The sequence below is a fragment of the Lysinibacillus sp. KCTC 33748 genome (assembly GCF_002237755.1).
In the GTDB taxonomy this organism is placed as follows: domain Bacteria; phylum Bacillota; class Bacilli; order Bacillales_A; family Planococcaceae; genus Lysinibacillus.
Genome location: NZ_MWSJ01000032.1, coordinates 1 through 51,390, shown reverse-complemented (window position 1 = coordinate 51,390; position 51,390 = coordinate 1). Strand labels below are relative to the sequence as shown.

At 38.3% G+C, this 51,390-nt stretch carries 49 protein-coding genes, 1 tRNA gene and 1 rRNA gene; 41 read left to right on the top strand and 10 right to left on the bottom strand.

Going from position 1 to position 51,390, the window contains the following annotated elements; genetic code table 11:
- Together B1B04_RS23690 and B1B04_RS23685 are read right to left on the bottom strand one after the other, a co-directional pair.
- Positions 1-2,420: beta strand repeat-containing protein (locus B1B04_RS23690; protein WP_079563805.1), on the bottom strand; the 2,420-nt coding region annotated here is incomplete at its 3' end.
- 145 nt (positions 2,421-2,565) lie between these two features.
- Positions 2,566-3,651, bottom strand: coding sequence for a glycosyltransferase family 2 protein (locus tag B1B04_RS23685; RefSeq protein WP_079563802.1), 1,086 nt, complete (start codon positions 3,649-3,651; stop codon positions 2,566-2,568).
- 185 nt (positions 3,652-3,836) lie between these two features.
- On the opposite strand from B1B04_RS23685, the gene B1B04_RS23680 reads away from it, so the two are divergent.
- The 6 genes from B1B04_RS23680 to B1B04_RS23655 all read left to right on the top strand — a co-directional run bounded on the left by B1B04_RS23680 (position 3,837) and on the right by B1B04_RS23655 (position 10,416).
- Entirely contained in the window at positions 3,837-4,802 is a 966-nt protein-coding gene (locus tag B1B04_RS23680) for a YncE family protein (RefSeq protein WP_481817198.1), read from the top strand.
- Complete coding sequence (locus B1B04_RS23675) at positions 4,799-5,482, top strand: response regulator transcription factor (protein ID WP_079563801.1); 684 nt, start codon at positions 4,799-4,801, stop codon at positions 5,480-5,482. Before B1B04_RS23680 ends, B1B04_RS23675 begins: the two co-directional genes overlap by 4 nt.
- Positions 5,479-6,867 carry a sensor histidine kinase gene (locus B1B04_RS23670; RefSeq protein ID WP_079563800.1) on the top strand — a complete coding sequence of 463 codons (1,389 nt, stop codon included), beginning with the start codon at positions 5,479-5,481 and terminating at the stop codon, positions 6,865-6,867. Before B1B04_RS23675 ends, B1B04_RS23670 begins: the two co-directional genes overlap by 4 nt.
- Positions 6,868-6,870: 3 nt before the next feature.
- Complete coding sequence (locus tag B1B04_RS23665; protein WP_079563799.1) at positions 6,871-7,407, top strand: FixH family protein; 537 nt, start codon at positions 6,871-6,873, stop codon at positions 7,405-7,407.
- Between the two features lie 122 nt (positions 7,408-7,529).
- Complete coding sequence (locus tag B1B04_RS23660; protein WP_079563798.1) at positions 7,530-8,102, top strand: TetR/AcrR family transcriptional regulator; 573 nt, start codon at positions 7,530-7,532, stop codon at positions 8,100-8,102.
- Between the two features lie 124 nt (positions 8,103-8,226).
- Positions 8,227-10,416: a YhgE/Pip domain-containing protein gene (locus B1B04_RS23655; protein ID WP_079563797.1), complete on the top strand. Its 2,190-nt coding sequence runs from the start codon at positions 8,227-8,229 to the stop codon at positions 10,414-10,416.
- Positions 10,417-10,742: 326 nt separating this feature from the next.
- Here the strand turns inward: B1B04_RS23655 and yhfH are convergent, their stop codons facing one another.
- Positions 10,743-10,868: a protein YhfH gene (gene yhfH, locus B1B04_RS23650; RefSeq protein ID WP_012292204.1), complete on the bottom strand. Its 126-nt coding sequence runs from the start codon at positions 10,866-10,868 to the stop codon at positions 10,743-10,745.
- A 144-nt stretch (positions 10,869-11,012) separates the two neighbouring features.
- Here yhfH and lplA point away from each other — a divergent pair, with 144 nt between their 5' ends.
- From lplA to B1B04_RS23610, 8 genes are all read left to right on the top strand, one after another.
- Positions 11,013-12,005 (top strand): lipoate--protein ligase, encoded by a 993-nt coding sequence (gene lplA, locus B1B04_RS23645; RefSeq protein ID WP_079563796.1) that lies wholly within the window; start codon positions 11,013-11,015, stop codon positions 12,003-12,005.
- A 320-nt stretch (positions 12,006-12,325) separates the two neighbouring features.
- Positions 12,326-13,030, top strand: coding sequence for a response regulator transcription factor (locus tag B1B04_RS23640; protein WP_079563795.1), 705 nt, complete (start codon positions 12,326-12,328; stop codon positions 13,028-13,030).
- Complete coding sequence (locus B1B04_RS23635) at positions 13,030-14,013, top strand: sensor histidine kinase (protein ID WP_079563794.1); 984 nt, start codon at positions 13,030-13,032, stop codon at positions 14,011-14,013. Before B1B04_RS23640 ends, B1B04_RS23635 begins: the two co-directional genes overlap by 1 nt.
- A gap of 11 nt (positions 14,014-14,024) precedes the next feature.
- Positions 14,025-14,459, top strand: a complete 435-nt coding sequence (locus tag B1B04_RS23630; RefSeq protein ID WP_079563793.1) for a hypothetical protein — start codon at positions 14,025-14,027, stop codon at positions 14,457-14,459.
- 12 nt (positions 14,460-14,471) lie between these two features.
- Positions 14,472-15,248: an ABC transporter ATP-binding protein gene (locus B1B04_RS23625; protein WP_079563792.1), complete on the top strand. Its 777-nt coding sequence runs from the start codon at positions 14,472-14,474 to the stop codon at positions 15,246-15,248.
- Positions 15,220-17,154, top strand: coding sequence for an FtsX-like permease family protein (locus B1B04_RS23620; protein WP_079563791.1), 1,935 nt, complete (start codon positions 15,220-15,222; stop codon positions 17,152-17,154). Before B1B04_RS23625 ends, B1B04_RS23620 begins: the two co-directional genes overlap by 29 nt.
- 304 nt (positions 17,155-17,458) lie before the next feature.
- Positions 17,459-19,006 carry a fatty acid--CoA ligase family protein gene (locus tag B1B04_RS23615; RefSeq protein WP_079563790.1) on the top strand — a complete coding sequence of 516 codons (1,548 nt, stop codon included), beginning with the start codon at positions 17,459-17,461 and terminating at the stop codon, positions 19,004-19,006.
- A 389-nt stretch (positions 19,007-19,395) separates the two neighbouring features.
- Positions 19,396-20,043: a VTT domain-containing protein gene (locus tag B1B04_RS23610; RefSeq protein ID WP_240518380.1), complete on the top strand. Its 648-nt coding sequence runs from the start codon at positions 19,396-19,398 to the stop codon at positions 20,041-20,043.
- A gap of 241 nt (positions 20,044-20,284) precedes the next feature.
- Here the strand turns inward: B1B04_RS23610 and B1B04_RS23605 are convergent, their stop codons facing one another.
- From B1B04_RS23605 to B1B04_RS23590, 4 genes are read right to left on the bottom strand one after another with little or no spacing between them, the layout of a single operon-like run.
- The gene (locus B1B04_RS23605) at positions 20,285-20,989 is read right to left on the bottom strand and encodes a hypothetical protein (RefSeq protein ID WP_079563788.1); all 705 of its coding nucleotides are present in this window, start codon (positions 20,987-20,989) and stop codon (positions 20,285-20,287) included.
- A complete protein-coding gene (locus B1B04_RS23600; RefSeq protein WP_079563787.1) occupies positions 20,986-21,705 on the bottom strand; it encodes a hypothetical protein in 720 nt (239 codons plus the stop codon). Before B1B04_RS23600 ends, B1B04_RS23605 begins: the two co-directional genes overlap by 4 nt.
- Complete coding sequence (locus B1B04_RS23595) at positions 21,689-22,582, bottom strand: ATP-binding cassette domain-containing protein (protein WP_079563786.1); 894 nt, start codon at positions 22,580-22,582, stop codon at positions 21,689-21,691. Before B1B04_RS23595 ends, B1B04_RS23600 begins: the two co-directional genes overlap by 17 nt.
- Positions 22,579-22,953, bottom strand: coding sequence for a GntR family transcriptional regulator (locus B1B04_RS23590; protein ID WP_079563785.1), 375 nt, complete (start codon positions 22,951-22,953; stop codon positions 22,579-22,581). The genes B1B04_RS23595 and B1B04_RS23590 overlap by 4 nt, the downstream gene beginning before the upstream one ends.
- Positions 22,954-23,411: 458 nt before the next feature.
- Between B1B04_RS23590 and B1B04_RS23585 the strand changes: the two genes are divergently transcribed.
- From B1B04_RS23585 to B1B04_RS23485, 21 genes are all read left to right on the top strand, one after another.
- Entirely contained in the window at positions 23,412-24,641 is a 1,230-nt protein-coding gene (locus B1B04_RS23585) for an EAL and HDOD domain-containing protein (RefSeq protein WP_079563784.1), read from the top strand.
- Positions 24,642-25,213: 572 nt separating this feature from the next.
- Positions 25,214-26,062 carry a YitT family protein gene (locus B1B04_RS23580; RefSeq protein ID WP_079563783.1) on the top strand — a complete coding sequence of 283 codons (849 nt, stop codon included), beginning with the start codon at positions 25,214-25,216 and terminating at the stop codon, positions 26,060-26,062.
- A 52-nt stretch (positions 26,063-26,114) separates the two neighbouring features.
- A complete protein-coding gene (cccB, locus tag B1B04_RS23575; protein WP_079563782.1) occupies positions 26,115-26,432 on the top strand; it encodes a cytochrome c551 in 318 nt (105 codons plus the stop codon).
- A 260-nt stretch (positions 26,433-26,692) separates the two neighbouring features.
- A complete protein-coding gene (gene hprK, locus B1B04_RS23570) occupies positions 26,693-27,628 on the top strand; it encodes an HPr(Ser) kinase/phosphatase (protein ID WP_079563781.1) in 936 nt (311 codons plus the stop codon).
- A 52-nt stretch (positions 27,629-27,680) separates the two neighbouring features.
- Positions 27,681-28,502: a prolipoprotein diacylglyceryl transferase gene (gene lgt, locus B1B04_RS23565; protein ID WP_079563780.1), complete on the top strand. Its 822-nt coding sequence runs from the start codon at positions 27,681-27,683 to the stop codon at positions 28,500-28,502.
- A 12-nt stretch (positions 28,503-28,514) separates the two neighbouring features.
- Positions 28,515-29,156, top strand: coding sequence for a pyrophosphatase PpaX (ppaX, locus tag B1B04_RS23560; protein ID WP_079563779.1), 642 nt, complete (start codon positions 28,515-28,517; stop codon positions 29,154-29,156).
- Between the two features lie 4 nt (positions 29,157-29,160).
- Positions 29,161-29,703 carry an acyltransferase gene (locus B1B04_RS23555; protein WP_079563778.1) on the top strand — a complete coding sequence of 181 codons (543 nt, stop codon included), beginning with the start codon at positions 29,161-29,163 and terminating at the stop codon, positions 29,701-29,703.
- Positions 29,704-30,274: 571 nt separating this feature from the next.
- Positions 30,275-31,447 (top strand): ATP phosphoribosyltransferase regulatory subunit, encoded by a 1,173-nt coding sequence (locus tag B1B04_RS23550; protein ID WP_079563777.1) that lies wholly within the window; start codon positions 30,275-30,277, stop codon positions 31,445-31,447.
- Positions 31,440-32,063: an ATP phosphoribosyltransferase gene (gene hisG, locus B1B04_RS23545; protein WP_079563776.1), complete on the top strand. Its 624-nt coding sequence runs from the start codon at positions 31,440-31,442 to the stop codon at positions 32,061-32,063. The genes B1B04_RS23550 and hisG overlap by 8 nt, the downstream gene beginning before the upstream one ends.
- Before the next feature lie 62 nt (positions 32,064-32,125).
- Positions 32,126-33,400: a histidinol dehydrogenase gene (gene hisD / locus B1B04_RS23540; RefSeq protein ID WP_079563775.1), complete on the top strand. Its 1,275-nt coding sequence runs from the start codon at positions 32,126-32,128 to the stop codon at positions 33,398-33,400.
- A 4-nt stretch (positions 33,401-33,404) separates the two neighbouring features.
- On the top strand, positions 33,405-34,004 hold the full coding sequence (hisB, locus tag B1B04_RS23535; protein WP_079563774.1) for an imidazoleglycerol-phosphate dehydratase HisB: 600 nt from the start codon (positions 33,405-33,407) through the stop codon (positions 34,002-34,004).
- A complete protein-coding gene (gene hisH, locus B1B04_RS23530) occupies positions 34,001-34,633 on the top strand; it encodes an imidazole glycerol phosphate synthase subunit HisH (protein ID WP_079563773.1) in 633 nt (210 codons plus the stop codon). The genes hisB and hisH overlap by 4 nt, the downstream gene beginning before the upstream one ends.
- Positions 34,627-35,388, top strand: a complete 762-nt coding sequence (hisF, locus tag B1B04_RS23525; protein ID WP_079563772.1) for an imidazole glycerol phosphate synthase subunit HisF — start codon at positions 34,627-34,629, stop codon at positions 35,386-35,388. Before hisH ends, hisF begins: the two co-directional genes overlap by 7 nt.
- On the top strand, positions 35,385-36,002 hold the full coding sequence (gene hisIE / locus B1B04_RS23520) for a bifunctional phosphoribosyl-AMP cyclohydrolase/phosphoribosyl-ATP diphosphatase HisIE (protein ID WP_079563771.1): 618 nt from the start codon (positions 35,385-35,387) through the stop codon (positions 36,000-36,002). The genes hisF and hisIE overlap by 4 nt, the downstream gene beginning before the upstream one ends.
- A gap of 90 nt (positions 36,003-36,092) precedes the next feature.
- Complete coding sequence (locus B1B04_RS23515) at positions 36,093-37,616, top strand: tetratricopeptide repeat protein (protein WP_079563770.1); 1,524 nt, start codon at positions 36,093-36,095, stop codon at positions 37,614-37,616.
- Positions 37,617-37,783: 167 nt separating this feature from the next.
- Positions 37,784-38,728, top strand: a complete 945-nt coding sequence (trxB, locus tag B1B04_RS23510; protein WP_079563769.1) for a thioredoxin-disulfide reductase — start codon at positions 37,784-37,786, stop codon at positions 38,726-38,728.
- Positions 38,729-39,248: 520 nt separating this feature from the next.
- Positions 39,249-39,716 carry an 8-oxo-dGTP diphosphatase gene (locus B1B04_RS23505; RefSeq protein WP_079563803.1) on the top strand — a complete coding sequence of 156 codons (468 nt, stop codon included), beginning with the start codon at positions 39,249-39,251 and terminating at the stop codon, positions 39,714-39,716.
- Positions 39,717-39,725: 9 nt separating this feature from the next.
- Positions 39,726-40,619 (top strand): RNase adapter RapZ, encoded by an 894-nt coding sequence (rapZ, locus tag B1B04_RS23500; protein WP_079563768.1) that lies wholly within the window; start codon positions 39,726-39,728, stop codon positions 40,617-40,619.
- Positions 40,620-40,623: 4 nt separating this feature from the next.
- Complete coding sequence (locus B1B04_RS23495; protein WP_079563767.1) at positions 40,624-41,598, top strand: gluconeogenesis factor YvcK family protein; 975 nt, start codon at positions 40,624-40,626, stop codon at positions 41,596-41,598.
- A 74-nt stretch (positions 41,599-41,672) separates the two neighbouring features.
- Positions 41,673-42,620 (top strand): DNA-binding protein WhiA, encoded by a 948-nt coding sequence (gene whiA, locus B1B04_RS23490; protein ID WP_079563766.1) that lies wholly within the window; start codon positions 41,673-41,675, stop codon positions 42,618-42,620.
- A 95-nt stretch (positions 42,621-42,715) separates the two neighbouring features.
- A complete protein-coding gene (locus B1B04_RS23485) occupies positions 42,716-42,973 on the top strand; it encodes an HPr family phosphocarrier protein (RefSeq protein ID WP_053485816.1) in 258 nt (85 codons plus the stop codon).
- Between the two features lie 130 nt (positions 42,974-43,103).
- On the opposite strand, the gene B1B04_RS25475 is transcribed toward B1B04_RS23485, so the two are convergent.
- A complete protein-coding gene (locus B1B04_RS25475) occupies positions 43,104-43,571 on the bottom strand; it encodes a hypothetical protein (RefSeq protein ID WP_205756648.1) in 468 nt (155 codons plus the stop codon).
- A gap of 150 nt (positions 43,572-43,721) precedes the next feature.
- Positions 43,722-44,312, bottom strand: coding sequence for an ATP-dependent Clp endopeptidase proteolytic subunit ClpP (gene clpP, locus B1B04_RS23480; RefSeq protein ID WP_079563765.1), 591 nt, complete (start codon positions 44,310-44,312; stop codon positions 43,722-43,724).
- A gap of 463 nt (positions 44,313-44,775) precedes the next feature.
- Here clpP and B1B04_RS23475 point away from each other — a divergent pair.
- Positions 44,776-44,850: transfer RNA gene (locus B1B04_RS23475), tRNA-Arg, on the top strand.
- Positions 44,851-45,277: 427 nt separating this feature from the next.
- On the opposite strand, the gene B1B04_RS23465 is transcribed toward B1B04_RS23475, so the two are convergent.
- The gene (locus B1B04_RS23465; protein WP_079563763.1) at positions 45,278-45,892 is read right to left on the bottom strand and encodes a spore coat protein; all 615 of its coding nucleotides are present in this window, start codon (positions 45,890-45,892) and stop codon (positions 45,278-45,280) included.
- Between the two features lie 212 nt (positions 45,893-46,104).
- Here B1B04_RS23465 and B1B04_RS23460 point away from each other — a divergent pair, with 212 nt between their 5' ends.
- The 5 genes from B1B04_RS23460 to B1B04_RS23440 form a co-directional block, all read left to right on the top strand.
- Positions 46,105-46,686 (top strand): LemA family protein, encoded by a 582-nt coding sequence (locus B1B04_RS23460; protein ID WP_079563762.1) that lies wholly within the window; start codon positions 46,105-46,107, stop codon positions 46,684-46,686.
- A complete protein-coding gene (locus B1B04_RS23455; RefSeq protein ID WP_079563761.1) occupies positions 46,686-47,438 on the top strand; it encodes a TPM domain-containing protein in 753 nt (250 codons plus the stop codon). The genes B1B04_RS23460 and B1B04_RS23455 overlap by 1 nt, the downstream gene beginning before the upstream one ends.
- 495 nt (positions 47,439-47,933) lie before the next feature.
- Complete coding sequence (locus tag B1B04_RS23450) at positions 47,934-50,207, top strand: alpha/beta hydrolase family protein (protein WP_079563760.1); 2,274 nt, start codon at positions 47,934-47,936, stop codon at positions 50,205-50,207.
- 208 nt (positions 50,208-50,415) lie between these two features.
- Entirely contained in the window at positions 50,416-50,652 is a 237-nt protein-coding gene (locus tag B1B04_RS23445; protein ID WP_079563759.1) for a glutaredoxin family protein, read from the top strand.
- Between the two features lie 551 nt (positions 50,653-51,203).
- A 16S ribosomal RNA gene (locus B1B04_RS23440) occupies positions 51,204-51,390 on the top strand; the annotation flags it as partial.

The window sequence follows — 51,390 nt, the reverse complement described above, 5'->3', positions numbered from 1 at the left end:
CCAGTAGCCCCAGTAGCCCCAGTAGCCCCAGTAGCCCCAGTAGCCCCAGTAGCCCCAGTAGCCCCAGTAGCCCCAGTAGCCCCAGTAGCCCCAGTCACACCGGTAGCCCCAGTGACCCCAGTAGAACCGGTCACGCCAGTAGCGCCAGTAACACCAGTAGCCCCAGTAGATCCAGTGTCACCAGTAGAGCCAGTCACTCCTGTAGAACCAGTAGGTCCAGTAGAGCCGGTCACGCCAGTAACACCAGTAACACCAGTAGCCCCAGTAGATCCAGTGTCACCAGTAGAGCCAGTCACTCCCGTAGAACCAGTAGCTCCAGTAGAACCGGTCACGCCAGTAGAGCCAGTCACACCGGTAGCCCCAGTGACCCCAGTAGAACCGGTCACGCCAGTAACGCCAGTGGAACCAGTCGTACCAGTAGCGCCAGTAACACCAGTAGCCCCAGTAGCCCCAGTCACACCGGTAGCCCCAGTGACCCCAGTAGAGCCGGTCACGCCAGTAGCTCCAGTGACCCCAGTAGCGCCAGTAACACCAGTAGCTCCGGTAGTGCCAGTGACCCCAGTAGAACCGGTCACGCCAGTAACGCCAGTGGAACCAGTCGTACCAGTAGCGCCAGTAACACCAGTAACACCAGTAACACCAGTAACACCAGTAGCCCCAGTAGCCCCAGTAGCCCCAGTAGCCCCAGTCACACCGGTAGCCCCAGTGACCCCAGTAGAACCGGTCACGCCAGTAGCACCAGTAACACCAGTAGCCCCAGTAGATCCAGTGTCACCAGTAGAGCCAGTCACTCCTGTAGAACCAGTAGGTCCAGTAGAGCCGGTCACGCCAGTAACACCAGTAACACCAGTAACACCAGTAACACCAGTAACACCAGTAGCCCCAGTAGATCCAGTGTCACCAGTAGAGCCAGTCACTCCCGTAGAACCAGTAGCTCCAGTAGAACCGGTCACGCCAGTAGAGCCAGTCACACCGGTAGCCCCAGTGACCCCAGTAGAACCGGTCACGCCAGTAACGCCAGTGGAACCAGTCGTACCAGTAACGCCAGTAGCGCCAGTAACACCAGTAGCCCCAGTAGCCCCAGTAGAGCCAGTCACTCCCGTAGAACCAGTAGCTCCAGTAGAGCCGGTCATGCCAGTAGAGCCAGTAACACCGGTAGCCCCAGTGATCCCAGTAGAACCGGTAACGCCAGTAGCCCCAGTAGGTCCAGTAGAGCCGGTAACGCCAGTAGCCCCAGTAACGCCGGTAGAGCCAGTAACACCAGTAGCCCCAGTGACCCCAGTAGAACCGGTCACGCCAGTAGAGCCAGTAACACCGGTAGCCCCAGTGACCCCAGTAGAACCGGTAACGCCAGTAGCTCCAGTAACACCAGTAACACCAGTAACACCAGTAGCTCCGGTAGTGCCAGTGACCCCAGTAGCGCCAGTAACACCAGTAACACCAGTAACACCAGTAACACCAGTAGCCCCAGTAGCCCCAGTAGAGCCAGTAGATCCAGTGTCACCAGTAGAGCCAGTCACTCCCGTAGAACCAGTAGCTCCAGTAGAACCGGTCACGCCAGTGGAACCAGTCGTACCAGTAGCGCCAGTAACACCAGTAACACCAGTAGCCCCAGTAGAGCCAGTAGAGCCAGTCACTCCCGTAGAACCAGTAGCTCCCGTAGAACCGGTCACGCCAGTAACGCCAGTGGAACCAGTCGTACCAGTAGCGCCAGTAACACCAGTAACACCAGTAACACCAGTAGCCCCAGTAGATCCAGTAGCCCCAGTAGATCCAGTGTCACCAGTAGAGCCAGTCACACCGGTAGCCCCAGTGACCCCAGTAGAACCGGTCACGCCAGTAACACCAGTAACACCAGTAGAGCCAGTCACTCCCGTAGAACCAGTAGCTCCAGTAGAGCCAGTGACCCCAGTAAAACCGGTCACGCCAGTAACGCCAGTGGAACCAGTCGTACCAGTAACACCAGTAACACCAGTAGCCCCAGTAGAGCCAGTCACTCCCGTAGAACCAGTAGCTCCAGTAGAGCCGGTCACGCCAGTAGAACCAGTAGAGCCAGTAGAGCCAGTAGAGCCAGTAGAGCCAGTAGAGCCAGTAGAGCCATTAACCCCGGTAGAACCAGTCGTACCAGTAGCTCCAGTAACACCAGTAGAGCCAGTCACTCCCGTAGAGCCAGTAGGGCCGGTAGCCCCGGTAGAACCAGTCGTACCAGTAACGCCAGTAGAGCCAGTAATCCCGGTAGCGCCAGTAGAACCAGTCACACCAGTAGGTCCAGTGACCCCAGTAGCCCCAGTAGCCCCAGTAGGACCAGTTATTCCACGTTTAATAGGAATAACAGGACAGCTTGGAGCACAAGGATTACAACAACACGGGAATGTATTACATTTGCTGCAGATTCTATTTTTAAATTGTCCAAAATGCATTGTTTCACCTCCTCTCTCAAATATCGTATTCATAGAGAGAAAAGATGAAATAGACAGTTAACTACTTGGTTTATCAAAAATATCAATAGCGATAAAAGTATTTTCTAAACACTGTTCACTAACAACTTATTTATATAGAAAATATTTAAGATGTTTCATTTTCCTTATTTAAAATGCGATCAAAATATTTTTTATTGTGCAGTATTTTTTCATCATTTGGTAAATAGGCTCTTGCTAATTCATTATGTGCGTTGGCTAGTTCATATTGTTGTAATCGATCGAAGAGGACACAAAGTTGTAAGTGGGGTAACCAGGTCGTAAAGGTTTTATTTTGAAAAGGAGTGTTAGGTTTTTGCTTGATGACAAGCGCTTGTTCATACCAAAATATTGCTTCATAATTTTTGGCTTGTTCCAAAAAATGAAAGCCGAGTCTACAACACGCTTCCGGGCGTGGAATATCATATTCAAAGCTTCTTAAAATGGAACTCAAATTATTTTCTTTATCATTTAAATGGGAGTAACAATCTGCTAATTTAAAACAGGCTCGGATATTATCTTCTACCCAGCCCAATTTAGAAACTAAAAACGTTTCATAGTAAAATAGTGCGTCCTCAAATTGTTCATGATCTAGTAATTCATTTGCATAATAAAATGTATCTCGTGGAGAGAGAGGTTCTCCTGATTCAACTAATTGCTTATAGATGTTAATATTCCGATTATGATCATGACTAAGTGGTAAATGGCTGACAGCGATATCGCTATCCAAAAGCTTCCCGCCGACTTCTAAATATTCATGGACAGCTCCTATCCATTGGAATTGTTTATCTCTTCTTACTAAACGATATCTTCTTAATAGTGAACTTACATTTCCCTCATGATCAAAGCTTAAATTATAATTCATCGAAACGGCATCTATATCAAGACTTAAGGATTCTTTTAGTGCTTTGAATTTTACCTGATCCTCTTCTAATAATACGTCGTCTGCATCAAGCCATAAAATGTACTCCTTTGTTGCTTGCTGAAAGGAAAAATTTCTTGCTGCTGCAAAATGCTGAATCCATTCGAAATCATAAATACGATCTGTGAATTGTTTAACGATTTGCTTTGTATTGTCGGTCGAGCCTGTATCGATGATATTAATCTCGTCAACTAACCCTTTTACAGATGCTAGACATCTACCGATGACATCTTCTTCATTTTTCACTATCATACATAAGCTAATGGACACCATAAAGTGGATTCCTCCTTACCGTAATCTATGTAGTATATGAGCTACTATATTTTTGGGTTTGGATAAATGCTCGTAGATGTAATATTAATAGTGAAAATTCACTTGTTTTCTTTGTCATAAATTTACCATTCAAGTTTCACGCGAATTTCACAATTGTGAAGTATAGTTAAGAAACAGAGGTGATGATGTTGAAAAAATGGGTATTCTTCATTTTTTCTTTAGTACAGCTTATATGGCTAGCAGGGTGTACGGGGAAATCGTTTGATCCTATAGAACGCGACCAGGATTTTATTGCATCCTTAAATATACAGGAGCCTTCGCTAGATTTTATAGATGGGCAAGGGAATGTGATGGCAACGTGGTTATTTGACAAAGCTTACTCGGGGGCAATTCTGCTTGAAAATGATCGTGTATTATTGTACGGTCATCAATTAAATGAAATAGACGTCTATACATTATCAACTGGAAAGAAGCTCTATTCCAAAAAAGTAAAGCTTGGTACAACCAATGTGTATTATGCTGAAAATAAAAAACAGTTTTTTATTGCGAATAGCAAAACAAATACAGTGACAAGCTTTGATGAGAAGGGCAATGAACTGGCAACACAGAAGCTAGGTAACTACCCTATGTCAATGGCAGCCTATAAAGATAAGCTATATGTGATTAATTATAAAGATACGAAATTATCGGTGTTAAATATTGAAAATCTAAAGGTTGAGCAAGAGTGGCCGATTCAAAAATCATCACATGGAATAGCTATTCTCGAAGAGACAAATGAACTATGGATAGGTGGTCATGGAGAAGGAAGCAAACCGAATAGTTCTGTTAAAAAATATGATCTTACGACAGGAGTCAAAAAAGGGGAGATAAAAATGCCTTTAATGCCTGTTGGATTAACCAAAACAAAGGATGCTATCCTCGTTGTTAGTCATGGTCATAATGAATTATATGTTGCTGACTTTGATGGAAATGTGAAATGGGAGCAAGTGGTAGGCGCTAATCCATTTGCCGTAAATCAGTTTAAAGATAATATTGTTGTCGCTGGCTATGATGACCATACTTTATATTTCATAAAAGAAGGTCAGGTGAAAAAAACAGTTGATGTGGGGAAAGGTGCTTTTCAACTGTTAGTGAGGGAGGAAAAAATGTGACAACTGTATTAATTGTTGATGATGAGAAAGATATGCGTAATTTAATAGAAATGATGCTCAATAATTCTAAAATTGAGACTTTAACAGCAGCAAGTGGTACAGAAGCCTATGATATTATTGTACGAGAAAAAATTGATTTAGTTCTACTAGATGTGATGATGCCACATGAAGACGGCTTTGCAGTTTGTCAAAGTATACGTGCGATGTCGAATATACCAATTATTTTCCTGACAGCACGCGATGCAAATGAGGATAAAGTTAAAGGCTTAACAATTGGCGGAGATGATTATATTGTAAAACCGTTTACAAACGATGAGCTGGTTGCACGAATTCATGCTGTGTTAAGAAGAAGTGGTGCTAATATTGAAGAATTACAGCAAAAATATGTGATGCTTGGACCTATTAAAATAGATGAGACTGCACGCAAAGTATCTGTGGATGGAAAGAGTGTTCCGCTTACTTTAAAGGAGTTTGAACTATTACATTTGTTTATGAACAATCCTGGGAATGCTTATACAAGGGAGCAATTACTAGAACGCATTTGGGATATTGATTATGTAGGGGGTACAAGAACTGTTGACACGCATATAAAAACCTTACGTATAAAGCTTGGAAAGGAAGCAGCGGGGCATATTCAGACCGTTTGGGGAGTGGGCTACCGCTTTGATCCTGGCGAATGAAAAAGATTTCAACACGTATTTGGCTATTAATCTTTGCATTTTTAATTATTACGGTTGTCTTCATGTATGTCCTGACTGATTATTTATATGAACGGCTTTATGTAGAAGACACGGAAGAGATGATGGTAGAGGTAGGGTCAAAGCTACAAACGATGTATACTGGTAGTAAAGTAACGGATGAATTTATTGCAAATATTGAACAGTATACTAATTATTCTAATTTAAATATTTTTGCAGTAAGAAATCCGCGTGAACTAAGCGCTTGTGTGCCGTTTGATATTGACTTCGAAACATTGATTGGTCCAGAAGAGCGACAGCAATTACTGGCTGGTGAATATGTACAGAAAATTGGGTATGAGCCTCGGTTTGATAGACAGTTAATTTCTGTAGTACTTCCGCTAGTAGATCAAAATAGGCTTGAAGGAATTATATATATTTATTTCCCTTTAGCAAAAATTAGTGAGTTAGCGAATAATGAAGTCATTTCCTTATTTGTCAGTGCCTTTATATTTTTAATTGTCATCAGCTATTTAATTTATAAAGGAATCCGTCATATTATGCGACCACTAAGTAATTTGCAAAGAGCTGTTGAGCAAATGTCAGACGGAAACTATGGAACACGTGTGACTGTTCATTCCAAAGATGAAATAGGAAGATTATCTAGCACCTTTAATAAAATGGCAGAGTCGATTCAACAAGAGGATGAGGCTCAAAAAACATTTTTAGCTACAGTTTCACATGAGCTAAGGACACCTATTAGCTATGTAAAAGGATATAGTGAAGCGATGCAAAAGGGTATCATTCCGGAAAGTCAAAAAGAGGAAACGATCCAGCTAATTGTACGTGAGGCAAATCGGATGGAACGTTTAACGAATGAATTACTTCTACTTGCTCGTATGGAAAATGAACAGGCGGAAATTACTTTATATCCAATTCCGCTTGCTGAAACATTACGCGAGGTTCAAAAAATATTAACTCATCAAGCCGAGAAGAAGACGATTGCACTCCATTTGGATGCTGATGATGCATTGATTATCAAAGCTGATGAAGTAAAGCTGAAACAAGTTTTTATTAATATAATTGAAAATGCTATTAATTACTCTTATGAGCAGTCAAAGGTTGAAATTACTGCTTTTGAGGATAATGGAAGTGCACAAATTACGATAAAGGATTATGGAATTGGTATTCCACAAGAGGATTTATCGCATGTAACGGAGCGCTTTTATCGTGTTAACAAAGCACGGAGCCGGGCAGATGGTGGCAGTGGACTAGGCTTGTCGATTGTTGAACAATTGCTGAAGCAGTTACAGGGCAAGATAGAGATTGAAAGTGAAGTTGAAAAGGGCACAATTGTAAAAATTACATTGCCGTTAATGGAGGAATAAAACGTGAGAAAATGGTTATTGGCATTAATAGTAGCAGTACCTGTATTATTGGTTGGATGTGGAGAAAAGAAAGAGCAAACAACTTTGAAAGAGCCAGAAGTGCCTCAAATTCCAGAGGTTGAAATTTTAACACCAAAAGAAGTAGCAATCAATGAAACGATTGAACTTGCTGCGCAAGTTGAACAAGGTGGCAAAAAAGTTGATGATGCAGTTGTAAAATTTGAGGTATGGGAATCTGGTAAACGTGATGAAGGGCAAATGATTGACGGTAAATTAGAGAAAGATGGCGTTTACAAAGCGGAGACTAAGTTTGACCACGATGGAGTATATTATATGTATGCTCATACGACGGCAAATGGTGTTCATAATATGCCGAAGCAACAAATTACTGCTGGAAGCCCAGATATGACGAAAGTTTTACCTGAAGATGAAAAAGCAAATAACAACAGCATGGATCATAACATGATGGATCACGGTAATGATAAATCAGAGGGTGCTGAGCATAGTGATCACGAAAAAAGTGAAAAAAATCACAATTAAATGCTTGCATTATTTTTAAAATAGGAATATGATAATGACCAGATGACCGAAACGGTTTTCTGGTCATTAACATTTTCGTGTACAAAGGCATGTACATAATAGAACAGGAAAGGATGTTACTAATGGATCGTAGGCAGGAAATTCTTGAAGCAGCTACAAAATCCTTTACATTGTTTGGGTACAAGGCGACAACAATGGAGCAAGTAGCTAAAATTGCGAATGTCGGTAAAGGGACGATTTACACATTCTTTGCAAATAAAGAAATTTTATTTCAAGAGATAGCTATGTCACTTGTACGAGAGATGCAAGCAGAAGCGGATGCAGTGCTGGATGCATCAGCTAGCTTTATGGACAATGCGCACAATGCTTTAATGAGAATGCTACATTTCCGTGAAAAACATCTTTTATTTGCGAAGCTATTAGAGGAGGAAAAGGAACTACGAACGCCAGCAGTTAAACAAGCTCTAGTTCGCATTGAGAATGAAATTTTATCCTACGTTACTGAATTAATTCAAAGACGTATCGTAAAAGGAGAAATTAGAGACTGTGATGCAGAATTAGTAAGCTTTCTGTTGCTAAAGGCGTATCTAGCATTTGTCGTTGATTGGCATGAGCTACATGGTGAAATTATTCCAGAAGAAAAGATACTAAATCTTTTCAAGGAAACAATCTTCCGTGGACTAATTTTAACTTGATTTGGCCGAGATAAAAAGAGAAGCAATGACAATCTAGAGTTTTTACCCACCTGAAAATTTTTTTTTTTGAATAAAAATGACCGACTGACGTTTTCGGTCAATATTATAGGAGTGAAGAAAACGTATGATTAAAGCTGAGTGGCTGAAAATCTTAAAAACAAGAAAAATGCTTGTTTCAATAATCGCTGTATTATTTATTCCAGTGATGTACGCAGGTATGTTTTTATGGGCATTCTGGGATCCATATAAAGGCCTTCCGAATTTGCCAGTAGCTGTTGTCAATGAAGATAAGGGCGCTGAAATGGAAGGAGTTAAATTAGATTTAGGGAACGAATTAGTTGATAAGCTTGTCGAGAGTAACGAGTTTAAGTTTGTTGAAGTATCCAAAGAAGATGCTGAAAAAGGTCTAAATGGTCGAGATTATTATATGACTCTAGAAATTCCAACAAATTTCTCTGAGCATGCGACTACGTTATTAGATGACAAACCTTCTAAATTAGTCATGAATTATATTCCAAATGAAGGATTAAACTTCCTTAGTGCACAAATTGGTGAATCAGCAATGGAACTAATACGTGCGGAAGTGAATGAACAAGTTTCAGCAACTTATGCTGAAAAATTATTTGATTCTATTACAACTCTTGGAGATGGCTTTACAGAGGCTGCTGATGGCTCGAATAAGCTAGGTGAGGGTGCAAAAACTTTAGCGAATGGTACAAAAGATTTAAAAGGTTATTTAGAGAAAATAGCATCAAGTTCGGTTGAATTATCGAATGGTGCAGACAAAATTGCTAAAGGTATTGGAGACGCTTCAAAAGGTGCAAATGAATTAAATACTGCTATAGGAAGCATACAAAACGCTACTGGACAGTTATACCCAGGTGCACAGAAAGCAGCATCGGGGGCAACAGAACTTTCGGGCGGTGTGTCACAATATACACAGGGCGTAGCACAACTTCAAGCAGGTATAGCTAAGGTTAGTAATAATCAACCACAAATCACTGCAGGCGCAGCAAAAATTGCAGATAGTGCAGGTCAATTAAATGGTGCAGCAGGCCAATTAAAAGATGGTTCTGCTCAAGTATCAGCTGGTATCAATGAGTTATCTAAACAATTAGAAGGCATGATGGGCTCATTGCCTGAAGAGCAAGCAGCCGTATTAAAACAAACATTAACTAAGCTACAAGCAGGAAGTGCAAGCGTGCATGATGGTTTAGGTGCTTTAACTGCTGGTACAGGACAATTACAAGCTGGTGCTAACGAATTAAGTTCAGGTGCATCGCAAATTGCGGCAGGTCAATCACAAGTGTTAGCAGGTGCAAATGAGTTAGTATCAAAAAGCGGTAAATTAAATCAAGGTGCACAAACTCTTCAAGCTGGTAATGCAACACTTGCTCAAAAATTAGGTGAATTAAATGCAGGTGCACAGAAAGTCGGAGCAGGTTCTAACGCGTTGGCTTCAGGCTTAAATGAGCTAGTAAGTGGTTCAAATAAACTTGCAAATGGTCAATCAACACTTGCATCTAAATCAGGTGAAGTAGCAGAGGGTTCTACAAAGATTGTTGATGGTTCAAGTGAACTTGCAGATGGTCAATCAACTTTATCTGGCAAATTAGGTGAAGCAAGTGAAAAAGCAAAAGAAGTTCATGCAAGCAAAGACACATATGATATGGTAGGTAGCCCAGTTGAGGTTGATAAAGAATCTGTTAACCATGTACCTAACTATGGAACAGGTTTCTCACCATACTTTATTTCTCTTGGTTTATTCGTTGGTGCGTTATTAATCTCTATCGTTTTCCCACTTGTGGAACCAGCGATTCGTCCAAAAAATGGAGCAGCTTGGTTTACAAGTAAAGCTTCAGTTTTAGCAATAGTCGGCTTAATTCAAACTATATTAACAGTGGTTATTGTAAAATGGGGCTTAGGCCTTGAAGTAAACAATTTCGGATACTTCTGCCTAACAGCATTATTAACAAGTTATGTTTTCTTAGCTTTAATTCAAATGTTAGTATCTATTTTCGGTGATCCAGGACGCTTCATGGCGATTGTTGTATTAATTTTACAACTTACAACAAGTGCGGGTACATTCCCACTTGAGTTAATCCCATCACCATTACAAGTATTTAATAAATTATTACCAATGACATATACTGTTTCAGCATTTAAAGCAAGTATCTCAACTGGTGATACATCATTCTTAATGCAAAACTATGGAATTCTAGCAGGTTTCCTAGTAGCATTCTTAGCTATTACTTTCGGTTATTTCATGTTACTACACACAAAACGTTACTCAAAAGTAGCCGAAGAAAACTAAAAAGGAATTTTTTACACCCACCGATATTGGTGGGTGTTTTTTTATGGTTGAATAATTGACTGACAAAGGAAGAGTTACTCGTTAGCAGGAGAACCTCCCGGGTTGCTTCGAGAACTGATCAGGTACAGGGAAGAACTGTTCGTCTTCAGCAGAAAACAGCTCATATGCAAAAGAGTCATACAAAAAACAGCAGCTGATATGAGCGTATCGGCTGCTGTTTTTAAGTGTAAGAGATTTAATTAAGGGTTCATCAATTAATATGATGAGAGGTGTCATTTTTAGTACGTGTGGGGCACGTATATGACTATTACAGAATAGGCAAATGCTTATAGGTGGTTACATTTTTCACAAGTGTTGCTGTAGCATTCACTTTGTTCTTCAATCTTTTCACCGCATTCTGTACATTGCTTTGCAGGTAGGTTCTTGAAAAATTCAACTACATTTTCTAACATTGTGGACTCCTCCTTTAAGTTCATCTGTACTATTACTGTTTTGATATTTTCTAGTGTATTATAACAGAAGCTTTTCGTCAACACAAAATGCCTAATTTACGTTAAAATAAATATGGATATATTGTGAAGGAGGAAACGTAAATTATGATATTCGTTGATAATAAAGGGATTCATGATCCACGCATTAACCTTGCCATTGAAGAGTATTTATTGAAAACGATGGATGTTGAAAAGGAGCCAGTGCTACTTTTTTACATAAATCAGCCTTCAATCATCATCGGTAAAAATCAAAATACTATCGAAGAGATTAATACAGATTACGTAGAGGATAATGGCATAATCGTTGTACGACGCCTTTCTGGTGGAGGCGCAGTGTATCATGATTTAGGGAACCTCAACTATAGTTTTATTACTAAAGACGATGGCGACAGCTTTATGAATTATAAAAAATTCACGCAGCCTGTTGTAGATGCACTTGCAAAAATGGGCGTTCATGCGGAGCTTTCAGGCCGCAACGACATTTTAGCGGAAGGACGTAAAGTTTCCGGGAACGCGCAGTTTTCTACAAAGGGCCGTATGTTTAGCCACGGCACATTACTGTTTGATACAGAAATTGATGCTGTAGTATCTGCATTAAAAGTGAAGAAAGATAAAATAGAATCAAAGGGTATTAAATCGATTCGTTCAAGAGTAGCTAATATTTCTGAGTTCTTAAAGGATACGATGACAGTCGAAGAATTCAGGCTGGAAATTTTAAAATCCATTTTCGGTGGTGAAGAAAATATTCGCTATTATGAGCTAACAGAGGAAGACTGGGCAAATATCCATAAACTATCTGAAGAGCGTTATCAAACATGGGAATGGAACTATGGGAAATCGCCACGCTTTAATATTCAAAAAACACATCGCTTCCCAACAGGAGGCATTGATATTCGCTTAGAGGTGAATAAAGGAATTATTGAAGAAGCACATATTTTTGGAGATTTCTTTGGTGTAGGCGACATGACAGATGTTGAACAGCGTTTAGCTGGGACAAACTATGATCGAACTGCAGTTGCTACTGCGTTAGCAGATATTGATATTCCAACATACTTTGGTGGAATTACGACAGAAGAGTTTTTACAATTAATTTATTAAGAGAAGCTTATGAAGAAAATGGCAAGCGTCCTTATTAAAGGTTCAATATCAAAAGAAGAGGATGACATTTGTTAAACATATGCGAAGTTTAGATGCTGATTGGAGCGAAGGCTGGACGCCCCTTGGAAGCTTTGCTAAAGCGCCTAGTCGGAACGGAAATCACCCTCACGTTATGAGATGCCCCTTATCTAAAGCAGGGGCATTTGGACATAAAAATCTGTAGCTAACGATACATGTTAACTTTTGCTACAAAAGGTTCGCTGACAGTTATGTCAGTGGGCCTTTTTTTGATACAATATAAGATAGAAAGGAGTGTTGGTATGGAGAAGCATCGAATATTTATTGTCGAAGATGATGTAAAGATTGCATCATTGCTCGCAGAAACGCTTAGAAAATATCAATACGAAGTTGAAACGATCAAAGAATTTGATCATCTCGTTGAAGAATTCACAGCATTTAATCCACACATGGTGTTGCTTGATATAAATTTACCTTCGTACGATGGCTACTATTGGTGTCGCCAACTACGTCAACATACAACTTGTCCAATTATTTTTATTTCCGCTCGTTCTGGGGAAATGGATCAAATTTTTGCGCTAGAAAATGGGGGCGACGATTTCATTACGAAGCCATTTAATTATGAGATTGTGCTAGCTAAAATCCGTAGTCACTTGCGTCGTACATATGGCGAATATGCAACAAGACAAGAAGAACGGACAATTAAACAAGGACAGCTCGTTCTTCATTTAGAAAGAATGGAGCTTCATAAAAATGATTTAGAGATCCCACTTCAGAAAAAAGAATGCATCATTTTAGAACTGTTAATGGGAAATGCTCCAAAAGTAGTGGCGCGTGAGCAACTGTTAGAAGAGCTTTGGGATGATCAGGCATTTGTCGATGAAAATACATTGAACGTCAATATGACACGAGTGCGCAAAAAGCTAGCTGATTATCAAATTATGTCTTCTATAGAAACGGTGCGCGGAGCAGGTTATCGCTTTAATTTAAGTGCAGGTGAGTTATAGTGGGCTGGAAATTATTTTTGCGTGATTACGCATCGTTCATTGTATTCCAGTTCTTACTAGTCGGTTTTATTATGGTTTTATATTGGTTGGACGGCTTTCGAAATGTTGATACTGCTATATACTCCTTCTGTATTAGTTTAGTGTTATTAGCATCGTTTTTAATTATCCGTTATTTAATGCGTCAACGTTATTTGATCAAAATATCGCAGCTACCTAAAACGATGGAGGACGTATTGCAAAAAAATGCTAAAACACCTGAGGCGATACAAGCTGAAAAATATATGCATGAACTATATCGACTATATAAGCACGAGCTTCAATCGTTATATGCTGGACAAAAACGACATGATCAGTTTATGAATCAATGGGTGCATCAGATGAAAACACCAATTTCTGTTATTGAGCTCTTATTACAGGATGAGCGTCCTCTTGATAAAAAGAATGTACAGGAGGAAATTGACCGCCTGCGTAGAGGCTTGGATATGGTGTTAGTGAACGCTCGATTAGAAAATTTTGAAGAAGATATGCAAGTAGAACAGATTGCCTTAAAAACGATTGTTACGGCAACTGTAAATGAAAATAAACGTTTATTTATTACGAAGCGTGTCTTCCCAGAAATTCATATTGAGGACGATATTATCGTAGCAAGTGATTCAAAATGGCTTCACTTTATTATCGGGCAATTCGTCACAAATGCGGTTAAATATACGTTTGAGGCGAATAAAAAAATAGTGATTACTGCCGTTAAAAAGGATGGCCACGTACAATTAGCCATTTGTGATGAAGGTATTGGTATTCCTGCTTCCGATCTTTCTCGTGTCACTAAAGCTTTCTTTACTGGTGAGAACGGGCGTAAAACTGGGGAATCCACAGGGATGGGCTTATATTTAGCGAAAGAAATCTGTGAAAAACTCGGTCACGAATTAAACATTACATCAGAGGTAGCGAAAGGAACAGTTGTTACAGTGACATTTACGAATTAGGGGGATCGGAAATGACAGAGGTATGTTTGGCTGAATGGGTTTTACATGTAGAGACAGAGAAAACAGAAGCATTATACGAATCACTTAACGAAGTTTGTGAGTGTTTATCCTGCAAAAATTTTCGTAAGGCTAGTCTTTTGCTTAATGAAGAAGTCATGCATTTTTCGAATAAGCTTGGGCTAGACTTATATAAACCAACTTTACTTAACGCTTTTCCTGTAGAAGGTGAACAAGTGATGTACAGTGGACATTATATGATTTGTGGAGAAGTAATTGAAGGTGAAATAGATGCCTGGGATGTAATTGTTGGTTCGCATTGCTTTAGTCTAGTGGAGGAGGATGGTAATACGCCAGCTGAATGTTTAACGGAGCCGTATTTTCAAATTGGCTTTGAAGTAGTATTGCAGTGGCTTTTACCAGAATCTATGGAATTAATGAAGAAATAAGGTGAACAAGATATGCCTATTTTACAAATAAAAGACGTGACAAAGGTGTATGAAGGTAAAGTAACCCATCGTGCGCTAAGTCAACTAAGCTTTGAGGTGGAGGAAGGCGAGTTTTTAGCAGTCATGGGTCCATCAGGAAGTGGAAAAACAACATTATTAAATCTCATTTCTACGATTGATGAACCAACGAGCGGAGAAATCATTTTAGATGACATGAATCCTCATATGCTGAAAGCAACTGAGCTAGCCTACTTTAGAAGAAGGCAGCTTGGTTTTGTTTTTCAGGATTTTAATCTTTTGCATATGCTCACAGTGGAAGAGAATATTGTGCTGCCACTGACTTTAGACCAACAACCATTAGAAGTAATGGAGGAGCGTCTTGCAAGTATTGTGGAAAAGCTCGATTTAACTTCATTCTTGCATAAACGCCCAAATGAAATATCAGGTGGACAAGCGCAAAGAACAGCTATTGGTCGGGCACTTATTCATAACCCGAGTCTCATTTTAGCAGATGAGCCGACCGGGAATTTGGATTCGAATTCTTCGCGTGATGTACTTGAGCTTTTAACAAAAATCAATCAGGAAAGACGAACAACGATTGTCATGGTAACACATGATCCAATTGCAGCTAGCTACTGTGACCGCGTGTTATTTATTAAAGATGGAGAATTCTTTAATGAAATTTACAAAGATGATCGTCGTCAAATGTTTTTCCAGCGAATATTAAATGTGTTGAGCTTACTAGGAGGAGGACAAGTAGGTGACCTTTCGACAATTCGCTTACCGTAATGTCGTACGGAACAGCCGTATATACGGTGCCTTTTTCATGGCAAGCTTTTTTTCTGTGGCTGTGTTTTTTATCTATTCAATGCTCATGTTTCATCCGGATATTGAAAGTGGGATTTTAGGAGAGGCATCGTTAATTGGGATGGTTGGTGCGGAAGTCGTACTCGTCCTTTTTACATTATTCTTTTTATATTATTCGATGAGTGCTTTTTTAGAGGCGAGATCACATGAGTTTGCAATTTTACTACATTTAGGAATGGAAAAACGCCAGATGAATAAGCTTGTCTTTTTGGAGACAATGATTATTGGATCGGGTTCTATTTTTGTTGGGATTGTATTTGGTTTTTCGTTTTCGAAATTCTTTTTCATGATTGTGCGGGAAATTTTACATTTAGATAGTTTACCCTTATATGTTTCATGGCAGCCTTTTTTACTAACGATAGGTGTTTTCACAAGTGCTTTTGTGGTCATTTCTTTTATTAGTGTATATTTTACACGTGAAAGAAAATTGCGCGATCTCCTTAAGGGAAATGACTATTTAAATAGTGTTTCAACCTATTCAAAAATTCGTGCTTTAATTGGTATTACCCTTATTTTATCGTCATACGTATTATCAATTATCGTAGCAAAAACAACTTTGATTGGTTTAACAATAGTAATCCCGTTTTTAGCAACCTTTGGAACATATTATTTTTTCAGAGATTCTTTACCTTGCTTTTTAGATAAAGCACGGGGAAAAAGGAAATTTCATTGGCAACGCTATCGTCTTCTTTCGTTAGCTGAGCAAACACATATTATGATGGACAATGTGAAAATGTTTTTTGTAGTAACGATGGTGTCAACTATGGCCTTTTTATCGATTGGTGTTTTAGCAACAATGTCATCATATACAATACAATATGATCGTATAAATCCACTAGGGCTTGTCTATAAGGGAGATGGCGACAATCCATATGAGCGAAATCATATCGCCTCTTTACGTATGGAATTAGAGGAAAAGGGCTTGTCCTATCATTTATCTCGCTTTGTTGTTATCAAGCAAACCTCTTCCTATACTCACAATGAGGTTGAGGTGTTTAGGGAATCAGATATGAATGTATTGCTTTCTTCCTATAGTTATCCATTACTTGATATGGCTAAAGGAGAGGCAGTGTTTATTCCATATTCGGAAGAGTCTCTAAAGAAACTAAAAAATAAAGTTGTGCATACAGTTTTAGAGGAAAATTCTATCCCGATCACCATCGATAGTGTATATCCTAAAATAGTATTCCCAGGGTCTATTGTTAGTGTTAATTCTATCGTGATCAGCGATGAGGATTTTGTAAAGCTCATAAAGCCGATTGCCAATAAAAACGTTGCGCAGCCAACCTATCATTTATTTACCTTCTATATTCCTCAGTGGATGCAAACAAAAAATATTGGTAAGGAAATAAATGAGTTACAAGCGTCTCTATATTTTTCTAAGAAAAATAAATTTAGCCCATTTTACTTTGAAAATGCAGGATTAAATTATTCTTATATATTAGCTACTTATTCTTTATTCACATTAGTAGGGGTTTTAGTAGCAACGGTATTTTTATTAGCAGCAGGTAGCTTCGTTTACTTTAAACTGCATACTTCTCTTGAAAGAGAAAAGCGTAAATTCGATGTCTTAAAGCGAATGGGCTTAACAGATACGGAGCTCAAAAAGCTTGTGAATCGTCATTTATTCCCGCAATTTTTCTTACCATGGGGTGTTGCAATGATGCACAGCCTCTTTGCTTTTCTTATGGTTCAAGGTGTTTTGAAGGATATTGCTAATATTTCCATTGCAAAAGAAGTTGTCTTATCTTTTAGCTTTTTTGTGTTAATACAAGTAGTCTATTTTTACTTGATTCGTTGGCGTTACATCTCGCATATACGTTCGTAGAAAAAACGTACAAAAGAGAAAAAAATGAGTTATTTGACGTAAATTATGACATGAGATAAAAAGTTTCGTTGTTTTTTTAATATATTTCTTATATAATGTTACTGAATGATGATTCATTTTGTCTTTATTTAGTAGATTTAGGTGATGAGATGGATGGGGTGTGTTTCCTTTTCAAAGGAAGTCCAAACATCTACTTAATGAAGATAAGCCTCCGGCGGATGTCACGGATTGTTTATCTGCGCGAAAGCGAAGCGTCAGCGTCAATGCGCCAAGGCGAAATTGATACGATAAGGGGATGGTGTAATTGAATTTAGTTTCAAGTGTTCGTCAGCAAGCATTAGAGCAACCGGATAAAATTGCGTATCATTTTATGGGGAAAGATACGACTTACGGTGAGTTTGAACACACAGTTGGTCGTTTTGCAAAGGGATTACAACAATTAGGGGTAGAAAAAGGGGACCATGTGGCGTTTTTACTCGGCAATACACCACATTATTTAATTTCGTTATATGCAACAATGAGTATTGGGGCAACAGCAATTCCGATTAATCCAATCTATACACCGGATGAAATTTCGTATATTTTGCATAATGGAGATGTAAAAGCTGTTATTGCACTTGATGCGCTTCTTCCATTAGTAGAAATGGGTGTACATGCTTTTCCAAATGTAAAAACATTTGTTGTTTGTGAAACAACAGCAGATGTTACTGAAAAAGTAACTACTTTATCCGATGAGGCAAAAGCAAAAATTCATTTATTTTCACAAGTGATTGCTAGTGTATCAGAATCTTGCCAACCAGTAGAAGTAGCTGACGAAGATAATGCAATTATTTTATATACTTCAGGAACGACAGGTACTCCGAAGGGGGCAATGCTGACGCATGGCAATGTCTATTCGAATGCACGAGATGTTGCGCATTATCTAGGCTATAGAGCGAATGACCGTATTATTGCAACTTTACCAGTGTTCCATGTATTTGCGTTAACGGTCGTCGTCAATGCACCTTTATTGAGTGGAGCAACAGTTTTACTTGTACCACGCTTCAGTCCAACAGAAATCTTTAAACTTACGAAGGAACAAAAGGCAACAGTCTTCGCTGGTGTGCCAACTATGTATAATTTCTTGTATCAATTACCTGAAGGCAATCCTGAAGATTTCTCAACAGTTCGCTTAGCAATTTCAGGAGGTTCATCTTTACCTGTAGCACTCTTACATAATTTCGAGAAGAAATTTAATGTGCGTGTTTCAGAGGGGTATGGCTTATCAGAAGCTTCACCAGTAACATGCTTTAACCCATTGAATCGTGAACGTAAGGCAGGTTCTATTGGGGCATCCATATCCAATGTTGAAAATAAAGTGGTCGATGTTAATGGACAAGAAGTGCCCGTTGGCGAAGTAGGAGAGCTAATTGTACGAGGGCCTAACGTTATGAAGGGCTATTATAAATTGCCTGAAGAAACGGCTATGGCTATACGAGATGGCTGGTTATACACAGGGGATTTAGCTAAAGTTGACGAAGAAGGGTACTTTTACATCGTTGACCGTAAAAAAGATATGATTATTGTAGGCGGATTTAACGTATATCCAAGAGAGGTTGAAGAAGTACTCTTTGCACATAATAATATCGTTGAAGCGGCAGTTGTAGGTTTCCCAGATCCTAACTTAGGTGAGGCAGTTCATGCATATGTTGTCTTAAAAGATGAAACTGCAACTTCAACAGAAGACCTTCTCGCATACTGTGCAAAACATATGGTGAAATACAAGGTTCCTAAAGTAATTGAGATTATAGATGAATTACCGAAAAATACGACAGGCAAAATTTTACGCCGTTCATTAAAAGAAAAAGTATAAGAAACTGTAGCTACTATTGAAAAATAGTAGCTTTTTTTATCTCGCATAAATGAACAGTTAGATTCACATTTCAAGATTCAAGAGAAGCCTGTGCGAAAGCGAAGCGTCAGCAACAAAGCGCCCAGTCGGAACGGAAATCAACCACACATTTTTGTGATGATCCAATATTACAGCAATGTAAAAAAGTATGACCATTTATTTAAATAGTTGAGTGTATATGACTGTAAGTGATAAAATCAAACTTATGAAATCTACATACTTTTTAAAGGCTTGTCATATAGTGTTGAAGAAGTAACACCACAGCCTGTCAAGAAGAATGGAACCCTTTGGTGTCTAGCTACGTCAAAGCCTTTAGAAAATTAAATTGAAAGAGAGCATATGGAAAAATGATAGAACTCATCAAAGAGTTAATTAGTTTTATTATGCATATTGATGTGCATTTAGAAGAAATCATTCGTGAGTTTGGTAATTTGAGTTATTTCGTCTTATTTGCAATTGTTTTTGTTGAAACTGGTGTCGTAATTTTCCCATTCCTGCCAGGTGATTCATTGCTTTTTGCTAGTGGTACATTGGCAGCAGCAATGGGCGCGTTTAACATGTGGATATTAATTCCTGTGTTTTTAGCAGCTGCAATTTTAGGGGATACGATGAATTATCATATTGGTCATAAAGTTGGGACATCCATTCCACCAAAGAGCTTCCTTGGTAGAGTCGTTAAAAAAGAACGTATGGAGGCAGCAGAAAAGTTCTTTAATAAGCATGGTGGAAAAACGATTGTCATCGCACGTTTTATGCCTTTCATCCGTACATTCATCCCATTTGTTGCAGGGGCTAGTAAAATGAAGTATGGCTACTTCATATTGTATAATGTTGTAGGTGCAGTGTTATGGGTGTTCAGCTGTACATTACTAGGTTATTTCTTTGGTAATATACCTATTATTAAAGACAACTTCTCAACAGTTTTAATATTAATTATCTTAATTTCAGTAATACCAGCCGTAATTGGTGTTATTAAATCAAAAGTAAGTGGAAAATAAAAGGACGGTCCAAAAGTGATAGAAGATCACTTAGGACTGTCCTTTTTTATTCATCATTATTATGAAAGTTCTTTTCTGTACGAAAGCTAGTGTTAACATAGCGACAGATGTTATCACGGGACTTGATACTCAGCCTTCTTGCCCTATTCGTTTGCGTTTTAGGCTATCGTCTGGAACGCTGATTCTCAAGCGAGTGTCATTTGCGCTTTAACGCTATTTATTGGGGATGATCTATTTTTTACTATTCTAAATAATAGATAAGACCTTGAGAATCTTCTATTTCTGTACCGCGTGGTATGTCGATAACTATAAAATTTGAATAGGAATTATCCATTTCGTATCGTTCTGCTCCTCGATTAAAATCTAAGAAACCTATTGTTGCTTTTAAACGATTATAATTTACTTGTTGTTTAGAAAAAGATTCAATAAATAACTGGTTTTGTGCCACATATACATCAGGCAGTGGTACTTCGTCAGAAAGATCGACACCATTTACTATGAAAGGAAATTGATAATAGGTAATAAGAGCTTTCCCCGATTCAATATTGTCATTATAACGTTGTCGAATATTCAAGCTTAAATTATTGTCATCATTATTTATTACAACAGGTAATGTATCTCCATCAAAGTTAATTTCCCATGTTTTCTTTTTGTAGTCTGAAGTTAAATACGAAGAATTGAATTCTTGATCATACTTTGGGATTTGATCAAATTTTTTCTCAACTTGTTTAATATCAGAAGAAGAAAGTACTGGTATTTTTGAATCTGAAAAAAAGCTAATATAAATGAAAGCAGTAAGTCCAAGAATGATATAACTAGTAATGCCAATCATAATACGCTTTGGTGTCCAAATTCTTTTAGTTTTTTTACCTAATTTACTTAGTATTTGAAAAATAGCAATTACGAGTAGTATTGAAGTAAAAAAGAATATTGTAGTTACTATCATTTACGAGACACCTCCGATTTATTTGCAATCCAAATAGTGAGGCAAAAGCATAGTGTAGCCACAAGTAAACAAAGAACACTAATCATAAGATTTGGTAGCATCATTAGAGGAATAATGTTTGGTGTCATAAAAATGTAAATAAAGCTAAACACCATAAAAGTAGATAGAAATATTTTTATCACTACGGGCCCTTTGAAGCTGGTGCCAAATAGTAAGCCGAGTGCACCAAATAAACAAATGCTACTGAAGCATAATATGAATGTTGATGGTGAAATAAATAGACCTTCTGTTACAAAAGATTTCTTTTCCACTAACAAAATCCCTAATACTTGTAAATAGTAAGTCGAAATCATAATGATGACTGCAATAAAACTGTACATGATCATGACAAATATATTTGCAATGGTGCTTGATGTCCGACTAGAAATAACGGATAAATCATCAACTCGATACGCTTTTGTGGTAAAAAGAAGCGCTACGATAAATGCCCAAATGGCTGAAACAATAAGAAACGTATCGAGTGAATAAATAGAAAATCGAACATCTAAATTTCCATGCCCATGACCAGAAGAGGCACTTCCAGAGCTAGATGTTAAAACGCCAAAAATGATTTGTACAATAACTAAGGAGCTAAGGGCAGAAATATTTAATTTTGCTTCCCATTTCACTTGTTTTTTGACAATTGTTTTAAGTGAAATATTAGTCAAAGATTGCATCAATATCACGTCCTTTTTTATTTGTTAAATACATGCAAACTTCACTTGCAGTAAGGGTTGATACTTTGATGCCTTTTGTTCGAAGTATTTCTTCTGAGACGAATAATTTACTAGCACCTACTACAGCTGAGGTCATCCCTGCCACAATCTTTTGAGCGTAAACTTCCGTCTCAGAGAGCAGATCCGCAAGTTCATCACTTGGTCCGCTAAGTGATATGAGCTGTTCCTTAAATTCATCCAATGGCGCGTGGGCTATGACGGAGCCTTCATCTATTAATAAAATTTCTTCTAAGATAGATTCCATCTCTTGTAAATGGTGACTAGTAATTAAAAATGTCCGTGGAAATGCTAGGTATTCCTTTAAAATTGCTCTGTAAAAATCTGTACGAATCACTTCGTCCATACCATTCATCGGCTCATCTAAAATGGTTAGTGCACAGCGACTTACTAATCCGTAAACAAGATTAAAGGTTGCCAATTGACCTTTAGATAGTTGCTGGTGTTTTGCTGTAAGATCGATACCCGCATAATCGAGCATGCGATAAGCTAATTCATTTTGCCAATTAGGATAAAAATCAGCGCCCATCTTAAGAATATCTTCGAGCGACAAGTATTCTGAGAAGCTTAATTGATCATCGATAAAAATCATATTGGCAGCTGTTTGAATATTATTAAAGGGATTTTCATTAAACACTTTACATGAACCAGTCGTAGGCTTTAGATAGCCTGCAAAAATATTTAGCAATGTCGACTTACCTGCACCGTTGAGACCAATAATGCCGATAATTTTTTCTGCATCAATAGCGCAGGTTACACGTTGCAGTGCTTGACGACGTCCAAAGCTTTTAGATAACTCCACACATTGAATAATATTCATTCCAATCCCTCCTGTGTTTTTCGAATAAGTACTAGCAATTCTTCATCAGATACAAGTAATCGTTTTGCCTCTAATACGATCTCTTGTGCCATTTTGGTCAATATTTCGTTTCGACGTTTCAACAAAATGCGTTCCTTTGCATCCATAGTGACAAACATTCCTAACCCCCGTTTTTTATATAAAAGTTGCTCTTCTAGTAAAATTGTCAATCCTTTACCAGCTGTGGCAGGATTTATATTGAATAACTCAGCTAGTTGGTATTGTGAATAGACTTTCTGGTCTGCCTGTAATCGATCGGCAATGATTTCGTGCTGTAGCCATTCAGCAATTTGGATATAAATCGGTGTTGTACCATCTAGATGAACGTGCATCGAAAAACCCCCTTTCGTTGCTACAATATATAGTGCATTAGTGTTGTAATGTACTGTACACCGAAATTTGGTAAATGTCTATATGAAAAGATAATATTTTACAAATCTATAAGAGTGAATTTAAAAAAGGTAGATCGGAAAAATGAATAATATTTTATTGTGAGTAAATTGGAGTTTTGGGTAACGATTTTTTGAAACTCATCGACGAGAGTTGAGGATGACACATAATGAGATGTGGATTAGAGACTAGGAGACTCCTTAGGGATAGCATCATAGTGGCTCATCGTACGCCACCAACTGGAACGAAAATCACTATGCTATTTGGGTGATTTATTTTATTGTATATAATGTTAATTATTGTTAGTCAATTTTTAGACAGTTACTTGAACGATAAGCAGAGAGTACTGAAAAATGCTATAATAATGTTACTAATAACTAGAGAAATGGGGGGCGACGAAATGGAAGTATTTATCGGCAGACAGCCAATTTTTAACCTTCAGGAGCAAATCGTTGCATATGAATTATTATATCGCAGCAAAAACGTGAATGCTTTTCCAATGGTCGATTCAGATGCTGCCACAATTGATGTATTAGTAAACTCATTTCTTTTAATTGGCATTGAAGAGGTAACAAAAGGAAAACCTAGTTTTGTTAATTTTACAGAAAACTTGCTTATGAGTCCTTTAAATGAATACATAAATCCATCGCAAGTTGTTATTGAGATTTTAGAGGATGTCCCTATTACAGCTCAGTTAGTCGAGAGAGTTATTGAGCTCAAATCATATGGGTTTAAAATAGCATTAGATGATTTTATTTTGGATGATCAAGTACAAGTTTATGATGAGTTATTTACTTATATCGATTATATAAAAGTTGACTTTTTATCGTCACCACTACTTGAGCGAATGGAAATAGAAAATAAAGTGAAAGAAAATTTTCCTCACATAAAATTGCTCGCTGAAAAAGTAGAGACACGTAAGCAATTTGAAGTGGCGAAGCATTCTGGCTATGAATTGTTTCAAGGCTATTTTTTTGAACAACCTCAAATAATTACAGCAACCGATATACCTGCGAATACGATTCAATATTTATATATTATTACGCTATTAAAAGAAGAGGAGCCTAATATACAGTTATTGGCGGAAAGTATTGAGCGTGACATTTCATTAACATATAAATTATTGCATATGGTTAATAATTCAGAGTTGCGTTCTAAATCCAAGGTTCGTTCGATAAAACAAGCGATTATATTACTCGGGGTTCCAAATTTACGAAAGTGGATTTATTTATTGGCGATGCGAGAAATTGACAGGAATACTGATAATGATCTGTTTAAAGAAGTTATGCGTACATCTTTATTTAGAGCAAAAGTATGTGAGAAATTAGCCAAGCTTTCCTATAAGAAAAATTTCTCTGAATATTTTTTAGTGGGGATGTTTTCATTAATAGACACTATGTTGCAAAGACCGCTGAATGTTATTTTACAGCAGCTCCCTTTTTCAGAAGACATTACAGCAACGCTTTTAGGTAATCAAACTGAAATGACACCTTATTTGGAATTCAGTTCTGCGTTAGGCAAGTTAGATTGGTCTACATTAGAAAGATTAGCTCCTCAGCTTACTATTGATTTTTCAACTATTGATCTTTTATACAATGAAGCCATGGAGTGGGCAGAAAAGTCTTTATAAAAATAAGAATCAATCATAGTTTTTGTTTAGTGGAATAAGCCGTTAAGTATATATTTTTGTGAAAAGTCAAAAACAAGCTATCTTAAAATATTTTTAAGGTAGCTTGTTTTTATGTTTATAAAGCTTGCCATTAGTTGTTGGAGTGGAGACTGGGCGACTCTTTGGGGATTAGCGATTTAGAGGAACGAAGGCTAAGAGCATCACGTCCTTGTGATAACGCCTTCGTGACCAACATCCTGCTGCTGCCGCTACGTTGCACTCACGCTTTCGCGCAAAAGACATCTGTTGGCCCTAGACTCTGCAGTGAGCCTCGCGATTGAAGAGGCTCATCGGACGCCCCAGGAAGCCCTGCTGTGCGCGAAAGCAAAGCGACAGCAACAACAAAGCGCCCAGTCGGAACGGAAATCAACCACACGTTATGATGATGAATCTAATTGTCATAAGTGTCATACATAATGCAAATTATAAAAATACATGTTCCTTCATCAAGACGAAGTTCTCAATGCGAAAACTATTTGCTATAATCATCTCGTCTTTGAAAAATTCTGAAAGCTGAAGTGGACGTGGGGGAAATGAATCAAATTCATGATGTAAGGGAAAGCATTGTGGAGTATGTGTACGTCATAGTAGGAGCTGCAATTATTGCTATCGGCTTTAATGTATTTTTACTGCCAAATCAAGTAGCTTCTGGCGGAGTAAGCGGAATTAGTACAATTTTAAACGGTTTATTTGGTTGGAATCCTGGCTTAGTACAATATGCATTTAATATTCCATTATTTATAGCAGGTATATTATTACTTGGAAAGAAGTTTGGGATAAAATCGTTTATTGGAACAGTGACATTACCGTTCATTGTATTACTAACGAACAGTTGGAGTCCTTGGACAGATAATCCTTTACTCGGTGCACTATTTGGGGGGATTGTAGTCGGTATAGGAATAGGACTTGTTTTTAAGGGGAATGCTTCTACTGGTGGCACTGATTTACTAGCGCAAATTATTACAAAGTATACTGGAATTACGCTTGGTACAAGTGTACTTTTAATTGATGGGATTATCGCAATTAGTGCAGCAATTGTTTTTGACTTAGAGAAAGGTTTGTATGCCCTGATTGGACTTTATGTCACGACAAAAACGATTGATATTATTCAGCTCGGCTTTAGTCAGTCTAAAATGATTTACATTATTACGATGAAACAAGATGAGGTACGTGATGCCATATATGCCGAGATCAATCGAGGCGTGACAAAGTTGCCTGCAATAGGTGGTTATACTGGGGAAGCTCGACCAGTTTTGATGGTTGTGGTTTACCAAACAGAATTCACAAAGCTGAAACAACTCATTAAAAACGTTGACCCATCAGCGTTTGTGATCGTTTCTAATGCTTATGAGGTGTTGGGAGAAGGTTTCAAACGTGCATAACTTTGGTATAATGTCGGGGAAAGATACTTATTTACTTTGAGGAGGGTCCCTAATGAAAAAGGCAATGTTAACATTAGCTATTGGTTCAGCAATCTTCTTAGCTGCTTGTGGTGGAGGTAAAACGGTAAATGAAGGTTCAAAAACTACTGCACCAGATGGCGAAACAATTGCAATGAAATCTTGTATTACTTGCCATGGTGGTGAACTACAAGGCCAAGGAAATGCACCAAAAATTAATGATGCTGGCTCTCGTTTTTCGGAAGCTGAACTTTTAGATATTATAGAAAATGGTAAAGGTTCAATGCCTCCTGGTATTGTTAAAGGCGAAGATGCAAAAGCAGTTGCTAAATGGTTGGCAACTCAAAAATAAAATGATCATGAAACTAGCGGGGCTGGAGAACCGCTAGTTTTTTTATGTGTAGAAGTGTTTAGTCATGTAGACAGAGTGTAAATATAGTTCTTTTAAACTTAGACATGCTAAAATAAAGTGAAGCTGCAATCAGTAAGCTGATTGCTAGTTGAACCAATCAGGTGTATACAGCTAGTTAATTTCCACGAATAGGAAATTTTACTGACTGTTAACACAGACAAAACATATATTCAATTCCTTTGAATGGAGGCTACAAAACATTGGTCGTAGTATTAACAAGAGACGTTATGGAGAAATTTAAGTTAGAATTGTTAGCTGGTGAGGAAGGAATAGGAAGAACGATTGTTACGAGTGATATTTCAAGACCAGGGCTTGAAATGGCGGGATATTTTACGCATTATCCTGCAAATCGAGTGCAATTGCTTGGAAAAACTGAACTGTCATTTTTTGAAATGTTACCTGCAAATGTGAAACTGGAACGCATGCGTCTACTATGTTCGCAGGATACGCCAGCTATTATTACTTCTCGGGATTTAGAGGTACCGAAGGAACTTATACAGGCGTCCAATGAAAAACATGTACCTGTATTTAAAACACATATGACAACAACGAAATTTTCGAGTAGACTAACAAACTATTTAGAAGGTCGCTTAGCACCAATGACTGCTGCTCATGGAGTTTTGGTGGATATATACGGCATCGGTGTACTCATTATCGGAAAAAGCGGTGTGGGGAAAAGTGAAACAGCACTTGAGCTTGTCAAGAAGGGGCACCGTTTAGTGGCTGATGATTGTGTAGAGATCCGTCAGGAGTCAGAGAACTTTTTAATTGGTAGTCCACCGCCTCTTTTAGAACATTTACTCGAAATTCGAGGCATCGGTATTATCGATATTATGACCCTTTTTGGAGCAAGTGCGGTACGCCCGTACAAGCGTATTACATTAGTGATCGAATTAGAAATATGGGATCCAGAAAAAGTATATGATCGTCTAGGTTTAGAGGAAGAGAAAATGAAAATCATTGATACGGAATTAACGAAGTTAACGATTCCTGTAAGACCTGGACGAAATGTGTCTGTTATTATTGAAGTAGCAGCAATGAATTATCGTTTGAAAAAAATGGGTGTTAATGCAGCCGAAGAGTTTTCTAGACGATTAGATGAGGTGATTTCATCAGCGGATGAATTAGATGATTAATTGTTCGTTAATAGGATACAATAGCCTATATGATAGATGAGAGGAGTTTAAGATGGATTTATTATTATTAGATATTAATCCGATTGCTTTCCATTTAGGACCTATCCCTGTTCGTTGGTATGGGTTACTAATTGTATCGGGTATTATTTTAGCTTATTTTGTTGGACAAAGAGAGGCTGTTAAGAGGGGCCTACCGGAGGAGTTTCTTGCGGATTTATTACTATGGGCTGTTCCTATATCCATAATATGCGCACGTATTTATTATGTAACGATGCGTTGGGATTATTATAGTGAAAACCCGGGGAAGATTATTGAAATTTGGAATGGTGGTATCGCTATTCACGGTGCACTTATTGGGGCATTTTTGACAGGTTACATATTCACTCGTAGAAGAAATATAAGCTTTTTACGAGTAGCAGATATTGCGGCACCGAGTATTTTAATTGGACAGATAATAGGACGCTGGGGAAATTTTATGAACCAGGAAGCTTATGGTGGTCCAGTATCACGTGAATTTTTAGAACAATTAATGTTGCCAGACTGGATTATTAATCAAATGTATATTGAAGAATTAGGAACTTACGTACATCCTACTTTTTTATATGAATCCGTTTGGAACTTCATTGGGCTAATTATTTTACTAGTATTACGCAAAGTAAATTTAAATCGTGGGGAAATATTCTTCAGCTATTTAATTTGGTATTCAATCGGTCGATTCTATATAGAAGGTATGCGTACAGATAGCCTGTATTTAGTAGGGGATTTACGTTCAGCTCAGGTTGTTTCGATCATAGGCATTGTAGTGGGTCTTGGTGCGATTATTTACCGTCGTATAAAAGTAAAACCCGCAGTGAAATATTTAGATAATAAATAGGGGGTTTGAAAAGTGACTGTAAAAGCATTACTATTTGATTTTGATGGCACATTACTCAATACAAATGATTTAATCATTCAAACATTTATGCATGTTTTAAACGAGCGATTTCCCGGGCAATATTCGCCAAAAGATTGCCTGAAATTCCTTGGCCCGTCCCTAAAACAGACATTTAGTGACATTGCCCCTGGTGAAGAGGAAGCAATGATTACAAAATATCGTGAATATAATGAAGCGCATCACGATGAGCTTGTCACTCAATATCCTGATGTGGTCTCAACTTTAGAGCAATTAAAGGATATGGGCATCAAATTAGCGATTGTGTCTACAAAGCGTAATGGGATGATTGACCGCGGATTATCTGTACTAGGAGCAAATCATTTATTTGATATCCGTATTGGCACGGATGATGTGAAAAATGTAAAGCCTAATCCAGAGCCTGTATTGCTTGCGCTTGAACGCCTTGGAGTAAACAAGGAAGAGGCCATTATGATTGGTGACAATTCCCACGATATTGAGGCAGGACATAACGCTGGAGTTAGAGCAGCTGGTGTCGCATGGGCATTTAAAGGTGAGGAATACTTACAGCAATTCAAGCCGGAATATATGTTACATCATATGACGGATTTATTTGAAATTGTGGAAGCGGGGTAAGTGAATGGCACGTAAAACAGAACGCTATCGTGTCGAAGGGGCAAACTCGCTTTGGAATATTTATGACACGGTGTCCTTTTGGAAGGTGATGAAGTGTTTCATTGTCATTCAAATTGGACGCTTCACACCATTTTTACGTGTGAAAAACTGGTTGTATAGAACTTTTTTAAAAATGGACATTGGTGAACAAACTTCCATAGCTTTAATGGTTATGCCAGATACAATGTTTCCAGAACGTATTCACATTGGTGACAATACCGTTATAGGCTTCAATACGACTATTTTGGCGCATGAATATTTAATAGAGGAATATCGTCTAGGAGATGTTCATATTGGCAATGAAGTAATGGTTGGTGCTAATTCAACGATACTACCAGGTGTAACGATAGGTGACGGTGCGATCGTGTCAGCTGCAACCCTTGTACATAAGGATGTGCCTGCAGGCTGTCTAGCAGGCGGCAATCCTATGCAAATTATTTATTCAGCTGAACAAATGGCGGAACGCAAACGCAATGAAGTAGTGGAATGGTCCACGCCAAAAAAATAATAACATCGAAACTGTGCAAGCTTTGCTGTGCACAGTTTTTTTTCGTATGGTCACGTATGAAGTTTAATCGCTTCCCAGGAGTGGCACGTGCTATTTTGCTTTTGCATATAAACTTTTAGTTGGCGTTTTCTTTCGCTGCAGAACTATCTGTTGCTATGGGTTTGCTTTTGTACAGACATGCTGAAGTCCGTTTTATCGTTATAAATTATACATGCTATGTGAAGTGGTTGATTGTAGTGGAGACTGGACACCCCCAGGAAAGCGCCCTGTCGGAACGGAAATCAACCACTCGTTTTACCGAATAGTCATGCTTTATTCAGTTTACCTACACCTTGCTCTGCACAATTTTTGTGTAAAGATTTACTTGTTTAAGGAGAAAAAAGCTTACTCTGTTAATTAAAGTTTAAATTTTTTTATTTTTAAGTATAATTAACAGAATAATCAGTATTGAAATTATTTGATAATTTCGTGGTGTTGCATTGACGGAAAAGAAGAAATAAGTTAGAATTCTTTCATAATCTAATTCTCTAACACTCTAGTGAGTTAAAGTGAATCATAAGGAAGTGTCAAAATGTCGTCGATTAAAATGTTTGAAAAACCACTTGGAATGCGCGATACATTTCCACAAATATTCGAAAAGGTAGAGACTGTTAGAAATACTGGACGAGACTTTTTATGCCGAAGAGGCTATGAATTTATTAAAACACCTGCAGTAGAGTATTTCGATACAGTCGGTAAAGCATCTGCAATAGCCGATGCGCATTTATTTAAATTAGTAGATAGCCAAGGCAACACGTTAGTATTACGACCTGATATGACAACACCGATTGCACGCGTGGCAACCTCGAAACTATTAAAAGAGATGATCCCAGTACGTCTCGCTTATTTTGCTAGCGTCTTTCGAGCACAGGAAGCGGAAGGTGGACGTCCGGCAGAATTTGATCAAATGGGGATCGAGTTAATTGGGGACAATTCTGTATTTGCTGATGCTGAAGTTATTGTGACAGCTATGGAGTTATTAAAGCATTTTGAATTAGTAAATTTTAAAATGACGATCGGTCATGCAGGTATATTAAATTGTATTTTACAAGATTATACAGAAAGCGTTGAACAACAAAATATACTGCGGGCACTCCTTGTGCAACGTAATTATGTAGGATTTGAAGAAGCGGTGGAATCATTTGATTTACCTAAGGCAAAATCCGATGCATTACTGCAATTTATTGAAGAAGCTATGAATGTTAAAGAAATTCAAGATATTGAAAAATACGTGCGGAAAAATGACGCATTAGAATATATGCAGCAGCTCGCTAAACTACTTGAAATTACAAACTTAGCGGATTATATAGCCTTTGATTTTACACTTTCTAGTCATATGAGCTATTACACAGGCATGTTATTCGAAGTGTTTGCTACCGGCAGTGGCTTTCCATTAGGCAATGGGGGACGCTATGACGGATTGCTGGAGGTATTTGGCTCAAAAGTAGGCGCTACAGGATTTAGTATTCGCGTTGATCGCTTATTAGAAACATTGGATGGGCAGTCTGTCGAACGACAAGAAGCTACAGTCGTGTTATTTGAGGAAGAACAATTTGAAGAGGCGATTGCAAAAGTAAAAACGCTACGAGCAGCTGGTAAACAGGCAACCTTGCAGTTAAGGAGTAGCCTTGTTGAAGAAGAAGCATTTTTAGCACACTTCACAGAAGTAGTGGTTGTGGGACAGGAGGACGTTGACGGTGAATGAATTAACGATTGCTATGCCGAAGGGACGCATCTTTGACGAGGCATACGAGATGCTTATAGAAGCCGGCTTTAATTTACCAGAAGAAGTCGAAATGTCCCGTAAATTAATGCTTGAAATTCCAGAAGAGAAAATTCGTTTCATATTAGCAAAGCCAATGGATGTGCCTGTGTACGTTGAACATGGTGTAGCGGATATTGGTATTGCTGGGAAGGATGTTTTGTTAGAACAGCAACGTGAAGTGCATGAGTTATTGGATTTGAAAATAAGTACTTGTTATATCGCTTCAGCAGGCTTACCTAATACGACAATGAATGAAATTGCACCAAGAATAGCGACAAAATATCCTAATATTGCAATGAAATATTATAAGGGTATTGGCGAGCAGGTTGAAATTATTGAGCTAAATGGTTCGATAGAATTGGCACCCATGATTGGCTTAGCAGATCGAATTGTTGATATTGTTTCAACAGGCCGTACGCTGAAAGAAAATGGCTTAGTGGAATATGAATTTATTACAGACGTATCATCACGATTAATTGCCAACCCTGTAAGCTACCGCATGAAGAGTGACCGTATTATCGATCTCGTGAAACGTTTAAAGAAATGTGTTATATAAATCAAGCCTCCTGTTGGAAGGGGCACCTACATGAATTCCTAGATTTAAAGGAGATTAATCCTATGAAAATATTAAAGCTAGAAAAAGGTATTTCCTTAAAGCGACCACTGGAAGGTGGAAATGAGGAACAGTTAAAGGTTGTACACCAAGTATTGAAAGATGTTCGTGCACAAGGTGACGCAGCCATACGTTCTTATACAGAAAAATGGGATGGCTTTGCCCCTGACTATTTACGCGTAACGAAGGAAGAGTTAGAAGAGGGCGCTAATACAATTGATCAACGGCTTTATGCTGATTTAACAGAAGCTACTCAAAATATTCGCCTTTATCACGAGCAGCAAAAGCGTTCAGGTTATCGCATGGAGCTTGCAGATGGTTCATGGCTTGGGCAACGAATTACTGCTCTCGATGCAGTAGGTCTTTATGTTCCTGGTGGTACAGCAGCATATCCATCATCAGTATTGATGAACGTTATTCCTGCACAAGTTGCTGGTGTCAAACGCATTGTGATGACATCTCCAGCAGGTCGCGATGGAAAATTACCTCCAGGTGTACTTGCGGCAGCGCATATTTTAGGGGTAGAAGAAATATACAAAATCGGTGGAGCTCAGGCGATTGCGGCTCTTGCATATGGCACAGAGACAATTTCTCCCGTTGATAAAATTACAGGTCCAGGAAATATTTTTGTAGCATTAGCAAAACGTGAAGTATTTGGTGAGGTAGCAATTGATATGATTGCAGGCCCAAGTGAAATTGCGGTGTTAGCAGATGACACAGCATTTGCTGATGAAATCGCGGCCGATCTTTTATCACAGGCGGAGCATGATAAATTGGCTTGTGCCATTTTAGTAACGACTTCTGAGCAATTGGCTAAAAAAGTAGCTGATGAGGTGGAGAAGCAATTATCGACTTTACCGCGTGAAGAGGTAGCGCGAGCATCGATAGAAAATTTTGGTGCCATTTATGTGGCTGAAACGATGGCAGATGCCATAGATGCGATTAATTCGCTAGCACCTGAGCATTTAGAAATTGTCACAAAAAATGCTGAGGCTGTAGCGGAGCAAGTACGACATGCAGGTGGTATTTTCATCGGTCGTTATAGCTCAGAACCAGTGGGTGATTACTTTGCAGGGACAAATCATGTTCTACCAACGAATAGCACGGCACGCTTTGCAAGTGGTTTAAACGTTGATGATTTTGTGAAAAAATCGAGCGTCGTCTTTTATAGTGAAAAAACTTGGGCAGAAAATGCACCGAAAATTGCACGTCTGGCACGTATGGAAGGTTTAGAGGGTCATGCGCGTGCAGTCGAATCGCGAGGATGGGAAAAGGAGTAGTACTATGACTGAAAAGAAACGATATGCAAAAGTTGAACGTACAACCAATGAAACACAAATTTCGGTTGCCATCAATTTAGATGGTGAAGGAAAGGCGGATATTGAAACGGGTGTTGGCTTTATGGATCACATGCTTGATCTATTTATCAAACATGGGCTTTTTGATGGGACAATACAAGCGAACGGTGATACCTATATAGACGATCACCATACAACAGAAGACCTCGGAATTGTATTAGGCCAAGCTATTCGTGAAGCGCTAGGTGATAAAAAAGGAATAAAACGTTACGGGACAGCATTTGTGCCAATGGATGATGCGCTAGCACAGGTCGTTGTGGATTGCTCGAATCGTCCGCACTTAGAATATCGTGTGCCACCATTGAAGGAAAAGGTCGGTAGTTTTGATACTGAATTAGTACATGAATTTTTGTGGAAGTTTGCACTTGAGGCACGGATGAATGTTCACGTTATCGTACCTTATGGACAAAATACACATCATATTATCGAAGCTATTTTTAAAGCGTTAGCACGTGCCATCGACGCAGCGGTGGAAATAGATCCACGTGTGAAAGGTGTACCATCGACTAAGGGGCTGTTAACGTGAAAATAGGTGTTATTGATTATGGAATGGGGAATTTATTTAGTGTTGAACAAGCCTTAAAACGACTTGGCTGTGAGGTTGTAGTCACGTCTAACGAGACTGAGCTAGATGCAACAGATGCATTGTTGCTTCCTGGTGTTGGGGCTTTTCCAGATGCTATCAAACGTTTAGCTGAAACGAATTTAGATCGATATTTACAGAAGGTGAAAGCTGAAAATCGACCACTTCTCGGAATTTGCTTAGGCATGCAACTATTATTTGAGCAAAGTGAAGAAGTGACCACTACGAAGGGGTTGGGCTTTTTTAAAGGAAGCATTAAACGATTTAGTGGTGAAAACGCAGGGCAGAAGTACCGAGTACCGCATATGGGATGGAATGAGCTCGTAGTAACAGAGCGACCTTTATGGTTAAAGAGTGAAGGAACAGCAAAGCATGTTTATTTTGTGCACTCATTTTATGCGACCGATATTGATGAAACGGAGCTTGTCGCTTATGCGGATTACCGTGGTATTAAAGTTCCTGGCATTGTTGCAAATGGCTCTATTACGGGCATGCAGTTCCATCCCGAAAAGTCAGGTGAACTGGGTGTGTGTTTATTAAAGCAGTGGTTGGAGGGGTTGGCATCATGTTAACAAAGCGCATTATTCCATGTCTTGATGTGAAAGAGGGACGTGTTGTAAAAGGTGTACAGTTTGTGTCATTACGTGATGCGGGTGACCCAGTAGAGCTTGCTAAGTTTTATGATGAGCAGGGGGCAGATGAGCTTGTGTTTCTAGATATCTCGGCATCACATGAAGGCCGTGAAACGATGGTTGATGTCGTCCGACAAACTGCAGCTACATTAGCCATTCCATTCACAGTAGGTGGTGGAATCCGTACATTAGATGATATGAAACGCATTTTACGTGCAGGTGCTGATAAAGTATCCGTGAATACTTCTGCTTTAGAGCGACCGGAGCTGATTAAAGAAGGTTCTGATTTTTTTGGCGCACAATGTATTGTTGTCGCTATTGATGCTCGCTTTAGTGAGGAAGATGCTACATGGATGGTTTATACGCATGGAGGACGAAATAAAACAACATGGCAGGCAACTGAGTGGGCAAAGGAAGCGGTTCGCTTAGGTGCTGGTGAAATTTTATTAACGAGTATGAACCAGGACGGCGAGAAATCAGGTTTTGATTTAGCCTTAACAAAAGCTGTGAGAGAAGCTGTGACAGTTCCTGTTATTGCAAGTGGCGGTGCAGGGAATGCCGACCATTTTTACGAGGTATTAGCTGAAGATGTCGATGCAGATGCAGCACTTGCCGCATCCATCTTCCATTACAAAGAAACGAGCGTAGCACAAGTAAAAGAGTACTTACGTGAAAAAGGAGTGGCAGTAAGATGATGGACAGCATTAAATTTGATGAAAAAGGTCTTGTCACTGCGGTAGTACAAGATGCGAATACGAAAGAAGTACTAACTGTAGCCTATATGAATAAAGAATCTCTAGAAAAAACAATTGAATCGGGAGAAACATGGTTCTTCTCACGTTCACGTCAAGAGCTCTGGCACAAAGGGGCAACTAGTGGCTATACACAAAAAGTTGTATCAATTAAAGCGGACTGTGACGGTGATGCATTAGTCGTGGAAGTAATTCCTGCTGGCCCAGCTTGCCATAATGGAACAACTTCTTGCTTTACAGAAATTATTCAGCAAAATGCCAAAGTCGGATCTGTTGAGATTCTTTCTAAACTTACCAATGTTATTGCGAAGCGTGAGCAAGAAATGCCAGAAGGGGCGTATACTACATATTTATTCGATAAAGGAATCGATAAAATCTGTAAAAAAGTTGGAGAAGAAGCGACTGAGGTTGTTATAGGTGCTAAAAATCGTGATACAGAAGAAGTAAAATGGGAAGCTGCCGATTTAATTTACCATCTACTCGTTTTACTACAAGAGCAAAAAGTAAGTGTTTATGACGTTTTACATGTGTTAGAAAAACGTCATGAGGAGAAATAACGGCATATTGCTTATTGTATGTTATAATAGAAGTTACTGTGTAAAGGAACGTATCATACGTTCCTTATTTCTTGTTTCGGAGGAAATGTATTGGAAAAGAAACGTCAGAAAGAGAATCAAACGAATATAGTGTCGTTCATTCCAACAGGCGACTATTATTATAAAAAATCAATTCAAGCAATGAATAGCGGACAAATGAATAAAGCCTATAAATATTTACAGCGAGCAGTTGATTTAAGTCCTGATGATCCAATGATTTTATTGCAATTAGCGATAGTAGAGTTAGAGGGTCAACGTTTCGAGGAAGCGTATGATCTTCTTCATCGTGCCTATCAGATAGATAAAGAAAATCCAGAAATTATTTTTTACATGGCAGAGGTTTCAGGATGCATTGGTATTATACATGATGCTAAACGCTTTGCAGAGCAATATTTAGAAATAGAGCCAGAGGGTGCTTATGCTGATGAAGCTGCTGAAATATTAGACTTTGTTGATATTGAGCAGGATGACTTTGAAGAGCTTGAAGGTTCTGCTGAAGATTTATATCGGCAGGAGCAAGCAAGACGTTGTATGGAAAAGGGAGATTTCCCTGAAGCTATTAATATGCTAGAAGAGTTAATTGAGGATAGACCAGATTTTTGGTCTGCCTATAATAACTTAGCTCTTGCCTATTTTTATGTTGGTGAAGCAGAGCAGGCGAAGGCTCTTCTAAATAATGTATTACGTGAAAATAAGGGAAATTTACATGCACTATGTAATTTAACGGTGATCGCGTACTATGAAAAAAATGAAGAGGATTTAAAAGATCTTTTAGAAGTACTTGTGAAAATTCAGCCATACTTATGGGAACATCGCTATAAGTTAGGTGCAACATTAGCGCTCGTTGGACAATATGAATTAGCATTTAAATGGTTGCGTAGCATGCAAAAAAGAGGCTATGTAGGCGATGCTGGCTTTTACTTTTGGTTATCTCATGCAGCTTATTTCTCAGGACATGAAGAAATATCAAAGAGTGCATGGGAGCAGCTACTTGAGCTAGATCCTGAAAAAGAAGGCTTTGAACCTTGGCGCCAAGAAGAAAACACGTTTTCACTGGATGCATTAGAGCATGACCGTGATTATATTGTGGAGAAGCTGGAGAGCGATTATACAAGTGAACGCATATTTGGTTTATTTTTACTAAGTTGTACAGCACATAAACAGGAAATTATCGCTCATCCCAAATGGATAGATGTTGACCAATGTAATGCGTATGAAAAGCTGTTCCTAGCTTATGCACTAGGACATCAATTTGATATGAAAAACAAAGTAGAGGCTAGCTTTATACGAGCAGTAAGTGTGTCAGAAATTTTACTAGAACAGTATGGTAAGCTGACGACATTAATTGCACCAATGTTCCAAATGTGGTTTGTACTTTGTGAGCAAGCATTGATAAACAATTATCGTTTTACAAATCCAGCGGCTATTGCAGGAGCAAATGACTATTTATTCCGCTCTTCTCGTAATCTCAAGGTGACAAAAAAAGAAATAGCTCAGCAATACGGAGTATCCGTGTCAACTTTATCGAAGTATATTGATGAAATTTTAACGTTTTTACCAAGTACGAATAATTAGACTGTGAGCAACATAGTTGAATAACTTTTTACTTTCACATACGATGAACATACTGAAGTTATTATCAATGGAGTCTTGGTTACGTCCGAGGCATTATCTTCATTCAGTAGGTGTTTGCGCACCTACTGAATGAAGGTAAAAAAGTATTTGTTTAGGGGGAAGTATTTATGTCAGAAGAAAAAATTTATGATGTTGTAATAATTGGTGCAGGTCCGGCTGGTATGACTGCGGCTGTTTATACATCACGTGCCAACCTTTCAACTTTAATGATTGAACGTGGGATCCCTGGCGGACAAATGGCAAATACAGAAGAAGTAGAAAACTATCCTGGATTTGATACAATTTTAGGGCCTGAGCTATCAACAAAAATGTTCGACCATGCTAAGAAATTTGGTGCAGAATATGCGTATGGCGATGTAACTGAAATTATTGATGGTGAAGAATATAAAACAATAAAATCAGGTGCTAAAGAATATAAAACACGAGCAATTATTATTTCTACAGGTGCGGAGTATAAAAAAATGGGCGTACCTGGCGAAAAAGAACTTGGTGGCCGTGGTGTCAGCTATTGCGCAGTATGTGATGGTGCATTCTTCAAGCAAAAAAATCTTGTTGTCGTAGGTGGCGGAGATTCTGCTGTTGAAGAAGGCGTTTATTTAACTCGTTTTGCTGATAAAGTAACAATTGTGCACCGTCGTGATAAATTACGCGCACAAAAAATTCTCCAAGATCGTGCCTTTGCTAACGAAAAAATTGATTTCATTTGGAATGCAACAGTCAAAGAAATCAATGAAGCTGATGGTAAAGTTGGAAGTGTAACATTACAATCAACTGTAGATGGTACAGAATCAGATTTTGCTACTAATGGCGTATTTATTTACATTGGAATGCTACCATTAACAAAACCATTTGAATCACTAGGTATATTAAATGGTGCCGGTTATATTTTGACAAATGATAATATGGAAACAACAGTACCAGGTATCTTCGCAGCTGGTGATGTACGCGAAAAATCACTTCGTCAAATCGTTACAGCAACAGGTGACGGAAGTATTGCAGCACAAGCCGTACAGCATTATGTGGAAGAATTATTAGAAAAAATTAATGCTTAAAGTGGAGCACTCCTAAAATCTGTTTTTGAATGGATCATCACCAAAAGTTGTGTGGATGACATTTGTTAAAACGTATACTATATAAACAAGTTGATTGGAGCGGAGGCTGGACAGAAAGCGCCCAGCTGAAACGGAAATCAACCCCAGGTTATGGGTATGATCCTCTTGATTAGTTTTTAAGGAAAAATATACAATTTTAATACGGTCTTAATATAGTTGTAACTTGAATGACATATAAAAGGTGTAAGATAAAAAGTGTAATTAGCAATCCCCCTTTTATTTTGTTGAGTAGGTTGTTTCCGCCAAATAAGGTGGAGCAACCTATTTTTGTTGTAAACGGAAATTTTGAATTTTTTTATGGTGAAGTTTCATATGCTTGAATAGAGGTTAAAAATAGGTAGCCACACATGTATCGGTGAAGTTAAAATTGCAATGCCCCTAAAGTTTAGAATTGAGGACAAACCTTGTTTAGTCTTGCTATAATAAAAGGAAGAACGTAAAAGTGATTAGAGGTGTGCCTATGCAAAGAATTGCAAATTTAATAGCCATTAAAGACGATCAAGTATTATTACTTCAGAAGCCGAGACGTGGTTGGTACGTAGCTCCTGGCGGTAAAATGGAGAGCGGTGAGTCGATTTATGAGGCTGCTGTACGTGAATTTAAAGAAGAAACAAATGTCACACCTATAAATGCTCATTTAAAGGGTGTTTATACGATGATTATTAAAGAAAACAATGAGGTAGTGGACGAATGGATGCTTTATACGTTTGTTGCAAAGGATATAGAAGGCATACCGTTTAAAGAAACTAGAGAAGGCAAACTCGCATGGCACCCAGTAGAGGACTTGAAACATTTGCCAATGGCTGAAGGTGATCGTACAAACTTACAATTTGCTATCTCACAATCAGGCGTTCAGTACGGTACATTTGAATATACGACCGATTTTGAATTACTTCATGAGAAAATACAAATATCAATAGAACAATAAAGGAGCTGCATGACAGTGGTGGTTGAAGACCTAAAAGGTAAACATGAATTAGTTATTATTACAGGAATGTCTGGAGCTGGGAAAACAGTAGCTATTCAAAGCTTTGAAGATTTAGGGTATTACTGTATTGATAATTTACCACCAGCGTTACTCACAACATTTTTAACCCTACTAAGGGATTCGGGTAAAAATATTACACGTATAGCAGCTGTCATGGATATGCGTGGCGGCGACTTTTTTGATTCTCTTATTGGCGCCCTCGACCATATGCTTAAAGAAGGAGATATAGTTGCACGAATTTTATTTTTAGATGCAGATGATGCAACGCTAGTTAGACGTTATAAGGAAACAAGACGTGCACATCCTTTGGCTGCAAATGGGTTGCTATTAAATGGCATTAAACGAGAACGTAATCTTTTATCGGAAGTAAAAGGGCGCGCTAAATTTGTTTATAATACATCTAATATGAAGCCAAAAGAGCTACGTGAAAAAATCGCAAAAGAATTTGCAAATGATGCCAATAATATATTCTCAGTAAATATTATGTCTTTTGGATTTAAACATGGTATGCCGATCGATGCCGACTTAGTGTTTGATGTCCGTTTTTTAAAAAATCCATATTATGTAGAAGAGTTACGTCATAAAACAGGATTACAAACAGAGGTATCTTCTTATGTGCTGGCACTTGAGGATACGCAAACACTCATTCAAAAATTGACGGATTTGTTTGAATTTATGATTCCACTTTATAGACAAGAGGGTAAATCGCAACTTGTCATTGCTTTTGGATGTACTGGAGGACAGCATCGCTCAGTAACATTAGCGGAATATTTCGGGGCATATTTAGCTGGGAAGGAAAATACCGTTATTGCGCATCGTGACATCAATCGTAGAAAGGATTGAGTGAATGGGAAAGAAGCGAACAAAGCTTGTTGTAATAGGTGGTGGCACAGGGCTTTCTACCCTGCTGCGAGGCCTCAAGCACCATCCATTTGATATTACTGCAATTGTTACAGTAGCAGATGATGGTGGGTCTTCAGGACGCTTACGAGATGACTATGATATCCCACCACCTGGTGATGTCCGTAATGTTATCGCAGCGTTATCTGATGTCGAGCCGCTTGTAGAGCAAATGTTTCAATATCGATTTTTAGCATCGGAAGATTTACGTGGTCATTCATTAGGTAATTTAATGCTGACGGCTTTAACAGATATTACTGGTGACTTTAACCATGCTATTAGTGAAATGGGAAAGGTTTTAAAGGTGCATGGCCGCGTCATACCAGCTGCTAATAAAAAGATATATTTACATGCCGAACTTGAGGATGGTTCTATCATTGAAGGTGAATCTAAAATTCCCTTTGCTAAAAAACGAATTAGTCGAGTTTTTTTAGTACCTGAAAACGTGCAACCGCTACCAGAGGCTATTCGAGCAATCAATCGTGCTGACTATATTTTAATTGGTCCGGGAAGTTTATATACGAGTATAATTCCAAACCTTCTTGTAAAAGAAATTGGAGAAGCTGTTGTAAAGGCAAAAGGAAGAAAAATTTACGTTTGTAATTTAATGACTCAAAAAGGTGAAACCATTTCCTATACAGCTGGTGATCATGTAAAAGCTTTATATGACCATGTTGGAGACGCATTCATTGATTCTATTTTAGTAAATGATGTAAAGCTTCCTCATCCTGTAAAAGAACTTTATAAGGAAGAGTGTGCTGAGCCAGTAACGTTCGACGTTGCCAAGCTCGAAAGTATGCGATTAGAGGTTATTCAACGAGATATTGCCACGATTCGTCCTGATGGAACGGTTCGTCATAATGCGGCAAACGTTGCGGAATGGCTTGTAGATTATGCAAAAATCTATGAGGCAAAAAGTTAGTGAATTATAAAGCGCTTATTGTATATGATAAGATGGCATATACATAGAACAAAAGGTTGAAAGGAGGGCGTGATATGTCTTTTGCTTCTGAAACGAAAAAGGAATTAACTCAAATAGAAGCGGACAATCATTGTATGAAAGCAGAAGTATCTGCCCTAATTCGTATGAATGGTTCATTATCTTTCGCTAATAAGCAGTTAAGCTTAGACGTACAAACTGAAAACGCTGCAATCGCAAGAAGGCTTTATACGATTATGAAAAAACTATATCCATATAATGTAGAGTTGCTTGTTAGAAAAAAAATGCGTTTGAAAAAAAATAACGTATACATTTGCCGTGTTAGAGAAGGTGCGCGTGAGCTACTAATTGATTTAGAAATCATCTCAGACGACTTTCAATTTAATCATACTATTTCTCGAGAGCTCATTAAAAAGGGTGGCCAAAAAAGAGCATATTTACGAGGAGCATTTTTAGCTGGAGGCTCTGTCAACAATCCAGAAACATCAGCCTACCATTTAGAAATTTATTCATTATATAAAGAACATGGCGAGGCTTTAATGGATTTGATGAATGAATTTGAGCTAAATGCAAAAACAATTGAACGAAAAAAAGGCTTTGTAACTTATTTAAAAGAAGCTGAAAAAATTTCCGATTTCCTTAATATCGTTGGAGCTCATCAAGCAATGATGAAGTTCGAAGATGTCCGCATATTACGAGATATGAGAAATAGTGTTAATCGCATTGTTAACTGTGAAACAGCGAACTTAAATAAAACAATAGGTGCCGCATTACGTCAGGTAGAGAATATCCGATTTATTGAAAATTCAATAGGTCTCGATCAATTACCAGAAAAACTTCGTGAAATAGCGCGATTACGAGTAGAATATCAAGATGTAACACTGAAAGAACTTGGTGAAATGGTATCAAGTGGAACGGTTAGTAAATCAGGTGTCAATCATCGATTACGTAAAATTGATGAGATTGCTGATGCATTAAGAAGTGGCGAAAAAATTGGTGGCTAAATTTTCATACTTTTCAGGTACGTGTTGTTCTTTTGCTAGTAAGTAAGGTAAGATAAAAATAATAAGATGAACGGTAGTAAAGGGGAGTTTTAAGAATGACCGAGAGAAGAGTCCATGTAAAATTGAAATTAGGACTACAAGCTAGACAAGCAGCGCTATTTGTACAAGAAGCAAATCGCTTTAGCGCAGATATCTTTCTTGAGAAAGACGAGAAAAAAGTAAATGCTAAATCCATTATGGGTGTTATGAGCTTAGCCATTGCAAAAGGAACAGAAGTTGTCCTTAGCGGTGATGGTAACGATGCTGAGCAAGCGGTTACAGCATTAGCAGCCCTAATCGAAAAAGAAGATTAATAAAACGTATAATGCAGAAACTGTCCAAGAGGTCACACTTACATATTGGGCAGTTTTTTTGCGTTTTCACATTGAAAAAGCAGGTCCTATTTTTGTTGGATATTTGTACAACTTGAGATGAAGGTCAATGTTATCCTGTATCGATCGTCGACGTGAGGGATAGGAAGATTGAAGTGATAGGGAGTAGAGTCGGAGTCGGAGCGATGGGAGAAAGGGTGAAGTGGCGGAAAGAAAAGTTAAGGTGACGGATGGAAAAGCCGAGGTGACGGAAAGAAGGGCCGAAGCGACGGAAAGAAAGGGCTGCGACGGATGGAAATGCCGAAGCGACGGAAAGAAAGGGTAAAGCGACGGATGGAAATGCCGAAGTGACGGAAAGAAAGAGTATAGCGACGGAAAGAAAGAGTAGAGCGACGGAAGAAAAGGCTGCGACGGATGGAAATGCCGAAGCGACGGTAAGTAAGGGTAAAGCGATGGAAAGAAGAGCCGAAGCGACGGAAAGAACCGCCGAAAACGCGGATAGAAACGCCAAAAACATGGATAGAAACGCCAAAAACATGGATAGAACCGCCGAAAACGCGGATAGAAACGCCAAAAACATGGATAGAACCGCCGAAGTCGCGGATAGAAACGCCAAAAACGTGGATAGAAGATCCAAAGCGACGGATAGAAGAGCCGAATCAAGGGTGGACCCATCAAAGCAAACAAAAAAAGACATCTCAGGAATAAACCTGAGATGCCATTCGTTTTTTTATTTACGGTCGTTGCGATCCATAATTTGGTCGATTAAGCCGTACTCTTTTGCGCGCTCAGCAGTCATGAAGTTATCGCGGTCTGTATCTCTTGCAATGACTTCAAGTGGTTGACCTGTGCGTTCTGATAAAATACCGTTTAATTTTTCACGTAAGAATAAAATACGTTTTGCAGCGATTTCGATTTCAGTTGCCTGACCTTGTGCACCGCCAAGTGGTTGGTGAATCATTACTTCAGCATTCGGTAATGCGAAACGTTTACCTGGTTCACCAGCTGCAAGTAGGAAAGCACCCATAGATGCTGCCATACCAATACAAATTGTTTGTACTTGTGGCTTGATAATTTGCATTGTGTCATAAATTGCCATACCGGCAGTGATTGATCCACCTGGTGAGTTAATATAAAGAAAGATATCTTTATCTGGATCTTCTGCTTGTAGGAATAGAAGTTGAGCAACAATTGAGTTAGCAACGTTGTCGTCAATTGCACTCCCTAATAGGATAATACGGTCTTTTAGTAGTCGTGAATAGATGTCGTACGCACGTTCACCACGACTTGTTTGTTCAATAACTGTAGGAATTAAATTCATGTTAAATCCTCCTTAGAAAACTAAATTCGAATACTTTTGCTGAAAACTTCCATCGCATTCAGCTGTAACCTTATCATACACATTATAGTCAGGGAAGGTCAAATATTAACCCTGTTAAAGTGAAATAAATTAAAATAATTTCGCCTTGTGTTAATTGAAGCAGGCGCTTCGCTTTTACGTAGATAAACAATGCGCCTGAAGCCCGTACATTAACTTCCTTTCTAATGCGTGACATACACTGTAGCTGCGTTTTATTTACTAGGTATTTTGAACTTACTGAATGAAGATAAAAAAAGTTTAAATGTTTTACATTCTATAGTTGAATTTTGAGCAATACGTTTGTATAATGAATAAGATCATAAGTTAAAGTACAGTACACTATTTTGTCAGGTATGCTTCAAATGAGGATTATCTACATCATGCTTTTCGTAAAGCCTAGTGGGTACTTTTTTTTTGTTCAATTGCCCTCGTGGTGTAATGGATAACACGTAAGATTCCGGTTCTTGCACTGGGGGTTCGATTCCCTCCGAGGGCGCCATTTTACTGATTATTTGATATATTTTTATAACTCGAATTCTCCTAATAAGTAGTTTAGCAGCCTGCTTAGTGGAGAAAGAGAGGGAAATTAATGGGAATATTACCTAATAGGCATTATTCCCGTATCTGTTCCTTTCAAACCTTCAAAAGAGCAACAACTCCAAATTATTTTTTAGTGAACATACTGTACGTGAAGACTAGTTATACTAGTCGAAAAAAAAGAATCCTATCTGAGGGGATTCTTTTTTTTGCAAAAAAAGTAACATATGCAATGGGTTTTGACTGTGGAGTTAGAGATTGTGTTGGCTATTTGTCGAAGAGAGAAGCTTTTTGTAATCCGCAAAACGAGCGAGGAAAATTTATAGTTCATTAAATAAGAGCAGCCCCTGTGATGATGCATCACCTATGGGACTGCTCTTGTTTTTTTTTTAATGTAGGGGATTTGTTGTAGTGCCGAACGAATTAAGCATCGTGTTCATATCTTGTTGAGAATATTGTGGTACTTGATAGTAGCCGTGCATATTTTGGTAAATAGATAATTCGTATGCCATTTCAATGCAGTTGGGAATACTATCAGCAACAACACGTCGAACTACAGGGTTTGTAGTTTCAGTTGCTGCAGCAGTCATACATTTTGCTGCTCCTTTTTGAGCACCTAATAGGAAGCCAGAAATTGCTTCGTCGTTGAGCTCGCTTGCATTTTGCATAGGCTTTTTAGGTTGGCCAGGATTTAATCCATATTTGAAATCATTGCCTGTCTCCATTTGATAGCGTCCTGTAGGTACGGAAGGATCATGCCCTGTATTAAATGATTCCACAATTGTGTTATACATACCTAATGTGAAATTATATTGGCGATCCAAAATGCTAAGTAACTCAGGATCCTTAACATGTTGACGTAAAAAGATCGATTGATTCATTCCAGCAATAATTTCGCCAATTGTTTCATGCATGTCCATTAGTTCATGTCCACCATGATTTAGGCTTTGTTGTTGGTTGAATGATGTTTGGTTTGATGATTCATTTTGAAACGATTGTGTCAAAAAAAGCGCCTCCTATATATCATAGTTTTGTTACATATTAAGTATGGCACGTTAGACAAATTTCATACGGTATTGATGCGTTTGCATATAAGTAGAATAGTGATGTTTTTTTGTTGCATATTAGTGGTAATGAAAAGAATGGCTCATCGTCAAAATAAATAGTATTTCTGATTTTGAGTGATAGCTAAAAGAAAGCGAAGGTGGTTTTAAAGTTGAAAAAAATATTTGGACCTATCGGAATTATCGTTATTATTTTAGTTGTATTGTCCTTACTATTTATACCAAAATACAATAGCCTTGTAACGGCTGAGGAGGGCGTAGATTCGAAATGGGCTCAGGTTGAAAATCAGCTACAACGTCGCTACGATTTGATTCCGAACTTAGTAGAATCTGTAAAAGGATATGCCAACCATGAAAAAGAAGTTATCGCTAGCATTACAGACGCACGTGCACAAATGGGAAGTGCTCAAAGTCCAAAGGAGCAAGCGGTTGCCAATGATGCATTGAATGGAGCACTTAGTCGATTGCTAGTAGTTGTAGAAAATTATCCGAATTTAAAGGCAGATGCAAACTTCCGTCAATTAATGGATGAATTAGCGGGGACAGAAAACCGTTTAGCTGTTGCCCGAGAAGATTATAACAATGAAGTGCAGGCTTTTAATAAAACAGTCAAACGTTTCCCAGGTAATTTAATTGCGGGGATGTTTGGCTTTGAACAGAAGGAATATTTTAAAGCTGCTGCCGGTGCTGAAAAGGCACCATCTATAGATTTTAGCGGTTCAGGTAAACAATAATGAAACGGTTGATGACCCAACTTGCTATTGTTGGCTTCCTATTTATTTTATCTATTAGAACAGCAGATGCCACAATGCCAACACCGATGAAAAATACGTATATTCATGATTTTGCTAATGTTTTATCTGCCTCTGTAGAGGAAGAACTCAATCGTTACTCAGAGCAGCTAGATAAAGGTACAAGTGCTGAAATTATGGTCGTAACAGTAGATAATATTAATGGCCAAGAGCCAAAAATGTATGCAACAAAAATGATTCGCTCTTGGGGTATTGGTGATGCCCAAAAAAATAATGGTGTGTTAATCTTAGCAACGTTTGGGCAGGGAAAAGGCAATAATGATGTTGTTATTGCAGTAGGTCAAGGCCTTGAAGGGGCATTACCTGATGGCAAACTGGGGCGCATTTTAGATGATGCGTTTTATCCAAATGTAGGTGCTGAAAATATGGATAAGGCATTTAAAGCAACGTATGCGGAAGTATTTCAAAATGTCGCGCAAGAGTACGATTGGGATGGAGAGGTGCCTGAAAATACAGCAGACAGTGAAGGAATGCCAACGTGGATAATTATTTTAATCGTTATCATAGTAATTGTTGTATCAAAAGGTAGAGGGGGAGGGCCTCGTTCAGGTCGACGTGGCGGTTATCCAGGTGGTTTTGGTGGCGGCTTTGGCAGTGGCCGCTCTGGAGGAAGTGGCTTTGGTGGATTCGGAGGAGGCTCATCTGCTGGTGGTGGAGCAAGTCGGAAATTTTAACTTCTTTCTGAATCTAGACGAATTATGCTGAGGCGATTGATTATTATATTCAAAAAAGTGAACTACAAATGAGTTCACTTTTTTACTGGTTTAAAAGTTCTAACAATCTAACGTGTATTGATATGGAGTAACCACTTTGAATAAAAGACTTTTATCAGCATCATTAGCAGTTAGTTTAACAACATCAGCTGTTAATCCTGTAACTATGAAGGAAGTTTATTGCACAGTCCTTTTATTATTGAAAGTAAAAACTCATGAATACGCCTTATGAAAAGTTTTATGCTACAAGAAGTAATGGGGAGTTCGTTCAGTCATCAGTTGTTTGCACCTTTGATGACGAATACATACAGACTGTTTATCTACTCATGTATTCAGTTGATTTCATACCTTTTAATCTAGTGAACCAGAAAATTGACAAACATACAGAAGTTGGTTTAAATTTGTTGTATTGACAAAAAAATGTATGACACGAACTGATAATAGGAGGGAATCGTTTTGAATAAAAGATTTTTATCAGCATCATTAGCGGTTATTTTAACGACATCTGCTGTCATTCCTGTATCTATGCAGGAAGTGCGCGCGGCCAATGAAACTAGTAGTCAAGTAGAAGTAAGAGAGGAACGTCTATCAGCTAAGGAGTTTTTAGATTTAACGGTAACAGCTCTTACGTTCCAGCATGGATCTGAAACAATGCGTCAGCAAATCATTGATACGTGGGTAAAAGGCGCAGAATTAAAAGATTTAAGTGTCAATATTAAACGTGATGAAGTGGCACGTGTTTTAGTAAGAGCTTTAAATAAAGAAGAAAAAGAAGCAACACTTGCCGAGTATCAAGAAAAAGCAAATAAGCTTGGTTTATTTAACGGTCTTTCGAATAGTGAAACGATTACTAAACAAGATGCGGTCAAAATTTTAAACAATGCTAAAAATGTGAAAAACGCTGTCAGTAATAAAGGCGTGAAAGAAATTTCTGTAGAAGATTTCATGAAAAACCCTGGAAGCGTTGGCTATCAACTTTCACCAGACGGAAATTACATTACTTATAACTCTGCGTGGAAAAATCGTTCAAATGTGTACGTAAAGAAAATGAATGATGATAGTGAGCCAGTACGTGTATCTAGCTCAAAGGACCGTGATATTGCCGGGTCATTCTGGAAAGATAATAATTTACTATATTTAAAGGATAAAGGTGGCGATGAAAACTTCCACATTTATTCAACAAAATTTAATGGTAATAAGGAAAAAGATTTAACTCCTTATCCAAATGTAACAGTTAGGTTCTTAAGTGATTTACAGGGCGTTAAAGACGAAATCCTTATTACGATGAATAAAGAAGATGCAAAGGTCTTTGATGTATACAAGCTTAATGTGAAGACTGGAAAAACTACACAAGTTGCTAAAAACCCAGGTAATATTTCGAGTTGGTTAGCAGATCATGATGGAAAAGTACGTATGGCAGTTACCTCAGATGGTGTAGAAGGAACTATCCTTTACCGTGACTCAGAGAAAGACGAATTCAAGCCATTTATTGAAATGAAAGCAGGAGATGAAGTAATGCCAATTGCTTTCTCTAAAGACAATAAACATATTTTTGCAACTTCTAATAAAGGAAGAGATAAAGTAGAAGTGGTTAAATATGATTTGAAAGGTAATGAAGAAGTAATTATGTCCAACTCAGAAGTGGATGTAATAGGTGTATTATATAGCCCTGAGAAAGATAAATTATTATACGGTGGATATATAACGGATAAAGTACACTATCAATTCTTTGACAAGGACTTTGAAAAACTATTCCGTAAAATTCAAAACAAATTAGGAGTTCATGAAAGTGAATTAAGTATTAATGATTACAATAAAGAAATGACAAAATTTATTGTTAGTGTTTCTAGTGACACTGTTTACGGAAAATATTATTATTACGATTCAACAATAGATAAAATGACAGAAATGGGAACATTAAGCCCTTGGTTAAAACAAGAAGAGCTTGCAGAAATGCATCCAATTTCATATAAAAGTCGAGACGGTCTAACAATTAACGGTTATTTAACATTACCAAAAAACAAAGAGGCTAAAAATCTGCCACTTATCGTCAATCCACATGGTGGACCATGGGGACGTGATATGTGGGGCTTTAATCCTGAGGTGCAACTACTAGCAAATCGCGGTTACGCAGTACTACAAATGAATTTCCGTTCTTCGACTGGATACGGTAAAAAGTTCCTTGAGGCTGGTAATAAGCAGTGGGGTCTCAAAATTCAAGATGATATTACGGATGGTGTACAATGGGCAATCAACCAAGGTATTGCAGATCCAAAACGAATCGGAATTTACGGTGCATCCTTTGGGGGTTATGCAACTTTAGCAGGTATCACTTTCACACCAGATCTATATGCAGCGGCAGTTGATTATGTGGGTGTATCGAATATCTTTACGCTATTAAATACAATTCCTCCATACTGGGAAACAATGCGTGAAATGTTATATGAGCGAGTAGGACATCCAGTGAAGGATAAAGAGCTATTAACAGCAGTTTCACCTGTCTTCCACGTGGATAAAATTAAAACACCATTATTCGTCGCTCAAGGTGCAAATGATCCGCGTGTAAACAAAGCTGAATCTGATCAAATTGTTGAAGCGTTACGTGCAAGAGGCGTCGATGTAGAATACATGGTGAAGGATAATGAAGGCCATGGTTTCCATAATGAAGAAAATAGAATCGAATTCTACAATGCAATGCTGAAATTCTTAGATAGCCATCTGAAAAAATAATATGTATGAAAGAAGACTGTGCAGGAAGTATGACCTTGCACAGTCTTTTATAGTTAGAACCCTAATAGAATAATCCATATATCCGATAATTTTGTTATTTTAGGGATAGGAAAAGTCAGAACCATTTTAATAATGGGTGCTATTTCTCGATAAATTGTGTATAGATAGCTGATTCGTTTTATAATAGCTCATAAGGGAGGTGCTGTAATTGAACGTGAAATTTTTTAGTCGAGCTAATTGTGGGCTATGTGTAGAGGGACTGCATACATTAAAGCTTGTACAGGAAGATATAGATTTCGATTTAGAAATTATCGATATTGAAGAAGATGAGAGCATACATGAAAAGTATATGCTCATGATTCCGGTAGTAGAAAAAGATGGGCAAGTAATACAATACGGCAATTTGGATTACCCAACACTTATGGAGCATTTATGTAGCGAATAACAAAGGAGGAACCTTGTATAAATCAACATACACAGAGCGTGGAAACGAATATGCTTAAAAAATTCGCTTCCTTCTAAGAGGTTAATTATTTATGTAGACCTAATTATAGTACCCTTATGATGTGTTCCTTTAATTGAAAGGGTTGATTCTATTTAATAGTATGATTTAGCTGTTGTTAAATCTACTGTATTGAAAAATTGTTTAAACGTGTTGACAGGTGAAAAGTAATCGTGATATATTATTATTCCTGTCACTTCGACAGTAAAAAACATTTCAAAATAGGTTTGACAAACATATTGATATTTTGATAGAATAAAGTCCTGTCACATTGACAGTGAAAAAACACTTCAAAATAGTTGTTGACAAACATATTGATATTTTGATATAATTATTTTTGTCGCTAGTCGACAATGAAACATGAACCTTGAAAACTGAACAAGCAAAACGTAATCAATAAAGTTTTCAGTAGCTAACCTTGAGTTAGTGAACGAAACAAAATTTTGGACATCAAACATGATGCCAGCAAAACAATTTGAGCTAATCAAATTTCTTTTATGGAGAGTTTGATCCTGGCTCAGGACGAACGCTGGCGGCGTGCCTAATACATGCAAGTCGAGCGAACAGAGAAGGAGCTTGCTCCTTTGACGTTAGCGGCGGACGGGTGAGTAACACGTGGGCAACCTACCTTATAGTTTGGGATAACTCCGGGAAACCGGGGCTAATACCGAATAATCTATT

Bases quoted from the DNA above. Each gene is read 5' to 3' on its own strand.
- cccB (WP_079563782.1), top strand. From the start codon at position 26,115: ATGAAAAAGGCAATGTTAACATTAGCTATTGGTTCAGCAATCTTCTTA.
- hisF (WP_079563772.1), top strand. From the start codon at position 34,627: ATGTTAACAAAGCGCATTATTCCATGTCTTGATGTGAAAGAGGGACGT.
- B1B04_RS23670 (WP_079563800.1), top strand. From the start codon at position 5,479: ATGAAAAAGATTTCAACACGTATTTGGCTATTAATCTTTGCATTTTTA.
- B1B04_RS23495 (WP_079563767.1), top strand. From the start codon at position 40,624: ATGGGAAAGAAGCGAACAAAGCTTGTTGTAATAGGTGGTGGCACAGGG.
- B1B04_RS23685 (WP_079563802.1), bottom strand. From the start codon at position 3,651: ATGGTGTCCATTAGCTTATGTATGATAGTGAAAAATGAAGAAGATGTC.
- B1B04_RS23680 (WP_481817198.1), top strand. From the start codon at position 3,837: ATGTTGAAAAAATGGGTATTCTTCATTTTTTCTTTAGTACAGCTTATA.
- B1B04_RS23505 (WP_079563803.1), top strand. From the start codon at position 39,249: ATGCAAAGAATTGCAAATTTAATAGCCATTAAAGACGATCAAGTATTA.
- hisIE (WP_079563771.1), top strand. From the start codon at position 35,385: ATGATGGACAGCATTAAATTTGATGAAAAAGGTCTTGTCACTGCGGTA.
- B1B04_RS23455 (WP_079563761.1), top strand. From the start codon at position 46,686: ATGAAACGGTTGATGACCCAACTTGCTATTGTTGGCTTCCTATTTATT.
- B1B04_RS25475 (WP_205756648.1), bottom strand. From the start codon at position 43,571: ATGTTTTTGGCGTTTCTATCCGCGTTTTCGGCGGTTCTATCCATGTTT.
- whiA (WP_079563766.1), top strand. From the start codon at position 41,673: ATGTCTTTTGCTTCTGAAACGAAAAAGGAATTAACTCAAATAGAAGCG.
- B1B04_RS23590 (WP_079563785.1), bottom strand. From the start codon at position 22,953: ATGCACGTTCATCTAGATGGTACAACACCGATTTATATCCAAATTGCT.
- B1B04_RS23605 (WP_079563788.1), bottom strand. From the start codon at position 20,989: ATGATAGTAACTACAATATTCTTTTTTACTTCAATACTACTCGTAATT.
- yhfH (WP_012292204.1), bottom strand. From the start codon at position 10,868: ATGTTAGAAAATGTAGTTGAATTTTTCAAGAACCTACCTGCAAAGCAA.
- B1B04_RS23640 (WP_079563795.1), top strand. From the start codon at position 12,326: ATGGAGAAGCATCGAATATTTATTGTCGAAGATGATGTAAAGATTGCA.
- B1B04_RS23625 (WP_079563792.1), top strand. From the start codon at position 14,472: ATGCCTATTTTACAAATAAAAGACGTGACAAAGGTGTATGAAGGTAAA.
- B1B04_RS23630 (WP_079563793.1), top strand. From the start codon at position 14,025: ATGACAGAGGTATGTTTGGCTGAATGGGTTTTACATGTAGAGACAGAG.
- trxB (WP_079563769.1), top strand. From the start codon at position 37,784: ATGTCAGAAGAAAAAATTTATGATGTTGTAATAATTGGTGCAGGTCCG.
- lgt (WP_079563780.1), top strand. From the start codon at position 27,681: ATGGATTTATTATTATTAGATATTAATCCGATTGCTTTCCATTTAGGA.
- B1B04_RS23580 (WP_079563783.1), top strand. From the start codon at position 25,214: ATGAATCAAATTCATGATGTAAGGGAAAGCATTGTGGAGTATGTGTAC.
- B1B04_RS23555 (WP_079563778.1), top strand. From the start codon at position 29,161: ATGGCACGTAAAACAGAACGCTATCGTGTCGAAGGGGCAAACTCGCTT.
- rapZ (WP_079563768.1), top strand. From the start codon at position 39,726: ATGACAGTGGTGGTTGAAGACCTAAAAGGTAAACATGAATTAGTTATT.
- B1B04_RS23585 (WP_079563784.1), top strand. From the start codon at position 23,412: ATGGAAGTATTTATCGGCAGACAGCCAATTTTTAACCTTCAGGAGCAA.
- B1B04_RS23485 (WP_053485816.1), top strand. From the start codon at position 42,716: ATGACCGAGAGAAGAGTCCATGTAAAATTGAAATTAGGACTACAAGCT.
- B1B04_RS23655 (WP_079563797.1), top strand. From the start codon at position 8,227: ATGATTAAAGCTGAGTGGCTGAAAATCTTAAAAACAAGAAAAATGCTT.
- B1B04_RS23595 (WP_079563786.1), bottom strand. From the start codon at position 22,582: ATGAATATTATTCAATGTGTGGAGTTATCTAAAAGCTTTGGACGTCGT.
- clpP (WP_079563765.1), bottom strand. From the start codon at position 44,312: ATGAATTTAATTCCTACAGTTATTGAACAAACAAGTCGTGGTGAACGT.
- B1B04_RS23600 (WP_079563787.1), bottom strand. From the start codon at position 21,705: ATGCAATCTTTGACTAATATTTCACTTAAAACAATTGTCAAAAAACAA.
- hisD (WP_079563775.1), top strand. From the start codon at position 32,126: ATGAAAATATTAAAGCTAGAAAAAGGTATTTCCTTAAAGCGACCACTG.
- hisB (WP_079563774.1), top strand. From the start codon at position 33,405: ATGACTGAAAAGAAACGATATGCAAAAGTTGAACGTACAACCAATGAA.
- B1B04_RS23660 (WP_079563798.1), top strand. From the start codon at position 7,530: ATGGATCGTAGGCAGGAAATTCTTGAAGCAGCTACAAAATCCTTTACA.
- lplA (WP_079563796.1), top strand. From the start codon at position 11,013: ATGATATTCGTTGATAATAAAGGGATTCATGATCCACGCATTAACCTT.
- B1B04_RS23550 (WP_079563777.1), top strand. From the start codon at position 30,275: ATGTCGTCGATTAAAATGTTTGAAAAACCACTTGGAATGCGCGATACA.